50 protein-coding genes and 1 riboswitch (1 of these 51 running past the window's edge) are annotated in these 57,671 nt (G+C 46.7%); of the genes, 13 read left to right on the forward strand and 37 right to left on the reverse strand.

Features of this window, described 5'->3' with window-relative positions:
• Positions 1-296: 296 nt before the first annotated feature.
• The 6 genes from LG368_RS07295 to LG368_RS07320 all read right to left on the reverse strand — a co-directional run bounded on the left by LG368_RS07295 (position 297) and on the right by LG368_RS07320 (position 6,420).
• A complete protein-coding gene (locus LG368_RS07295; RefSeq protein WP_226754078.1) occupies positions 297-1,064 on the reverse strand; it encodes a helix-turn-helix domain-containing protein in 768 nt (255 codons plus the stop codon).
• A gap of 73 nt (positions 1,065-1,137) precedes the next feature.
• Positions 1,138-2,100 (reverse strand): NADPH:quinone reductase, encoded by a 963-nt coding sequence (locus LG368_RS07300; RefSeq protein ID WP_226754079.1) that lies wholly within the window; start codon positions 2,098-2,100, stop codon positions 1,138-1,140.
• A 70-nt stretch (positions 2,101-2,170) separates the two neighbouring features.
• The gene (locus tag LG368_RS07305) at positions 2,171-3,559 is read right to left on the reverse strand and encodes a TRAP transporter large permease (RefSeq protein WP_226754080.1); all 1,389 of its coding nucleotides are present in this window, start codon (positions 3,557-3,559) and stop codon (positions 2,171-2,173) included.
• Entirely contained in the window at positions 3,559-4,074 is a 516-nt protein-coding gene (locus LG368_RS07310; protein WP_226754081.1) for a TRAP transporter small permease subunit, read from the reverse strand. Before LG368_RS07310 ends, LG368_RS07305 begins: the two co-directional genes overlap by 1 nt.
• Before the next feature lie 268 nt (positions 4,075-4,342).
• Complete coding sequence (locus LG368_RS07315) at positions 4,343-5,647, reverse strand: LLM class flavin-dependent oxidoreductase (protein WP_226754082.1); 1,305 nt, start codon at positions 5,645-5,647, stop codon at positions 4,343-4,345.
• The gene (locus tag LG368_RS07320) at positions 5,647-6,420 is read right to left on the reverse strand and encodes a 3-oxoacyl-ACP reductase (RefSeq protein WP_226754083.1); all 774 of its coding nucleotides are present in this window, start codon (positions 6,418-6,420) and stop codon (positions 5,647-5,649) included. The genes LG368_RS07315 and LG368_RS07320 overlap by 1 nt, the downstream gene beginning before the upstream one ends.
• A gap of 41 nt (positions 6,421-6,461) precedes the next feature.
• Positions 6,462-6,556, reverse strand: a riboswitch (TPP riboswitch).
• Between the two features lie 170 nt (positions 6,557-6,726).
• Between LG368_RS07320 and LG368_RS07325 the strand changes: the two genes are divergently transcribed.
• The 6 genes from LG368_RS07325 to LG368_RS07350 all read left to right on the forward strand — a co-directional run bounded on the left by LG368_RS07325 (position 6,727) and on the right by LG368_RS07350 (position 13,963).
• Positions 6,727-7,695, forward strand: a complete 969-nt coding sequence (locus LG368_RS07325; protein WP_226754084.1) for a PstS family phosphate ABC transporter substrate-binding protein — start codon at positions 6,727-6,729, stop codon at positions 7,693-7,695.
• A 110-nt stretch (positions 7,696-7,805) separates the two neighbouring features.
• Positions 7,806-10,064: an ABC transporter permease subunit gene (locus tag LG368_RS07330; RefSeq protein WP_226754085.1), complete on the forward strand. Its 2,259-nt coding sequence runs from the start codon at positions 7,806-7,808 to the stop codon at positions 10,062-10,064.
• On the forward strand, positions 10,064-11,779 hold the full coding sequence (gene pstA, locus LG368_RS07335) for a phosphate ABC transporter permease PstA (protein WP_264194005.1): 1,716 nt from the start codon (positions 10,064-10,066) through the stop codon (positions 11,777-11,779). Before LG368_RS07330 ends, pstA begins: the two co-directional genes overlap by 1 nt.
• Positions 11,780-11,815: 36 nt before the next feature.
• A complete protein-coding gene (gene pstB, locus LG368_RS07340) occupies positions 11,816-12,646 on the forward strand; it encodes a phosphate ABC transporter ATP-binding protein PstB (protein WP_276572996.1) in 831 nt (276 codons plus the stop codon).
• A gap of 14 nt (positions 12,647-12,660) precedes the next feature.
• Positions 12,661-13,374: a phosphate signaling complex protein PhoU gene (phoU, locus tag LG368_RS07345; protein WP_226754086.1), complete on the forward strand. Its 714-nt coding sequence runs from the start codon at positions 12,661-12,663 to the stop codon at positions 13,372-13,374.
• 88 nt (positions 13,375-13,462) lie between these two features.
• Positions 13,463-13,963, forward strand: a complete 501-nt coding sequence (locus LG368_RS07350; RefSeq protein WP_226754087.1) for a GAF domain-containing protein — start codon at positions 13,463-13,465, stop codon at positions 13,961-13,963.
• An 11-nt stretch (positions 13,964-13,974) separates the two neighbouring features.
• On the opposite strand, the gene LG368_RS07355 is transcribed toward LG368_RS07350, so the two are convergent.
• From LG368_RS07355 to LG368_RS07390, 8 genes are all read right to left on the reverse strand, one after another.
• Positions 13,975-14,322, reverse strand: coding sequence for an Hpt domain-containing protein (locus tag LG368_RS07355; protein WP_226754088.1), 348 nt, complete (start codon positions 14,320-14,322; stop codon positions 13,975-13,977).
• Positions 14,315-16,171, reverse strand: a complete 1,857-nt coding sequence (locus tag LG368_RS07360; RefSeq protein ID WP_226754089.1) for a sensor histidine kinase — start codon at positions 16,169-16,171, stop codon at positions 14,315-14,317. Before LG368_RS07360 ends, LG368_RS07355 begins: the two co-directional genes overlap by 8 nt.
• 4 nt (positions 16,172-16,175) lie before the next feature.
• Positions 16,176-16,697: a putative pterin-binding protein gene (locus LG368_RS07365; RefSeq protein ID WP_226754090.1), complete on the reverse strand. Its 522-nt coding sequence runs from the start codon at positions 16,695-16,697 to the stop codon at positions 16,176-16,178.
• A 93-nt stretch (positions 16,698-16,790) separates the two neighbouring features.
• A complete protein-coding gene (gene oppF / locus LG368_RS07370; protein WP_276572997.1) occupies positions 16,791-17,792 on the reverse strand; it encodes a murein tripeptide/oligopeptide ABC transporter ATP binding protein OppF in 1,002 nt (333 codons plus the stop codon).
• A complete protein-coding gene (gene oppD / locus LG368_RS07375) occupies positions 17,792-18,793 on the reverse strand; it encodes an oligopeptide ABC transporter ATP-binding protein OppD (protein ID WP_226754092.1) in 1,002 nt (333 codons plus the stop codon). Before oppD ends, oppF begins: the two co-directional genes overlap by 1 nt.
• A 9-nt stretch (positions 18,794-18,802) precedes the next feature.
• Positions 18,803-19,729, reverse strand: coding sequence for an oligopeptide ABC transporter permease OppC (oppC, locus tag LG368_RS07380; RefSeq protein ID WP_226754093.1), 927 nt, complete (start codon positions 19,727-19,729; stop codon positions 18,803-18,805).
• Positions 19,730-19,741: 12 nt separating this feature from the next.
• Entirely contained in the window at positions 19,742-20,662 is a 921-nt protein-coding gene (gene oppB / locus LG368_RS07385) for an oligopeptide ABC transporter permease OppB (protein WP_226754094.1), read from the reverse strand.
• 83 nt (positions 20,663-20,745) lie between these two features.
• A complete protein-coding gene (locus tag LG368_RS07390) occupies positions 20,746-22,356 on the reverse strand; it encodes a peptide ABC transporter substrate-binding protein (protein ID WP_226754095.1) in 1,611 nt (536 codons plus the stop codon).
• A 294-nt stretch (positions 22,357-22,650) separates the two neighbouring features.
• On the opposite strand from LG368_RS07390, the gene cysZ reads away from it, so the two are divergent.
• Both cysZ and LG368_RS07400 read left to right on the forward strand, forming a co-directional pair.
• A complete protein-coding gene (cysZ, locus tag LG368_RS07395; RefSeq protein ID WP_226754096.1) occupies positions 22,651-23,430 on the forward strand; it encodes a sulfate transporter CysZ in 780 nt (259 codons plus the stop codon).
• Positions 23,430-24,299, forward strand: a complete 870-nt coding sequence (locus LG368_RS07400; protein WP_420827962.1) for a response regulator — start codon at positions 23,430-23,432, stop codon at positions 24,297-24,299. Before cysZ ends, LG368_RS07400 begins: the two co-directional genes overlap by 1 nt.
• Positions 24,300-24,306: 7 nt before the next feature.
• Here the strand turns inward: LG368_RS07400 and phoR are convergent, their stop codons facing one another.
• The 9 genes from phoR to LG368_RS07445 form a co-directional block, all read right to left on the reverse strand.
• Positions 24,307-25,629: a phosphate regulon sensor histidine kinase PhoR gene (phoR, locus tag LG368_RS07405; protein WP_226754098.1), complete on the reverse strand. Its 1,323-nt coding sequence runs from the start codon at positions 25,627-25,629 to the stop codon at positions 24,307-24,309.
• Entirely contained in the window at positions 25,626-26,321 is a 696-nt protein-coding gene (phoB, locus tag LG368_RS07410) for a phosphate regulon transcriptional regulator PhoB (RefSeq protein ID WP_226754099.1), read from the reverse strand. Before phoB ends, phoR begins: the two co-directional genes overlap by 4 nt.
• Positions 26,322-26,418: 97 nt before the next feature.
• Positions 26,419-27,273 (reverse strand): 4-hydroxybenzoate octaprenyltransferase, encoded by an 855-nt coding sequence (gene ubiA, locus LG368_RS07415; RefSeq protein ID WP_226754100.1) that lies wholly within the window; start codon positions 27,271-27,273, stop codon positions 26,419-26,421.
• Positions 27,274-27,344: 71 nt separating this feature from the next.
• Positions 27,345-27,899 carry a chorismate--pyruvate lyase family protein gene (locus LG368_RS07420; RefSeq protein ID WP_226754101.1) on the reverse strand — a complete coding sequence of 185 codons (555 nt, stop codon included), beginning with the start codon at positions 27,897-27,899 and terminating at the stop codon, positions 27,345-27,347.
• Between the two features lie 27 nt (positions 27,900-27,926).
• Entirely contained in the window at positions 27,927-29,195 is a 1,269-nt protein-coding gene (locus LG368_RS07425) for an HDOD domain-containing protein (RefSeq protein ID WP_226754102.1), read from the reverse strand.
• An 81-nt stretch (positions 29,196-29,276) separates the two neighbouring features.
• The gene (locus LG368_RS07430) at positions 29,277-30,056 is read right to left on the reverse strand and encodes an amino acid ABC transporter ATP-binding protein (protein ID WP_276572998.1); all 780 of its coding nucleotides are present in this window, start codon (positions 30,054-30,056) and stop codon (positions 29,277-29,279) included.
• Between the two features lie 22 nt (positions 30,057-30,078).
• The gene (locus LG368_RS07435; RefSeq protein ID WP_226754103.1) at positions 30,079-31,179 is read right to left on the reverse strand and encodes an amino acid ABC transporter permease; all 1,101 of its coding nucleotides are present in this window, start codon (positions 31,177-31,179) and stop codon (positions 30,079-30,081) included.
• A gap of 10 nt (positions 31,180-31,189) precedes the next feature.
• Positions 31,190-32,365 (reverse strand): amino acid ABC transporter permease, encoded by a 1,176-nt coding sequence (locus LG368_RS07440; RefSeq protein ID WP_226754104.1) that lies wholly within the window; start codon positions 32,363-32,365, stop codon positions 31,190-31,192.
• Positions 32,366-32,469: 104 nt separating this feature from the next.
• Positions 32,470-33,492: an amino acid ABC transporter substrate-binding protein gene (locus LG368_RS07445; RefSeq protein ID WP_226754105.1), complete on the reverse strand. Its 1,023-nt coding sequence runs from the start codon at positions 33,490-33,492 to the stop codon at positions 32,470-32,472.
• A gap of 556 nt (positions 33,493-34,048) precedes the next feature.
• Here LG368_RS07445 and lrp point away from each other — a divergent pair.
• Entirely contained in the window at positions 34,049-34,525 is a 477-nt protein-coding gene (gene lrp, locus LG368_RS07450; RefSeq protein WP_476703450.1) for a leucine-responsive transcriptional regulator Lrp, read from the forward strand.
• A gap of 25 nt (positions 34,526-34,550) precedes the next feature.
• Here the strand turns inward: lrp and LG368_RS07455 are convergent, their stop codons facing one another.
• From LG368_RS07455 to LG368_RS07465, 3 genes are all read right to left on the reverse strand, one after another.
• The gene (locus tag LG368_RS07455; protein WP_226754106.1) at positions 34,551-35,198 is read right to left on the reverse strand and encodes a ComEA family DNA-binding protein; all 648 of its coding nucleotides are present in this window, start codon (positions 35,196-35,198) and stop codon (positions 34,551-34,553) included.
• A 106-nt stretch (positions 35,199-35,304) separates the two neighbouring features.
• Positions 35,305-37,386, reverse strand: coding sequence for an ATP-dependent DNA helicase RecG (gene recG, locus LG368_RS07460; RefSeq protein ID WP_226754107.1), 2,082 nt, complete (start codon positions 37,384-37,386; stop codon positions 35,305-35,307).
• A 36-nt stretch (positions 37,387-37,422) separates the two neighbouring features.
• Positions 37,423-38,328, reverse strand: a complete 906-nt coding sequence (locus LG368_RS07465) for a hydrogen peroxide-inducible genes activator (protein ID WP_226754108.1) — start codon at positions 38,326-38,328, stop codon at positions 37,423-37,425.
• A gap of 128 nt (positions 38,329-38,456) precedes the next feature.
• Here LG368_RS07465 and LG368_RS07470 point away from each other — a divergent pair, with 128 nt between their 5' ends.
• A complete protein-coding gene (locus LG368_RS07470; protein ID WP_226754109.1) occupies positions 38,457-39,311 on the forward strand; it encodes an NAD-dependent epimerase/dehydratase family protein in 855 nt (284 codons plus the stop codon).
• An 87-nt stretch (positions 39,312-39,398) separates the two neighbouring features.
• Here LG368_RS07470 and LG368_RS07475 read toward each other — a convergent pair whose 3' ends face one another.
• The 4 genes from LG368_RS07475 to gmk all read right to left on the reverse strand — a co-directional run bounded on the left by LG368_RS07475 (position 39,399) and on the right by gmk (position 42,976).
• Positions 39,399-39,785: a RidA family protein gene (locus LG368_RS07475; RefSeq protein WP_226754110.1), complete on the reverse strand. Its 387-nt coding sequence runs from the start codon at positions 39,783-39,785 to the stop codon at positions 39,399-39,401.
• Between the two features lie 107 nt (positions 39,786-39,892).
• On the reverse strand, positions 39,893-42,010 hold the full coding sequence (locus LG368_RS07480) for a RelA/SpoT family protein (RefSeq protein ID WP_226754111.1): 2,118 nt from the start codon (positions 42,008-42,010) through the stop codon (positions 39,893-39,895).
• Between the two features lie 60 nt (positions 42,011-42,070).
• Positions 42,071-42,295 (reverse strand): DNA-directed RNA polymerase subunit omega, encoded by a 225-nt coding sequence (rpoZ, locus tag LG368_RS07485; protein WP_226754112.1) that lies wholly within the window; start codon positions 42,293-42,295, stop codon positions 42,071-42,073.
• A 57-nt stretch (positions 42,296-42,352) separates the two neighbouring features.
• Complete coding sequence (gene gmk, locus LG368_RS07490) at positions 42,353-42,976, reverse strand: guanylate kinase (RefSeq protein WP_226754179.1); 624 nt, start codon at positions 42,974-42,976, stop codon at positions 42,353-42,355.
• Between the two features lie 264 nt (positions 42,977-43,240).
• Between gmk and LG368_RS07495 the strand changes: the two genes are divergently transcribed.
• Positions 43,241-45,403 (forward strand): GGDEF/EAL domain-containing response regulator, encoded by a 2,163-nt coding sequence (locus LG368_RS07495; RefSeq protein ID WP_226754113.1) that lies wholly within the window; start codon positions 43,241-43,243, stop codon positions 45,401-45,403.
• Positions 45,404-45,419: 16 nt separating this feature from the next.
• A complete protein-coding gene (locus LG368_RS07500; RefSeq protein ID WP_226754114.1) occupies positions 45,420-47,315 on the forward strand; it encodes a sensor histidine kinase in 1,896 nt (631 codons plus the stop codon).
• Between the two features lie 69 nt (positions 47,316-47,384).
• On the opposite strand, the gene LG368_RS07505 is transcribed toward LG368_RS07500, so the two are convergent.
• The 7 genes from LG368_RS07505 to LG368_RS07535 form a co-directional block, all read right to left on the reverse strand.
• Complete coding sequence (locus LG368_RS07505; RefSeq protein WP_226754115.1) at positions 47,385-49,370, reverse strand: LTA synthase family protein; 1,986 nt, start codon at positions 49,368-49,370, stop codon at positions 47,385-47,387.
• A 66-nt stretch (positions 49,371-49,436) separates the two neighbouring features.
• Positions 49,437-50,663 carry an MFS transporter gene (locus tag LG368_RS07510; protein ID WP_226754116.1) on the reverse strand — a complete coding sequence of 409 codons (1,227 nt, stop codon included), beginning with the start codon at positions 50,661-50,663 and terminating at the stop codon, positions 49,437-49,439.
• Positions 50,664-50,907: 244 nt separating this feature from the next.
• Positions 50,908-52,215 carry a TRAP transporter large permease gene (locus tag LG368_RS07515; RefSeq protein WP_226754117.1) on the reverse strand — a complete coding sequence of 436 codons (1,308 nt, stop codon included), beginning with the start codon at positions 52,213-52,215 and terminating at the stop codon, positions 50,908-50,910.
• Entirely contained in the window at positions 52,212-52,697 is a 486-nt protein-coding gene (locus tag LG368_RS07520) for a TRAP transporter small permease (RefSeq protein ID WP_226754118.1), read from the reverse strand. The genes LG368_RS07515 and LG368_RS07520 overlap by 4 nt, the downstream gene beginning before the upstream one ends.
• 92 nt (positions 52,698-52,789) lie before the next feature.
• A complete protein-coding gene (locus LG368_RS07525) occupies positions 52,790-53,794 on the reverse strand; it encodes a DctP family TRAP transporter solute-binding subunit (RefSeq protein ID WP_226754119.1) in 1,005 nt (334 codons plus the stop codon).
• Between the two features lie 190 nt (positions 53,795-53,984).
• The gene (locus LG368_RS07530) at positions 53,985-55,712 is read right to left on the reverse strand and encodes a sensor domain-containing diguanylate cyclase (protein ID WP_226754120.1); all 1,728 of its coding nucleotides are present in this window, start codon (positions 55,710-55,712) and stop codon (positions 53,985-53,987) included.
• A 326-nt stretch (positions 55,713-56,038) separates the two neighbouring features.
• On the reverse strand, positions 56,039-57,352 hold the full coding sequence (locus LG368_RS07535) for an ATP-binding protein (RefSeq protein ID WP_226754121.1): 1,314 nt from the start codon (positions 57,350-57,352) through the stop codon (positions 56,039-56,041).
• Positions 57,353-57,670: 318 nt separating this feature from the next.
• Here LG368_RS07535 and LG368_RS07540 point away from each other — a divergent pair, with 318 nt between their 5' ends.
• Position 57,671 carries a 1-nt sliver of a helix-turn-helix domain-containing protein gene (locus tag LG368_RS07540; RefSeq protein WP_004249763.1) on the forward strand. It continues 305 nt past the right edge of the window, so only 1 of the gene's 306 nt is visible here; the start codon is cut by the window's right edge — 1 of its three bases falls inside, at position 57,671; its stop codon lies off the right edge, out of view.

A 57,671-nucleotide genomic window follows, 5' to 3' on the forward strand; every position in this document is an offset into this window, starting at 1 on the left:
GGCTTCATAAAACTCACCGATTCTGCAACTTTTTGGGCCTTACACTGTATTTACAGCAAGATTTAGACATAAACTATCTAATAAAAACACAATAAATTCAATAGGTTGAGAGTTATTCAGGGACAACACTTTAGTGATAGAGAGGATTCAGCGTCTTTCAGAAAAGTCGTTTTTTTTTATAAGAAAGTCCGACTCATTTATTAAAATCGTTAGCTGGTTGTGTTCTTGCGCCGAAATGGGGAGAAAAAAGGAGAAATGCGTATAAGTGGGGCATTGGGGGTGCTAGAGAAAAGGTGTTAGCGTCCACCGAATTGTTTTTGGTATTTTAGCGGCGTAATGCCTAATACCTGTGAAAAAACATTGGTCATAGCACTTTGACTAGAGAAGCCACACATTTCAGCCACTTGGATCGGTGGTGTGCCTTGTGCCAATAAAGACTGTGCTCGTTCAAGGCGTTTGCGCATCAAATATTGGTGGGGCGTGATGCCGGTTCGGTCTTTGAAACGTTCATGAAACTGACTGACGCTTAAAAAGCAAAAGTTCGCCAGTTGGTCGATATGAACCCGTCGCGATAAGTTTAATTCGATAAACTGATCAAGCTTCTCAATATCAAGCTGATTGCCTCGGGTACGCACATCTTTGTTGTTGATTTGATGACGGATTGCGCTGAGTAAGGTGTTGCCACAGGCGCGCGCCAACATCATGTCGTTAGGATACTGTTGCAGCTCACCCGATAAAGCCGATGCGAGAATTTGCAGTCTCGGGTTGAGCTGAAAATACGCCGCTTGATCAAATAAGCGTGAGACCACCTCGTATTCTTCATCGGTGATGCTCTTTTGTGGTGGGATGGGCAGGTTGACCACCATCACGCGGTTTTCACCCAGACCGGCGAAGGCATGACTGTTCTCTGACGGCAGGATACAGCCTTCGCCAGTTTGCAATTGTTTGCCTTGTATATCAAAGTCGGTGTTGCCATCAAGCACGACCACCAGCTGGTGGTAGTCGTGTTCATGGGTATCCGCTTCGTTTGGCAGGCTGAGAATGTCGGAATCAGACTGGGTCAAAATCGGCCTTTGCTCAATCAACGAATGACGACATGCGCCAAGGTTAGTATCAAAATAAAAAGTATAGTCGCAATTAAGCGTTTATACGAATAACAAGGTTGCCTAGGGCACCGGTTTTCATCACATCCTCATGGGCTTGTGGTAATTCACTTAGCGCATAGGTGTGACGAATCACAGGTCTAAGTACGCCTTTTTCAAACAAAGGGCGCAAAGCTTTGGCAATTAAGGCTAATTCTGCTGGTGTAACATTGGCTAATGCGACACCGACAACAGAAGCATCACGCGCCATTAAATCGCGAGGATTAATTTCTACTGTACCACGGTTACCAATCACCGCGACGCAGCCGCCAAACGCCAAGGCTTTGAGATCTTGATCAAGGTTATGATTGGCCAGCATTTCGATGATGACATCAAAGCCGGTTTCCAAGGTTTGAAATGGGGCTAAATGGTCGTTTTCGTTGTGCATAATAACCGTCTGTACGCCTTGCTGGCGCAGCAATTCTGCACCCGCTTCGGTACCGGAACTGGCGACAACGTCCATACCTGCTGCAAGTGCAAGCTGAACCGTGGCGATGCCTACGGCACCCGTTGCACCATGTACTAAGACTTTATCACCCGCTTTGGCGTGAGCACGACCAAATAACGCGCGGTGTGCTGTGGTATAAGGCACACCTAGGCAAGCGCCTTCTTCAAAAGATAAGGCATCCGCCAGTGGGTAAGTGTGCGTCATGTTGCAGACAGTAAACTCAGCGGAAGACCCGCCTTGATTTCGACTGAAATACACCCGTTGACCGACCTGAAAGCCAGTGACTTTTGAGCCTACCTCGACCACAGTGCCTGCCCCATCGGACCCAGGCGTGTGAGGAAAGTTGGCCTTGTAGTTATTCACCCCAGAGCGAATGTAGGTGTCGACGGGGTTCACCCCAGCAGCCCCCACTTTGACTAGCAACTGATCATCGTTAATGGTGGGTTGATCCGTGTCTGTTAGCGTTAAATCGCTCGCAGGGCCGTAGTCTTTCATCTGCATGGCTTTCATATGTGTATCCTAACGTCATAAGTGGTTGTTTTTGTTTTCCCTGTTCGTTTAGGCGTCCATGTGTCGATGATTAATCTGCATAAACCTGTTCAGGCAACCAAGTGACCAGTTCAGGCCAAATGGACAGCATCAATAATACAAAGACTTGTATCAAAATAAAGGGCAACACGCCTTTATAAATGGCTTGTGTTTTCAGCTCAGGTGGCGCGACACCACGAAGGTAAAATAACGCAAAACCAAAAGGTGGGGTTAAGAATGACGTTTGTAAGTTAATCGCCATCATGATGCCTAACCACACTGGATCGAGTCCCATCGCTAAGAGAACGGGCGCGACAATAGGCACAACGACGAAGGTAATTTCGATAAAGTCCAAAATGAAGCCAAGGAAGAACATCAGCAACATCACGACGATCATCGCACCAACGACACCGCCAGGTAATTGAGAGAAGAAATCTTGAATCAGTTCTTCGCCGCCAAAGCCTCGGAATACCAAAGAAAAAAGAGAAGCACCGATCAAGATCATAAACACCATAGAGGTGACCTTGGTGGTGGAATACACCGCATCTTTTAAGGTGGGCAGGCTTAATTTACCACTGACCCAAGCTAAGATAGCGGCACCCAATGCACCGACGCCAGCCGCTTCGGTTGGTGTGGCCACACCGCTCAAAATAGAACCCAATACGGCGAAGATCAATAATAAAGGGGGAACTAAGCCCTTGATCAGTTGCAAAGCAAGAGGCTCGTCTGATCCGCTTCGTAATTCGTCACGAGGCACGGCAGGGGCTTTATGAGGCTGCAACCAAGCCACAGCGATAACATATACAATGTATAAGCTGACGAGAATAAGCCCTGGGATCAGCGCGCCGACAAACAAGTCGCCCACGGAAATGGTTTTAGGGGAGAAAATTCCCATCTCAAGCTGGGCTTTTTGAAACGCGTTCGACATCACATCGCCCAGCAAAACCAAAGCGATCGATGGCGGAATGATTTGCCCGAGTGTCCCTGTGGCGCAGATGGTGCCAGCGGCCAAAGAGGGATCATAGCCACGACGCAACATAGTCGGTAAGGAAATCATCCCCATGGTGACGACCGTTGCACCGACAATGCCGGTACTGGCGGCCAGTAGCATGCCCACTAAGATAACGGAAATACCCAAGCCGCCTCGTAAGCTACCAAACAACATTGCCATGGAATCCAGCAGACGCTCTGCCAATTTGGACTTTTCGAGCAACACGCCCATCAGTACGAACAGCGGTACGGCGATCAGGGTTTCATTGCCAATGATACCGAACAATCGGTTGGGTAACGCTTCTAAAAACACCCCATCAAAGGTACCGACAAGAGAACCGACAGCCGCGAAAATTAAGGCGGTACCACCAAGAGAAAACGCCACAGGATAGCCAAACAACAGGCACACACAGACACCGGCAAAGAGCCATAAAGGAATAAATTCAGCCATTAGTGTTGTCCTTTCTTTGTTGCGGTGATGACGCCGATATTTTTAAAGATGTCCGCTAATCCTTGCACTATCAAACTGACCATCATGATAGGAATCAGTGTTTTTAATAGGTAAACAAACGGTAAACCGCCAGGCTCGGGTGATGTCTCCAGCACGCGCCAAGAGGCACTGATGTAGTCGAGGCTTAGGTACGCGGTGTAGAGGGTGAAAGGCAATAAAAAGAAAAGGCCGCCCACAATGTTGACCCAAGCTTTTTTTGTCACCGAAAAATCACGGTAAAAGACATCCACACGAACGTGCTCATCGTCTTTAAATGTGTAAGCTGCGCCTAACATAAAGACCATAGCATGGAGATACAGCACTGACTCTTGCAGAGCAATGGAGCCGATATCAAAACCATAGCGCAAAAGAACGACGAGACAAGTAAGCAGCATCATCGCCAACGTGAGCCAAGCAACACACCTTCCCATAACATGGGAAACCGCCTCGGCCGAACTGACCAGTTTGTTTAACATTAAAATACCCACAGTGTTTAATCATGATTGTCAGATTTTATGCCTGTTTATTGTAGGCTTAATTATTAGTAGGCAAGGGCGCCTCGTGAAATCTGGAGCGCTAGTTTATGGGATATCGCCACGCTTGGGAATAATGAAGGCGGATCAAATCCAGCTTACTGACGTTCTCTGTGATATTCGTTTGTTTTAAGGGGAGGGCGCGAGGTTTTTTTCGGCACCGACTCAACCATGAGCGGTGCACTTTATGATTTAAATTTGAGCAATAGACTTAAAAATCGGGCCGCTTTAACCCAAGGTGATCTCTCAAAGTAGCCCCTTTGTATTCGGTTCTAAACAAGCCCCGTTGTTGTAATATGGGAATGACTTGATCGACAAAATCTTCTATCCCATTTGGTAAGGATGGCGGCATAAGATTAAAACCATCCGCCCCTTCATGGTGAAACCAATGCGCCATCTTGTCGGCAATGTGCTCCGGTGTGCCCACCATGGTGCAATGACCCCCACCGGCGGCGAGGCGACCAAGCAGCTGTCTTAGCGTGGGGTTTTCAGTTTCGATAATGCGTAAGATGGTTCCATAGCGACCTTTTGGGCCATTAAATTCTTCAAGAGAGGGGAGGGCGGGAACCGGTGCATCCAGATCCCAGTGAGTACAATCTTGCTCAATAAATGTGCCCAATTGTTTTAAAGAGGATGCCACAGGCAGTAGTTCATCCAACTCACGTTGTTTTGCTAAGGCTTCTTCTTCCGTTGCGGCAACGTAGGTGACAAGTCCTGGCATGATAGGAGCTGGGCGACGCCCCGCCACTTTTACCGCTGCATTTACCTTTCTATAATAATCTTGTGCGGCGGGTAAATCATAAGCAACGGCATAAATAGCTTCTGCGCATTTAGCGGCTAATGCAATGCCCTGATCCGATGCGCCTGCCTGAAATAACACGGGATTACCTTGAGTAGATCGTGGCACATTTAATGGCCCATCCACCAAGAAAAACTCACCATTATGATCGATTGGACTTACTTTACCGGGGTCGGCATATTGTCCTTGGCGATCGCATTTAATGGCATCATCACGCCATGAATCCCATAACTTGATCATGACATCAGCAAACTCTTCTGCACGACGGTATCGGTCAGCGTGAGCAGGCATGGACTCATACCCATGATTACGGGCTTCGGCATCAAACATTGAGGTAACCAAATTCCAGCCAACGCGCCCTTTCGAAATATGGTCTAGGGAAGCCAATAAACGCGCGGCATGAAACGGTGTGTAGAACGTACTGGAGATGGTGGTAATCAAGCCTATTTTTTCGGTGGCACGACTCATAGCCGAAAGTGTGGTGATTGGCTCCAAATACCACAGGCTGTTCTCATTGATGTCACCAACAGAGTGACCATCTGCAAAGAAAACGGCATCTAATTTACCGCGTTCAGCCGTTTGCGCCAGCTTTTCGTAATAGCCGATGTCGCCCATACGTTCAATTGACGAGTTTGGGTGTCGCCATGCGGCTCTGTGATGGCCACAACCAAATAAAAACAAATTGAGGTGCATCATTCGTGATGCTTGCGTTGCCATTAGCCTTTCACCAATCCGCCGTCTACCACAAGGTTCTGTCCAGTGACTGAACGAGACCAAGGGGAAGCGAAGAATAAGGTGGCATCAGCAAATTCAGCCGGTGTTGTGACGCGTCGCAACGGGGTAGAAGCGGCAATATAATCGAAGACTTCTTCCGGTGTTGAAGCAGAGGCATCAGTGGTGCGTAATAAGCCACCGGATACCATGTTGACCGTGATGTTATCAGGGCCTAAATCGTTGGATAAGGTGCGAGTCAATGACAACAGCGCCGCTTTACCTGCGGTGTAATCATGATAAGGAACCACAGGGTTTTGGAATAAATTGGTACCGATATTAATGATGCGGCCAAACCCTACTTCGCGCATGCCTGGCAATGCGGCTTGAGTGGTATAAAGTGCGCCACCCACCACGCCTTCTAGCTGCTGATGGATGTGCTGCCAGCTAAGTTGGTCCGCGTTAGGACGGGCATCACCATTAAAGGAAAATTTGGGTAGGGCATTATTAACGACGGTTGTAACAGGACAGCCAAAGTGTTCACGCGCTTTAGCAAACATGGCATTGACCGCTGCTTGATCGCTCACATCGGCTTGTATAGCAAAGGCTTGATCTGGCGCTTCGGCGACTAACTTATTTGCCGCGTCTGCACTGGTAAGATAATTGATGACAACGTTTGCGCCTTCACGTAAGTAGGCTCGGACTAATTGCTCGCCTAATCCGCGAGCACCGCCCGTAACGAGAACAAGTTGTTGGTTTAAATTGAATGAGTTTGACATATCGACCTCTTATAAAAATGAGGCGAAGGCAGAAGCTGGCCTAGCAGTTTGGCTGACATCCCTTCGCCAGTATTAACTGGAGCAGGTTCAACGGGTGTAATCTCAGCCTTTTATTAAGGCACCCCGTGTCTGTTTTAAAACTATAACAAAAAATATCGTTTAGAAGCGTTTTTATTTTTTAAATACTTTTTCCAAAAATTCAGCCTTTAACATATCTGTCACATTGCCTCTTTATAGTACGAATTATTGAACGAGCCATGAGCATCCGCTCATAACTATTTGACTATAACCATTGGGGTTTATGTGATGAAAAAACTAGTTGCAAGTTTAGCGATGACCGCAGCAGTCGGCGTTTCTGTTAATGCTTTTGCTGACGTTGATTCAAATTTAATGACTTATACCAAATCGAGCGGTGTATCAGGCAATATTTCAAGCATGGGTTCTGATACCTTAGCGAACTTGATGACCTTGTGGGCGGAAGACTTCAAGCGTTTATACCCTAATGTGAACATTCAAATTCAGGCAGCGGGTTCTTCTACTGCGCCACCAGCATTGACGGAAGGCACATCTAATTTCGGTCCTATGTCTCGCATGATGAAAGACAAGGAAATCGCCGCATTTGAGAAAAAATTTGGTTATAAGCCAACAGCGGTTCCCGTTGCTATCGATGCATTAGCCGTTTTCGTACACAAAGATAACCCAATCAAAGGCTTGTCTCTTCCTGAAGTAGACGCCATTTTTTCTTCGACTCGTAAAGGTGGCCACAGTGAAGACATTACTAACTGGGGCAAAGCGGGTCTAACGGGCGCTTGGGCGAATCGCGACATTCAGTTATTTGGTCGTAACTCGGTGTCTGGCACATACGGCTATTTTAAAGACAACGGTCTTTTCAAAGGAGATTTTAAGAACAGTGTTAACGAGCAGCCTGGTTCTGCGTCGGTAGTACAGTCTGTTTCTACGTCTCTTAACGGTATTGGTTACTCAGGTATCGGTTACAAAACGTCTTCTGTTCGTGCTTTACCTCTTGCTAAAAAAGAAGGCGATGCGTTTATCGAAGCAACAACAGAAAACGCCGCAGCGGGTAAATACCCACTGTCTCGCTTCCTTTACGTTTATGTCAACAAAGCCCCTAACAAACCGCTTGAGCCACTACAGCGTGAATTCGTGAAAATGGTGATGTCGAAAATGGGTCAAGAAGTAGTTGTCAAAGATGGCTACGTTCCTCTACCAGCAAAAGTAGCGGATAAATACCTAACCACATTGGGTATTAAGTAAGCGTACTTGGCGATACGGATGATAACCAAAAGCAGGATGGCGTAACGCTCTCCTGCTTTTCGTTCCCCTCTCCCTGTCATAAAATTGTCACACAAAGAAGATGAATTCGGATGACTACACCCACTGACCATCGGATGCCGGAGTTGGATTTCAATACCCCAGCTTTAAAGCGTCACCGTAAACTTCGAGCGTTAAAAGATCGCGTGGCTGGAATGGGCATTGCCGTCGGCGGCAGCAGCGTCATTTTAGCGGTACTGTTGATCTGCTTTTACCTCCTGTATGAAGTTGCGCCACTGTTTTCCAACGCATCGATTGACGCCAGAGCCAGTTACTCCCTACCGGCGGAAGAACAGGGCGATAGCCTCTATCTTGCGATGGAAGAACAATCTGAAATTGGTATGCGAGTCGCCAGCAACGGCAGTATCGTATTCTTTTCAGTGGAAGAGGGTACGGTCATTAAAACCGTCCCTAACCCGCGTGATCAGGCGATTACAAGTTTTACGGTAGAGTCCGACACCAGTCGTTTGTTAGCGTTTGCTTACGAAGACGGTGCGGTGTTGATTTCAAAACATGACTACAGAACGTCCTATCCAAATGGGGAACGACACATTACCCCCGTTGTTGAATACCCTTACGGAGAGGCCGCCATTAAGGTGGCAGACTTTCCTATTCAACACCTTGCCATTCGTGATGGCGACGATGGTTTGACCATTGCCGCGTCGGGTGCGTCAGACAGTGCGATTTTAAAAGTCACCAAAGACGTTAACTTCATCACTGAAGAAGTGGAATTGACTGAACAGCGTGAATCGCTGCCTTTTATCGAGGATGTTCAGAGTGTATTAGTCAGCGGTAATCAACGCTCTTTATATGTTGCGACCCGTACCGGTGAACTCAGCGAATTTGATTTACGTGACTTTGACAATATTACGCTAAAAGACACCATCCCCCTTTTAGAAGAAGGGACCCATCTAGTTTCTATGCGTTATCTCGTGGGTAAATCCTCAGTGATGGTGGCCGATTCTTCAGGTCGTGTGAGCCAGTGGTTTAACGTGCGTGATGACGACACCAATGAAGAAACACTGCACTTTATTCGTGATGTGAAGCAGCCGATTGCCTTAGTAGACATGGCCATGGAGCAACGCCGCAAAGGGTTTGCCACACTGGATGAGCGGGGGCTGGTCGCCATTTATAACGCGACATCAACGCGCCAGGTGATCGACGAACGCTTAAGCGACGAGACCGCGCGTCTGATCAGCTTTGCTCCCCGTGCCGATAGCCTATTGCTGGAAGACAGCAAGGGGATGAATGTCTACCACATTGATAACGAACACCCCGAAGTGTCTTGGTCGTCCATCTGGGGCAAGGTCTGGTACGAAAGTTACCCAGAAGAAACCTACACTTGGCAGTCCTCTTCAGCCAGCAACGACTTTGAACCGAAATACAGCTTGATGCCACTGGCCTTCGGGACGATTAAAGCGGCATTTTATGCCATGTTGATGGCGGTGCCTTTGGCGATTTGTGGGGCGATTTACACGGCGTATTTCATGGCACCGGCACTGCGTCGTAAGATCAAACCCGTTATCGAGCTGATGGAAGCCTTGCCAACGGTGATTCTGGGGTTCTTAGCCGGTTTGTTTTTTGCGCCTTTCTTAGAAGAAAACCTAGCGGCGACTTTTAGTATTCTGGTGGTGTTACCGGTGGGCATCTTATTGTTTGCGTATCTTTGGTCACGTTTACCGACGAGTCTTCGTTGGCTGGTACCGGAAGGTTGGCAGCCGTTGTTGTTAATCCCGGTAATCGTTTTTCTGGCGTGGTTCTGCCTAGCGATGAGCCCCATTATTGAAGTGGCTTTCTTCGGCGGTAATGTTCGCGGCTGGATCACCAATGACCTCGGCATTACGTTTGACCAACGAAATGCCCTTGTGGTCGGTTTTGCCATGGGCTTTGCCGTGATCCCGACTATTTTCTCCATCACCGAAGACGCGATTTTTAGTGTGCCAAAAGCGCTAACGCAAGGCTCGCTTGCCTTAGGCGCAACGTATTGGCAAACCATGACACGCGTTGTATTGCCAACGGCCAGCCCAGGGATCTTCTCGGCGGTGATGATTGGTATGGGCCGTGCGGTCGGTGAAACCATGATCGTCTTAATGGCGACGGGTAATACACCGATTATGGACTTTAACATCTTTGAGGGTATGCGGACGTTGGCGGCGAACTTGGCGGTGGAAGTGCCGGAATCTGAGGTGGGCAGTTCGCACTACCGTATCCTTTTTTTAGCCGCGTTTGTGTTGTTTATCTTTACCTTTGTGGTCAACACCATCGCGGAAACCGTGCGTCAGCACCTACGCAAAAAATACGGGTCGCTATAATGAGTACTGAGATGAAAATGCAGAAAAAGTCCGTTTCCGAGTGGGTGAAATCGGGTGATCCGTGGGTATGGCTAAACGCCGGTGCGGTGGCGATCTCCGTCATCATGGTGGTGGGCTTATTGTTATTGATTGCGGTGCGTGGTTTAGGGCACTTTTGGCCGGCTGACGTGATGCAAGCCACTTATTCTCTACCGGGTGAAAAGTCGTACACCATCGCCGCAGAGCGGGTCGAAAGCGTCGAAGTGACCTCGGCTCAGCTACGTGAAGCCGGTGTGCAACTGCCGGCTGACGATGATGAATTCCTGCAACGTACGTTATTAAAAATGGGTAACCGCGATGTCTACGGGGCGGATTTTGGTTGGGTATTGGACAAATACCTAAGCGACATTCAAACCCCAGAGATGCTGTTTGCGGCGGAGCGTCATGAATGGGGCAATTTATATGGCTATTTGATGGCGGTAAAAGAAGACGGTCAACTCGTCTCTGAAACGTCTGATGTGACGGCCACCGCATCGGCATTGGCGACGTGGGTAATGTTTGAGAAAAGCATTGAACGCGCCACGGCGATCCATGATGACATCAAAGACATCGAAAAATACGACATCGGCAAGATTAACCATGCCCTTGAGCGTATTCGCCTTAAACAGCGTCGATATGAATTAAACGGTGAACTAACTCCTGCGGTGGAAGCCGATCTTGCTGCCGAACGCGCTCAATACGATGAGGAATACAAAGGTTTGCAAGCGAATCTCGCCGCGCTTTATCAGCAAATCAACCGTGACTCTTTCGTGGTACGGGTGATGGATGGCACAGAGCATGAGATGCCGGTGTCTAAAATCGTTCACGCGTTTCGTCCGAATGCTATGTCGGTCATGGACAAACTGGGTTTTTACTTTGTCAAAGTGTGGGATTTTTTAAGCGACGAACCTCGTGAAGCCAACACCGAGGGTGGGGTGTTCCCAGCGATCTTCGGTACCGTGATGATGGTGCTGCTAATGACGGTCTTGGTTACCCCTTTTGGTGTGGTCGCGGCGATTTATTTACGTGAATACGCCCCTCAAGGGATCGTGACTCGAGTGATTCGTATCGCCGTGAACAACTTAGCGGGTGTGCCGTCCATTGTGTATGGTGTGTTCGGTTTGGGCTTCTTTATCTACTTCTTAGGTTCCGGCATTGATCAGGCATTCTTCCCAGAAGCCTTACCGTCTCCGACATTTGGTACGGGTGGCTTAATGTGGGCCTCGGTGACGTTGGCGTTACTGACGGTGCCTGTGGTGATTGTGGCGACGGAAGAAGGCTTGTCTCGTATTCCGCGCAATGTACGTGAAGGTAGCCTGGCATTGGGCGCAACCAAGGCCGAAACCTTATGGCGAGTGGTGTTGCCGATGGCAAGCCCTGCCATTATGACGGGGGTGATTCTCGCTGTTGCACGGGCGGCCGGTGAAGTGGCGCCCTTGATGCTGGTTGGGGTGGTAAAACTTGCGCCGTCTCTGCCGTTGGATGGTAATTACCCCTTTATTCATCTAGACCAAAAATTCATGCACCTAGGTTTTCATATTTACGATGTGGGTTTCCAAAGTCCAAACGTTGAAGCCGCACGACCTCTGGTCTATGCAACGGCGTTATTGTTGGTGATCGTTATTGCCTTGCTTAATTTATCGGCCGTCACCATTCGTAACCACCTACGTGAAAAATACAAATCGCTGGAAATGTAAGCAGCCAAGAATAGACGATTCGAAGAAGAGACTAGTATGAGCAACGTAAAAACACACTCTATTGATATTTCAGCCATGCAACGTGATCAACAGGCGTTGTCCATCGAAAACGAAAAAGTTTGCTTATCAGTAAAGGATTTACACCTTTATTACGGTGAAAAAGAAGCGTTGAAAGGGGTAAATATGATTATCCCTGAGAAGAAAGTCACCGCCTTTATCGGGCCATCCGGTTGTGGTAAATCTACATTACTGCGTTGTTTTAACCGCATGAATGATCTGGTGGACAGCTGTCGTATCACTGGAGAAATCAATCTACACGACAACAACATCTATTCAAAAGGCACGGATGTGGCGGAGTTGCGTCGTCGTGTCGGCATGGTGTTTCAAAAGCCAAACCCGTTTCCAAAAAGCATCTATGAAAACGTGGCCTATGGTCTGCGTATTCAAGGCATTAACAAGAAACGCTTGTTAGACGAAACCGTTGAGTGGGCACTGCGTTCAGCCGCGCTATGGGACGAAGTCAAAGACCGTTTGCATGAAAGTGCGTTAGGCATGTCGGGCGGTCAGCAGCAACGTTTGGTGATTGCCCGTACTGTGGCGGTAAAACCAGAAGTCTTGTTGTTGGATGAACCGGCCTCAGCGCTTGATCCTATTTCCACCTTGAAGATCGAAGAACTGATTCACGAGCTGAAAAACGAATTTACCATTGCGATTGTGACACACAACATGCAGCAGGCGGCACGTGTCTCTGACTACACCGCCTTTATGTATATGGGTGACTTGGTCGAGTTTGGCGACACCAATACCTTGTTTACCAACCCTGGTAAGCAGCAAACGGAAGATTACATCACGGGCCGCTACGGCTAGGCGGAGGACGCATTATGAAAGAGTTAACCACAGATCATATTTCTCAGCAGTTTAACAACGAACTGGAATTGCTTCGTCAACACTTTTTGACCATGGGTGGCGTGGTTGAAAATCAAGTGCAAGACGCTGTACAAGCTCTGTTGGACGCCAATGGTTCGTTAGCCGAAGACGTGAAGGCTCAAGATACGACGGTCAATCAACTGGACGGTTTGATCGATGAAGAATGCCGTCGAATTCTAGCCAAACGCCAGCCAGCCGCATCGGATTTACGCATGATTTTATCGATTAGCAAGGCGGTCAGTGAACTGGAGCGTATGGGTGATGAAGCAAAGAAAATCGCCAACTTGACGCTTAACTTGATCAACGAAGGGGAATCGCCCCGTGGCTATGTGGAAATCAACCGTATCGGTCAAATGGTGTCACGAATGATTCACGATTCTTTGGACGCCTACGCGCGCTTGGATTTGGAAGCGGCAGTAAAAGTGGCCAAACAAGACCGTGCGGTCGACCAAGAATACAACACCGCCATGCGCTCTCTCGTCACTTACATGATGGAAGACCCACGCAGTATTTCTCGGGTAATCAATGTAATTTGGGTGTTGCGCTCTTTGGAGCGTATTGGCGATCACGCACGTCATACCTGTCAGCATTTGATTTTTATGATTAAGGGCATCGATGTGCGTCATGTCAATGTGAACGAGTTGTCCGCTGACATGAGTAAAAAATAAGTAATAGGCTGATTTTTCAGCAAGCACCGGTAGGCGATTGAGTGAATTTTGTTATGATCGCTTTTTCGTTTATTCGGTGCAAATAACCATGTTTACCCCAGAAATTGACGCGACCGCGTCTCCTGAATCTTCCTACTCACCACTCAATGCACAACTGGCGTCGCTTTTATCGGGTGAGCGCGATCTTATCTGTAATGCGGCTCAGCTATCCGCGTTTATCATGCAAACCGTTCCTGATCTAAACTGGGCCGGTTTTTATTTTGCCCGTGGGGAAGAGCTGGTGTTGGGTCCTTATGTTGGCAATGTGGCTTGCACTCGTATTCCTTTTGGTCGAGGGGTGTGTGGTAAGGCTGCGAGCACTCAAGACGTTCAGCGTGTTGATGACGTTCACGCCTTCGATGGGCATATTGCTTGTGATGCCGCATCAGCGTCAGAATTGGTCATTCCTATTGTCGTGGCAGGCAAGCTGGTCGCCGTGTTTGACATTGACAGCCCTAACGTGGCGCGCTTCAGTGACGTCGATCAAGCGGGTCTGATGGCGTTTGTGTCGACCTTTGTTGATGCCACCGACCTCACTTGGTCTATTTAAGAATACTGAACTTAAGGGTGCTGAGCGTTAAGAAAATACGCTTCTAATTCGGCCAACGAGGCCGTGAGCAAACTGGGTAAGCGGTCTATGATGGCTTGTATACCTTGCTCTTCTTGTTGAGCGGCCGCCGACTCGATGAGTTGGCATTGTGTTGCCATATCGCTTAATCCCATATTCAGACTGGCTGACTTAAGCGAATGGCTGGCTTCCCGTAGCGCGGCATGGTTTCGCTCTGTCCACGCTTGTTGTAACAACGGCATTTTTTCGGCGCTGTCTGCCTCAAACGCCAAACGAATGTCGTTGACCATACTGGTGCCGAGAACCTCGGTCAATGAATTCAAGTGCTGAGTATCAATCATCTGTGTTGTCCTTAAGGGAAGCAGAAAAAGTGGCGTGTGAAGTGGTGGGTGGACACCGTGAGTGCTCGGTGAAAAGTGGTGCGATCAGTGCGTCCAGTGATGCTTGCATCAATGGAAAGTGCACCGGGATGACATAATCTGGTGCGTGTTCGATTGCTTGAGGGTGGTAGCTTAAAACAGGGCAGCGACGCTTTTTCCATAAATGAAGCGCATCGTCGCCTTCCCGAGTAAATCGTGCGGTATTGCCCAGGATAACAAGGTCACAGTCTTGATATTCTTGCAGACTGCCTTCTTGTGTCACGATGACATCCATATTGAGGTCGTTTAAATAAAGCTGCCAAGTGTCTGCTAGGTGTGCGTCAGTTTCAATCACTAAGGCTTTGCTTTTATCTGGACAAGAAAAGGCAACATTTTGGCTTACATGGCTGGCCGTTGATGGATAAAAAGGGATGTTTACCCAAAATTCACTGCCTTTCTGCTGAGTGCTGGAAAAGTGCATTTCCCCCTTCATCAGATAAATTAAGCGATGACATAAGGCCAAACTCAAACCGACCTGATTGGGTGTCGGGCTGTTCTGTGGTACGGGCAAAGAAGGGTTGGCTCTAAGGTGTTGTTGGAGCTCACGGGACATGCCTTGTCCCGTGTCTTTCAGTACAATTTGTAAAAAGCCGATTTCTTTGCCGTTGTCGCTTGAACGCCCTAGCGAATGCGTCAGTGGTGCAGCACGAACTTGCATACACAGACTGCCAGCGGCGGTATGGGCAATGGCATTTTGCAATAGAGCAAGCACGATGTCTTTGAGTTTAGGGAAGTCCAAACACAATTCTTTTGGCAATTGAGGGTCAATATAAAGCATGCCTTGTAAGGCTTTGCGGGATATTTGTCTTTCAACCGAGGTAAAGCAGGCTTCAATATGCGGTCTCAGCGGCTCGGTGTTAGGGTGAAAATCCCATTGTTTTGCATCCATTCGTGCTAAATCAGACAGCATTTCGATGGTATGAAGCAGGGCATGCCCCGATTCTTCAATATGGCGGGATAGGGTGACAGAATCTTGTGGCGTGGTGTGCTTTAACGTGTTGGCCACACTTAAAATGGCATTAATGGGAGAGCGTATTTCTTGATGAATATAAGCAAGCATGTTGGCTTTATCATCCTGCACCGATTGCACATCGGTCAGCATGGTTTTGTTTTGTCGATGGCTGCGTCTGAGCTCGTCCACACTGCGTATGACAAAAAAGCATAGAAACAAAAGGCAGGCCAGTAGGGCCGTAGAGAGTAATTTAATGTGATCGAGGTTGGTTTGTAATAAGCGTCTTTGATCCGTAATGTACTCGTTACTGGCCTTGTTCACCAAGGTGACAAATTCATTGATTTGTGGGTCAATGTCTTCAATGCGTTCAATTAAACTGGGTAAATAGGAAAGGTCACCACTTTCAATTTTAGACAGCTGAAAACTCATCAACTCTAATTCCCCGTTGATGATGTTTAATAGCCGTGTGATGCGACCACTTTCAAAATTTCGAACCAATTCACCCACTTCACCGCGACGTAATAGGTCAACACGACTCATTAATAAATCGTACTCAAAAAAAGCCTTGTCCTGAGGTTCGGGCGTCGTTGCATCCAAGCGCACCAAATAGTTTAAAAATCGATACGTTTGGACTTGTAACTGCAAAGCGTTCCATAAAGCACTTTCAAATACCCGTCGACCGTTGTTTTTTGAGCTATCGCTGGTGTAAGAAATGATGCCGAACACCGCCAAAGCGATCAACATAATAAGCGTAATGAACGCGTATAATAGGTTGTTTTTAAACTTTGAAAGCCAAGGTTTAGGCTGGCGCAACGCCATGATGTTATTCCTTTACGATCATAGGTGTGATGTGTGAGATCTGCCAAATGGAGCGGCCATAAAACGTTTCAGACTTAAGCTCAGGGCGCTCATCAAAAGGGTAGATTACCATGATGGGGCCTAAATTGCGGACACTCATGGGGTGACCGTCGATGTGCGTGGCCAATATTGCCTGAGATTCAATAAAATCACGAATAGGAATTTCTGTCATATAGCGGTTTAACGCGGTGACCTTTAATAGATTGGCTTGGCTGTTGGCCACGGCCAACAGGTCTACAGCCGACACGCCACGGTAGGTATGACGTCCTTGGGTCCAAGGGTTGTGGGTGGTGACTTCGTATTGAGGCAAGCGTTCTAACATCGCGAGATCAAAGGCCATGGCTTGTGACGCTGAATCTTTGAGGGTCTTATCCATGGTCAGTATCACGGAACCCTCTGGTGTATCGTTTGCGTAAGATGCGGGCAAACACAAACCAAACAACAAAACGGCTGAAAACATCGTATACTGAATCCACTGTACCAACATGGTTTATTCCTTACTGATCACTAAATCGGCACATACTAATCGGTCATCCCCTGCAAAAACATTTAGATTTGTAAAGCAGGGGCATGGTGAGGGTTAGGCTGGAATGTCTTCCAGTCGTGAGCAAGCGACCTGATGGTCATCAGACACAGGGTACAAGCGTGGTTTCTGCCCTTGACACACGTCAGTCGCATGGGGGCAGCGCGTGCGAAAGACACAACCGGACGGTGGGTTAATCGGCGACGGAAGATCCCCTGTTAACAGTTGAATGCTCTTATTGCGCTCTATTTGGGGGTCGGGCACCGGCACGGCTGACATCAAGGCTTTGGTATAAGGGTGCTTGGGCTGAGCGTATAATGAATGCTTGCTCGCCAGTTCCACAGGGTTGCCTAAATACATCACCAACACACGGTCTGAGATGTGTTTGACCACACTTAAATCATGGGCAATAAACACCAAGGATAAATTCATTTCTGCTTGCAGTTCTTTGAGCAAGTTCACCACTTGGGCCTGAATGGACACATCCAATGCCGATACCGGCTCGTCGCAGACGATCAGTTTGGGTTTGAGAATTAAGGCGCGGGCGATGCCGATACGTTGGCATTGGCCACCGGAAAATTCGTGTGGGTAGCGATTAATAACGTTAGGCAAAAGACCAACGCGATCCATCATCTGGCGCACCGCCTCTTTCACTGTTTGTTTTGACCAATCCGGATGAAAGGTGTGAAGCGGCTCAGCAATAATATCGCCCACGGTCATACGTGGATCAAGAGAGGCTAAGGGATCTTGAAAGATCATTTGCAACTCTTGGCGCTTGTCACGCATCTGTTTTTTGTCGAGTTCGGTTAAATCTTGACCGAGCCAAACCACATTGCCCTCGGTGATGGGCACAAGGCGTAACAGCGCACGGGCTAAGGTGGATTTACCACAACCCGATTCGCCCACCACGCCTAGGGTTTCTCCTTCATAAAGCGTCAGATCAACACCGTCAACAGCTTTCAGAGCGTGGCCTTTTTGCCACGGCCAAGCGTTGTCGGATTTGATGTTAAAATGCACTTTTAGATTGCGTACTTCCATCAAGGTTTTCTGAGTCTGCATTATACGGCCCATCCTTCGGTTGGTTTATGGCATGCGGCTCTTTGTCCAGAAGCAAAGGTGTCTAAACGCGGTGCTTGAGTGAGGCATTGCGCCCGAGCAAATTCGCAACGCGCTTCAAATGGGCAACCTGCCGGTAAGTTGAGCAAATTCGGTGGGTTGCCAGGAATGGTGGCCAGTAAACCGCTGTCGCTATCAAGACGGGGAATGGCTTTTAATAAGCCTTGCGTATATGGGTGTGTTGGATGGTAAAAAATATCTTCTGCGGTGCCGTATTCCATGGTTTGTCCCGCGTACATTACCAGCACCTTGTCACACAAACCGGCCACCACACCAAGGTCATGAGTAATCATGATGATCGAGGTATTAAAGTCGCTTTTTAACTCGTTTAACAAGGTCAGGATTTGCGCCTGAACCGTAACATCAAGTGCGGTGGTGGGTTCGTCGGCAATGAGCAATTTAGGTTGGCACAGCAATGCCATAGCGATCATGACCCGTTGGCGCATGCCGCCGGAAAACTCGTGCGGGTACATGGCCATGCGTTTGCGCGCTTCGGGCATTTTAACCGCGTCGAGCATCTTAACCGACGCTTCAAACGCCTCGGCTTTTTTCATGCCTTTATGCAAGGTGAGTACTTCGATCAGTTGCTCCCCCACCTTCATATAAGGGTTGAGGGAGGTCATCGGATCTTGGAAGATCATGGCAATGTCTTTTGAGCGTATGCGGTTCATCGCCTTGTCACTCAGCGATAAAATGTTATCGCCTTCAAAACGGGCTTCGCCTTGAATGTTACCGTTTTTGGCCAGCAATCCCATGAGGGCAAACGCGGTTTGGCTTTTGCCTGAGCCTGACTCACCGACAATGCCTAAGGTTTCCCCTTGCCCCAAGGTAAAGTTGAGATTATTGACGGCTGTTACTGTGCCATCTGGGGTATGAAAGGCGACCTGCAAGTTGTCGACTTCGAGCAAGTTGGTGTCGCTGTTTAATGCTTTGTCCAATAACATAAAGCCTCCTTAGCGGTCTTTCGGGTCAAGCGCGTCTCGTAAGCCGTCGCCGAGGAAGTTAAAACAAAATAAGGTCACCACAAGGAAACCTAATGGCCAAGCCAGTTGCCAAATAGCGATTTCCATATTTTGAGCGCCTTCAGAAATCAATGCCCCCCAGCTGGTCATGGGTTCTTGTACCCCTAATCCTAAGAAACTGATGAAGGATTCCAATAAGATCATGTTGGGCACCAAGAGGGTGGCGTACACCACCACGATGCCGAGCACGTTAGGTACGATGTGACGGAGAATGATTTTCGGTGTCGACACGCCACAGGCGTAGGCGGCTTCAATGTATTCTTTATTTTTTAAACTCAGGGTTTGACCGCGTACGATTCTGGCCATATCGAGCCAAGAAATGGCGCCAATAGCGACGAAAATCAAAAAGATCTGACGACCAAACAGTGTCATCAAGATGATCACGAAAAACATAAAGGGAAAGGAGTTGAGAATTTCAAGAAAGCGCATCATCACACTGTCCACACGGCCACCGATGTAGCCCGATGTGGCGCCATACAGGGTGCCGATCACAATCGCCACAATACTGCCAAGCACCCCTACCAGCAAAGAGATTTGCCCTCCCTGCATGGTGCGCACGAAAATATCGCGCCCCAGGGTATCGGTACCAAAATAGTGGCCATTTTCTAGACTGGGGCGACCTAAAACAGAAATATCCGATAAGGCTTCCCAGTCTATATCGTCGTATTGCCATTGGCTAAACAGCGGGCCTAGCAGAGCAATGGCCGTAATTAGGCCTAATACAATTAAGCTGACCACCGCAGCGTGATTGGAAAAAAAGCGGCGACGGGCATCTTGCCATAAACTGCGACCTTCAATGTCTACCACTTCCTGGGCAAACTGTTCAACGGCCTGAACGTTGTCTTTATTGGTAATCATAATGATAAGGCCTTAGTAACGAATTTTCGGATCAATGAGGGCATATAAAACATCCACCACAGCATTGAAAAGAATGGTAAGCGTGCCGACCAAAATGGTCACACCCATTACCATGGAGTAATCTCGATTGAGTGCGCCATTGATAAAGTGCTGACCAATCCCGCCAGTGCCAAAATACACATCCACGATCACCGAGCCGGTGATGATGCCGACAAACGCCGGTCCAAGGTAGGAAATAACGGGCAGCATAGCGGGGCGTAAGGCATGCTTAAAAATAATACGATGTTTCGGTAAGCCCTTAGCTTTGGCGGTTCGGATAAAGTTGGAGTGCATGGTTTCGATCATGCTACCGCGGGTAATACGCGCGATTTGCGCAATGTAGCTGGTGGACATGGCAATCACCGGCATCACCAAATAAGGCCAGGCACCGCCGTTCCAACCACCGGGTGGCAACCACTGGTTGTAGATGGAGAAAACGAGAATACATAAGGGAGCCAACACAAAGTTAGGTAATACAATGCCCAAATTGGCCACAGCCATCACACTGTAATCGACCCAAGAGTTTTGACGTAATGCGGCAATGACCCCACACCCGACGCCAATGACCAATGCAACAAGAAATGACCAAAGACCAATTTCTGCAGAGACCGGAAAGCTTTGCGCAATGAGTTCGTTGATAGTGAAGTCTTTGTAACGAAAAGAAGGGCCTAAATCCCCTTGTAACAGGCCACCTAAGTAATAAAAAAACTGGTTAATCACCGGTTCGTCTAGGTGATACTTGGCATTAATGTTGGCCAACACTTCTGGCGGCAAGGTGCGCTCTCCAGAAAAAGGGCTACCGGGAGCAGAGTGCATCAAGAAAAAAGACACAGTGATTAATACTAGTAGGGTCGGAATGGCCTCTAGTATACGTTTGAGAATAAACGTCAGCATAAAAATAGTACCGGGCTAGAAATGACCCAGTGGCCGATCAACGTATCGGCACTGGGTAGGGTTTGTGCTACGTACAGGGCAGGTTAGTGCTTAATAATGTACATATCGCGTGTGTAAATGCTGTCTTCTGGGTTCGGAGAGTAACCACCGACATACGGTTTTACCAAACGCTTGGTGGTGTATTGGTAAATAGGGGCGACGGCCATGTCTTGTTCAATGGCAATGGCTTCCGCTTGGTTGTAATTTTCAGAAGGGTTTTGCAGGGTTTTGGCGTCGGCCAGTAAACGGTCGTATTCCGCATTATTGTATTTGCCGTCGTTGTTACCGTGGGTCGAGGTCAATAAATCCAGCATGGTAGACGCTTCGTTGTAGTCCCCAATCCAGCCAGCACGAGCGATGTCAAACTGCTGGTGCTTTTTGGTCTCTAGGTAGGTTTTCCACTCTTGGTTTTCGAGGGTCACACTGACGCCCAAGGTTTTTTTCCACATAGACGCCACAGCAATGGCGATTTTTTTGTGGTTTTCATTGGTGTTGTAAAGCAGGTTAAAAGACAACGGATTGCGCTTATCAAAACCAGCTTCTTCCAACAGAGCCTGTGCTTTTTCATTACGCTCTTTCTGTGTCCAAGTCGCGTATTCTGGTGTGGCAGGGTTAAAACCATTCACAACCTCTGGCGTGAAAGAGTAGGCCGGTAGTTCCCCTGTGCCCGTGACGAATTTGGTAATCACGTTGCGGTCGATGGCGTAAGATAAGGCTTTACGCACGCGAACGTCATCATAAGGCGCTTTGGTCGTGTTAAATTGATAATAGTATGTGCCTAACATGGGCGTGACGACGACTTGCTCTGGGATGTCGCGCTGTAGCTGTTTGAAATGGTCATTTGGCAGTTCATAACTTAGATCCATTTGCCCAGCCTGGAAGCGTTTAAGCTCGGCATTAGGCGATTCAATTGGCAAAAAGGTCACTTGATTAATGACGGTTTTGTCATCGTTCCAGTAATGGCTATTGCGTGAAAAAACCATCTTTTCGTTAACGATCCATTCGTCCATCTTATAAGCACCGTTGGAGACGATGTGCTCGGCTTTCGTCCAATTACTGCCCCATTTCTCAATGGTTTTCTTTGGGGCTGGGAACATGGTTTGGTGGGCGGTCATTTTAACGAAATAAGGTACGGGGCGATCCAATGAGACCTGAAAAGTATAGTCGTCTAATGCTTTGACGCCTAAGGTACTTGGCTCGGCTTCCCCATTAATGATTTTTGACGCATTGGTAATGGAAGGGATTTCGATAAACCAAGCGTAAGGCGATGCAGTCGCAGGGTCTACAGCGCGGGTGAAACCATAAACAAAGTCATGGGCGGTAACCGGGTCGCCGTTCGACCATTTTGCATCTTGGCGTAGGGTGAACGTATAAAGTGTATTGTCTTCGTTGGCGGTATAGCTTTTTGCTACGCCAGGTACCAAGTTACCCTCACCATCTAAATTATAAAGGCCTTCAAATAAGTCGCGCGCTCGTGCTGAGCCCGGTGTGCCTTCAATTTTCTGTGGGTCTAAAGTCGCTGGTTCAGAACCGCCACCACGGACAAGGTCTTGTACGTCAGCCAGCTCTGTTCCAGCAGGGACGTTAGCGGCATAGGATGGTGCTGTTATTAGGGTAGAGGCCAGAATTGCGCTGGCAAGCAGTGTTTTTTTCATTTTCTTAGTCCCTTTATTTGTCTGTTTCTAATTATTTAATAATGTTCTTAGTTTGTTGAAATTCCTGACACTTTCATCATTCCCCAAAGCACAAAAGCCTACAATCGAAATTCCGTATCAGGCTATACGTTGCCTAAAGGTTAGGGGGTAAAAAGCGTCTATGGCGATAGACCTTAAAAAAGCCTCAATCCCCCGTAGACACAGGCTTGATTCGGTGAGTGTGTTGTGGAGCCGACCCTAGGACCGTGATATTCTGTGTGTATCATAAACATTGAATTTAAGGTAAACGGCATCGTGATCTCACATCCATTTAAAGCCGCTGGGGCATTTCTTAAAGCATTTCCCTTGGTGTTATCAAAAGAGTTAAGGCTGTTCATCTTGGCGCCCTTGTTGGCGAATTGCCTATTGGTTGGCTTGCTGTACATGGTGGCGTTCAGCTATTTCCAGACATTGATGGACTCCGCGATGGGGTATTTGCCTGAGTGGGTGTTTTTCTTAGAGTGGCTGTTTAAGGTGATTTTTGCCGCCATTATTAGTGTGTTGTTGTTTTACAGCTTTTCGGTCGGGGTCAATATTTTAGCCGCGCCCTTTATGGCATTTCTGGCGGAAAAGGTAGAAGAAAAAGAAACGGGTAAGGTGTTTGATGAAACCTTGAGTGCCAGTGTGATTATGACGATTATTGTCCGCAGTTTGCAGCGTGAATTACAAAAGATTCTGTACTTTTTGCCACGTTTTATCTTGTTACTTTTGTTGTCGTTTATTCCTCTTGTGAATGTGATTGCACCGGTTTTGTTGTTGCTGTTTTCGATGTGGATGCTGTCTTTGCAGTATATGGATTATGCCTTTGATAATAATAAGGTCACGTTCCATGACATGAGAATGAGCCTACGCACCAAGCCTTTATTGTGTTGGACATTTGGTGCCATTGTGATGGTGGCTTTGACCATTCCTTTGTTTAATTTGTTCGTGATGCCGATTGCCGTTGTGGCGGCAACCCTGTTATGGATTTCAGTTTTTCGAGCGCAACATGAGAGCTATTCTACTTTATTGGATCGTAAGCACGGAGCGTTATGATGAGTGTAAAAATTTTAGTAGTGGATGATGCGTCTTTTACACGTGATTTGATTCGTCGCACCTTACGCAAACAGTTTCCTGCCGCGGAAATTGAAGAAGCCATTAATGGCCGCAAAGCCCAACAAATGATGACAAAAACAGCGTTTGATATGGTGTTATGCGATTGGGAAATGCCAGAAATGACGGGCGTTGAATTGCTTAAGTGGTGTCGGGAGCAACCGAATTACAAAAAAGACACCGTGCCTTTTGTGATGATCACCAGCCGTGGTGACAAAAGCCATGTAGTGGAAGCGGTACAATCAGGCGTGACGGATTACCTTGGCAAGCCTTTTTCCAGTGATCAGCTGGTCAGTAAGGTCACAGCAGCGGCGAAAAAGCACGGTCTTGAAGCGCGCTTGACAGCACAAAAATCTCGTCAAGCCAGTCATTCCGGTGGTGTCGGCGCTGCGTCGTTGGATGTACTGATGGGAGCGGGAAAATCGGCACAGGTACAGGCAACGAAGTTTGCTTCACCTGAAACGTCGGCAGCATCGCCTTCCAGCGTTATGTCAACCACAGGGGCAAAAGACGTAAAAATTCCCACTTTAGTGCGCTTTGAGGGCAAACAGTTTCGTTGCATGGTGATTCAGTTTAGCAAAACAGATGCGACCATGTTCATCAAGAGCGATGACGTTGTGCCGCAGGTGTTAGGGCAAGCGGTGTTGGATTTAGAGTTTTCTGGTCAAGTTAACCGCTTGAATTATTTTGTACAATCCGTTGCCACCACAGAAAAGAAACACGACTCGACATTTTTGACCGTTGTGTTGAACTTGATTGACCAAGACAGTGAAAAAGAGGCCTTTGTCCAGAAGCTGTTCGACAGCTTATAACAGCGAATTATTCAAGCTCAACGGGTTGCGCAGGTATGTTGTCAGTACGGGTTCGACTGGCGGGGAAGTGACAAGAAAACGTACTGCCTTGGCTTAGTTGACTCTGAATGTGCAGTTTGGCGTCATGGTGTAGCAAAACGTGTCTGACAATGGCTAAGCCTAATCCCGTTCCTCCGGTTTTTGAGCCGCGACCTTTATCGACACGAAAGAAACGCTCGGTCAAACGCGGTATGTATTGTGGGTCAACGCCAATACCAGAATCTGTCACTGAGAACACACCGCTGACCTCATCAGATTCCCAACTCACATTGATATTACCGCCATCGGGTGAGTACTTAATAGCGTTCACAATTAAATTAGAAAACGCGCTATAGAGTTCTTTGTAAGAGCCATATAAACGGGCATTTTCTGGTATAGCCAGTGATAAATGATGGGTTTCCGTCAGCATAGGCGATGTCGCACTGGCGATGGCTTCCATCATGCCTAACAGGTTATGCCACTGATTCTCTTCTCGCTTATCGTTGCTTTCTAGACGCGACAACAGCAACAAATCTTCAATGAGATGTTCCATCCGATCCGATTGTTCAGACATGTTTACAATGCCTTTTTGCATGCTTTTCGGTAGGCTGTCTTTGAACATATCCAGTGTTTCTAAATACCCTTTGATGACGGTCAGTGGGGTTTTAAGTTCGTGGGACGCGTTGGCCACAAAGTCTTTACGCATCTGTTCTAGTAGGTGCAAACGCGTGATATCACGGATAAAGATAAGGTGGTCGTTTTTATCGTAGAGTGTGGTCTGGATTTCCAAATACACACCATTTTTCGCGGGTGATTTGATGATTAGAGGTTCACCAAAACGCTTTTGATTGAAATAACGGAAAAAGTCTGGATTGCGCAGTATGTTGGTAATGGCTTGACCACGATCGACAGGACGAACCAAACCAAGCAAGTGGGCTGCAGAGTTATTCCACCATTCTAGGTTGCCCTGATTATCCGCCATGATCACCCCTTCTTTCAGGGCTGTGGTGGATCTTTCAATACGTGTTAAAGCTTGGCGCATACGACGCTTGGATTTACGTTGTTTTTTCTGTAAGCGATACACGGAATCAAACACTTCACCCCAAATGCCCGCTGCTTCCGGTGGTGCGGCTTTACCCGAGTAACGTAACCAATTATGAAATTGATAAAGCTGATACAGCTGCCAATACAGAGAGCCTAAAACATACAGCAGTATGACCGCGAGTATTTGATTAAGAATAAAACCAATTACAAGACAGGCAGCGAGACCAGTCAACCAGGTTATCAGGGTGTTGCGCCACACTTTTTTCATAGAGACCTTTGTGCAGAAAAGCGGTAGCCCGTGCCTCGTACGGTTTGTATCAAGTAGTCATGGGTACTGCCAATGGCTTTGCGTAAACGACGAATATGTACATCGACGGTACGTTCTTCAACATAGACATTGCCGCCCCATACCTGATCCAACAATTGCGCTCTAGAATAGGCGCGTTCTTGGTGGGTCATCAGGAATTTAAGGAGGCGGTATTCGGTTGGCCCCATATCTAAAGGGCGTGTTCCTATGGTAACGCGCTGGCTGATTGGATCAAGCACCAGATTATCAATTTCGATGGGTTCATCCACACCTTGAGGAGTAGCGCGTCGTAATACGGCTTTCAGACGTGCAACGAGCTCACGAGGGGAAAAAGGCTTGGTGATATAATCATCTGCCCCGACTTCGAGGCCTTGAATCTTATTGTCTTCTTCACTTTTTGCGGTCAGCATGATGACAGGGATTTCTGCCGTTGTAGCGTCTTTTTTCAGTCGGCGAGTCAGTTCGATACCACTGCCGCCAGGCATCATCCAGTCCACTAAGATCAGATCAGGGCGATGATCAACCACGATCTCGTGGCCTTGCTGGATGTTTTCTGCTTCTAAATATTCGTAGCCCGCCATTTCTAAGGCGATGGCAATCATTTCACGGATAGACGATTCGTCGTCTATGATTAATACTTTTTTAGCGGTCACAGGCTTCACCTTCACGTCAGGAATGCTGTTATTAAAGCGATCTTATGTGACAATTCAATGACATTGTCACAACTTTGCCACATAACCTGTTACACCATCACACAAGATAGCTGGCCACCAAACCAATAAACACACAATATCCAATGCGGTTATTGTTCAAAAAAGAACGGAAGCAGGCTTGTCGATCACGCTCCTTAGCTTGTTGATATTGCTGGTAAAAAAGACCAACACACACGACTAATGCCACAAAATATGGCCACTGTATTCCGGCCAATATTCCAATCCAACTGAGCAAGGATAAAGTCAGCCCTTGTAGGCAAAGAATAACGAACAAATCGTAGCGACCGAATAAGATGGCCGTAGACTTGATGCCGATTTTCAGGTCATCGGGACGGTCGGTAATGGCGTAGTAGGTGTCGTAGGCAATGGTCCAGAAGCAATTTGCGACAAACAACATCCATAGAATAGGGTCCGTTAAACTGCCGCCTTGGGCACTGTACGCCATGGGAATGGCCCAAGAAAACGCCAGTCCCAAAAACAATTGAGGCAGGTGGGTATAGCGTTTCATAAAGGGGTACAAAGCCGCCAGACCAAGGCCGATAAAAGACAACAAAACGGTATTGAAATCCGTGAACAGCACCAATAGAAAACTCAGCCCACATAAGGCACCAAATACTATCAGAGCTTCTTTTTCAGACACTCTTCCAGACGGCAGTGGGCGATTTTTGGTGCGCTCTACGTGACCATCTACCTTTCGGTCGGCATAGTCATTGATCACACACCCAGCCGATCGCATACTGAACACGCCCAACACAAAAATGACCATCAAGTGCCACTGGGGCATGCCGTCTGCCGCGAGCCATAAGGCCCACAGCGTTGGCCACATTAGCAGCAGTGACCCAATGGGACGGTTGAATCGGGTGAGTTCGGCGTAGTTTTTTAGCTTGTTCATAACCATCTAGGTGACTTCATCCAAGTAGTTTCATCTAAGTAGTGACATAGCCACCCAAACACATGCATTGATTACAGCAAGGTAAATGGCGGCTTCAGAGTAATAAGCTGGTCAAAAAATGCTTCATTGACCAAGATGCCAGGCCCATATTGATGGAAAACGGAGCGTCGCGCCCATAATGGGGTAGGCTGATGAGAAAACAAATTTTTAGGCAGCTGGGTGATTTCGATATCACTGCGCTTTAATGCCCTGTGTTGGAACAAATAACCGCCAAGTGGCTTGTTTTTCAGGTGTTTGACCTGACGCCAGTGACCCTTCAAAGAGCGCGCTGGAATAATAGAGCGCCCATAAATCATCGCATGGCCATCGACGGTTAACAACACGGTACGAACTCGAACCCTTTCTCTGGGGCGTAAAGCTAGGCGTTTACGCTCTCGGGACGTTGGCGTCCCCCAATCGTCTTCCAGTACTTCCACCGCCAGTTTGCCAAGACACTGCAGTTTTGCGGTCAACGACTCCTGCGTAATGAGCCAAGGCCAAAGGTTTTTTGGGACTTTCATTTTGCTAATACGGTGAATCGGCTGCCAACGATAATTAAATTGCTGTGCCGCAGAAGGGTTCATCATGGTCTGGCTCTTAATCGTCATCACAGGTTATGTGTTTATTTTATTCATCGACGCGACCACTTTCTTGAGTTCCGTCGACTCCTGATACAAGGCTTCTCGGCATCGTTCGGCCTGTTCCAAGGTCAAACCAACGCGCTTTAAAACCGCTTCAGAAATGCTGTCATGATGCAGCAATCGATGGGAAATATACAGGAGATGCGCCAACATAGCATGCTCACCTTGGTATTCGTCGCGTTTACTGTAGCGAATGGCAGTCCAAATAGGTTCAGGAAGGTTCCAGTGGCGTAATAGCCAAGCCCCCATTTGTTCTCGAGTAAAATGCATCATTTGCATTTCAATTAACTCGGAGCAAAGGTGAGCGTTGGCTTCTTGATAGCGCGTTAGAATGGAAAAATGCGGAGGCAAAATCGTACCGATCGCAAGATAGCCAAAGTTGTGCAGTAAGCCAGCGAGATACGCATGGCCTTTTTTAGGTTGTTTTTCCACGGGCATGCATTTCGCTAACGCCTCAGTCAGGACGGCACCTGATACAGATTCTAACCAGAAATTCTCGTAATGGTGCAGGTTGTCTTTTGCTAATGTGAAAGCGTTGCTTAACGATAACCCAAGCGCAAGATTCATGACCATATCAAACCCCAACACCCGAATAATGGCGTCTTCTATGGTGGTAATACCGCCCGGTGCACGGTAGTAGGGTGAAGACGCCCAACTGATGACTTGGGCGGTCAAGCTCGGATCAAGAGTGATGATGTCACAGAGTTCGTTGATACTGGCCGTTTTGCTGTTGGATAAGCGAATCACTTGATGGGAGGAGGCGGGCAAGGGCGGCATCTCAACCGTTTCTTCAATACGCTTTTTGAGTCGGATGGACTGAAACCGCCCCAATCCTTGCAGAATTTGCTCAGCATCTTGGTCGTGATGTTCGACAGGGCGTTTGATGTTTTGGGTAGGCACAGAGATGCGTTCAAATCGATTCAGTGGCCCCGAGAAAAGCTGCTGTAACTCTGCTGACGTGATTTCTTGTTGTGTGCCGTTGGTGTGTACTTGAATCAGTAGACGGGGCAATTCAAGCAAGCTGGTGGCGAGAAGGGTATACATGCTGTTTGGCTTGATCAGTAAGTCACTGGCACGGCTATAATATGGTACGGGTTCAAAACGACGCTTAGTGACCCGCGCAATAGCGGCGAGGTCGAGCATATGATTTTTGGGGAAGATAACACGCAGTCGCCCTATAGAATCGGCCAAATGGACGACACATACCCTTTCACTTAGCGGACTATTAACGGTCGTTTCCATACTCATCCCTGTTATACCATCGCAATTAAAAAGCCCCTAATGGGGCTTCATAAATATAACAGATTTTACGCTATGTTCTGACTAGTGATTCAAAATCTGACTGAGGAACATTTGTGTACGATCGTGTTGCGGGTTATCAAAGAACGCGTGGGGCTCATTCGCCTCGACAATTTCCCCTGCGTCCATAAAGACAACACGGTCAGCAACGGTTTTAGCAAAGCCCATTTCGTGGGTGACACACACCATGGTCATGCCTTCTTCCGCCAGTTGTACCATGACATCGAGTACTTCCTTGATCATCTCAGGATCAAGCGCTGACGTTGGCTCATCAAACAGCATGATACGCGGTTGCATACACAAACCACGGGCGATCGCCACACGTTGCTGCTGACCGCCTGACAGTTGCCCTGGATACTTGAGTGCTTGGTTGGCAATCTTGACGCGTTCTAGGTAGTGCATGGCCATTTCTTCCGCTTGCTTTTTGGGTATTTTACGTACCCAAATAGGAGCCAGCGTTAAGTTTTCTAGAATGGTCAAATGAGGAAACAGATTGAAGTGCTGAAACACCATGCCGACGTCTCTACGGATTGCTTCAATGTTCTTCAAGTTATTGTTCATTTCCACACCGTCGACCAAAATGGTGCCTTTTTGGTGTTCTTCAAGACGGTTAATACAACGTATCATGGTCGATTTGCCTGAACCAGATGGCCCACACACCACGATGCGTTCGCCTTTTTTAATGCTGAAGTTAATGTTTTTGAGTACGTGGAAGTCCCCGTACCATTTGTTCACATCGTTAAACTCGATGATTGCTTCTTCGCCCTTTTCTAATTGAGCACGAGCCATATTGGTGTTTGTCATACTAAAGACCTCAAATTCTTAACTAATTTCGCTTGTGCCCAGTTTCTAACTTGCGCTCAATTCTCATACTGTAACGCGACATACCAAAACAGGCCGCCCAGTAAATAAAGCCTGCAAAGGCATAGCCTTCCATGGTGGTGCCTAACCAGTTGGAGTCATGGGTGGCGGCTTGGATTCGGCCAAGCAAATCAAACATACCGACAATGTAAACAAGGGTGGTGTCTTTAAACAAACCGATGAAGGTGTTGACGATACCTGGAATCACCAATTTCAATGCTTGTGGCAAGATAACCAAGATCATTGATTGCCAGTAAGATAACCCAGACGCATCAGCGGCTTCATATTGGCCCTTCGGAATGGCTTGCAACCCCCCTCGAATCACCTCCGCCATGTAAGCGGAAGAAAACAGGGTAATACCAATCAGCACACGCAATAGCTTATTAAAGTTCATACCTTCCGGCAAAAACAGCGGGATCATCACCGACGCCATAAACAGAATCGTGATCAGCGGCACAGCACGAATGGTTTCAATGAACACAATACACACGGATTTTGCGATGGGCATATTAGACTGACGCCCAAGCGCCAACAAAACACCTAACGGAAAGGAAGTTACAATGCCCACAACCCCAAGCAAGGTGGTCAGAAACAAACCGCCCCACAAGGAGGTTTCAACAACTTCTAGACCGAATACACCGCCAGCAAACAAAAAGTAAGCAACGATCGGGTAGGCGAGAATAATCACCAAAGACAGGTACAGCTTATTGACTGTTTTGACGGCAAAGACACCGATTAATATCACCAAAATAATCAAGGCTAGGTTAATGCGCCAAGTTTCTTCTGATGGGTAAAGGCCGTACATAAACTGGTCAAAATACACGCCAATAAAAGACCAACAGGCCCCACTTCCTGTGCAATCCGCCTTTGACTCGCCGTCGAATGATGCGTTGATGATACCCCACTCAACAACAGGGGGGATTATCAGGTACAGGATATAAACACTGAACAGGGTTAAAAAGACATTGAGTGGAGAGGACAGTAAGTTTTGACGTACCCATGCCACGGCACCGACAGAACGCACCGGTGGTGGGAGGCTGGGTGACGGTTTAAATTCGATAGCCATGTTCTTCCTCCTAGCGCTCTGCTAATGACATTTTTTTGTTGTACCAATTCATAAACAAAGAAATGGTCAAACTTAGGGTGCCGTATACCAGCATACACAAACCAATACTTTCAATGGCTTGACCGGTTTGGTTGAGGGTGGTCCCCATGACCACAGCAACCAACTCGGGGTAAGCAATGGCCGCACCGAGCGATGAGTTTTTTGTTAAGTTAAGAAATTGGCTGGTCAAAGGGGGAATAATCACTCGCAGCGCTTGTGGCAACACAATGAGACGCTGAGTTAAGCTGTCTTTTAGCCCTAAAGAACGGGCTGCTTCGGTTTGTCCCCAGCTGACGGATAAAATACCTGCCCGAACGATTTCGGCAATAAAGGCACCTGTGTAAGTAGAAAGGGCGATTAATACCGCGACAAACTCCGGTGGTAATACCATTCCACCGGTAACGTTAAAACGACTTTTTTGTGGTAACTCAAACTCAATGGGAAAGCCGCTAATGACGAGCGCCAAAACAGTGATAACAACAATCATCCCCAGCGATGACCAGTAAGCTGGGAACCAAAGACCTGTTCGAGTCTGACGCTTTTTCGCCCACACGATCAGTGCTATGGCGGCGATAATAGAAAAGACAAACCCTGCGATCACCAGACCGAAGCCGTCTTGTGTGACCGGGTTAGGAGAATATACCCCGCGTTTATTGAGGAAAAAGTCCCCTAGAATAATGCTATTTTTTGGAATCGGTAAGGCAGCCAATACGGCAAAATACCAGAAGAACATTTGTAGCAATAATGGAATGTTACGCAATGTCTCGATATAGACGGTGGCTAAACGCGCCACTAACCAGTTACTTGACAGTCGCGCTAAGCCCATAATGACGCCGATTATGGTCGCTAAAACGATGCCCATTAACGAGATAACTAAGGTATTAATCAAAGCAACAGCAAAGGCGCGACCATAAGTATCGGCTTCGGTGTAGTCGATTAAATGAATGAGAACAGGGAAGCCAGCCGGTTGATTTAAAAAGGCGAAACCAGTGGAAATACCCTGATCTGCTAAATTGGCTTGTAAATTACTAAATAAGTAGTAACCCACAAAGACGACGATGGCTAGGAGGACAATTTGAAAAATCAGCGCGCGGTTGGCGGCATCGTTCAAAAAGCTCTTATTACTTGATGTTGTTTTTTCGCTCATCTTGGTTCAGGCAATTGAAATGCTCGTCAGATGTGAAAGGAAAGGGAAAGATTGGGCGGCTTTATAAGCCGCCCAATAGATACCCAAGCAGAGTGCTTTAGGTATTAACGTACTGGTGGCGCATACAATACGCCGCCCTCTGTCCATAGAGCGTTCAAACCACGAGGTAAATTAACAGCTGTTTCTGGGCCAACGTTACGTGCGAATACTTCACCGTAGTTACCGACCTTAGAAATAATGTTGTAAGCCCAATCCGATGACAGGTTCAATTGTGCGCCCATATCACCGTCAACACCTAATAAGCGTTTGATGCCTGGATCATTGGTTTCACTTTTGATTTTCGCTACGTTTTTAGACGTAATGCCCATTTCTTCTGCGTTGATTTGCACGAAAAGAGACCAAGTCACAATGTCTTTCCACTGATTATCACCGTGGCGTACCACAGGACCAAGAGGCTCTTTTGAAATCGTTTCTGGCAAGATGACGTGTTCAGAAGGTGAAGCCAGTTTAGTACGGTGAGCGGCTAGACCCGATTTATCGGTTGTGTAGACATCACAACGACCTGAATCGTAGGCGGCCAATGCTTCGTCGACCTTTTGCACGATAACCGGCACGTAAGACATTTTGTGCTTACGGAAGAAATCCGCCATGTTGAGCTCAGTGGTTGTGCCTTGCTCAGTACAAACCGTTGCGCCGTCCAGTTCCATTGCCGATGTCACACCGAGGTCTTTACGTACAATGAAGCCTTGACCGTCATAAAAGTTAACGGTTGTGAAGTCCAAGCCCAAAGAGTTATCACGGGTGTAGGTCCACGTCGTGTTACGAGAAAGGATGTCAATTTCACCTGACTGCAAGGCAGTAAAACGCTCTTTAGCAGACAGAGGCGTGAATTTTACTTTTTGTGGGTCATTAAAGATGGCCGCTGCGGTTGCACGACACACATCCACATCAATACCGGACCAGTCACCATTTGAGTCGGCATTGGAAAAGCCAGGAACCCCCGTACTGACACCACATTGAATAAAGCCTTTTGCTTTCACATCGTCCAAAGTGGCAGCCGTTGCACCAGCGCTAATGGTTGCGGCGATTGCGGCAGTCGAAAGTAATTTACCAACGTTCGATTTCATTATTGAGCCTCCCAGGCGTTTTGTATGTTGTTATCTTGCTAAATTTGTCACATTAGATTTTGACATCTATATCAAAATATCGAGCAAGGTTAGTGCCAACATTACGTTATTCTTGTTTTATCATGGGGTAGAAAACACTTCTGAAAAATGCGTTCACCCTTATATACAATGATGCTTTACAGGCTCAGTCAAGGAGAATGTGTCAACGTTAAGACGATTCACGCCTAATTGTTTGCACTTTTCCCCGAAAAGTATGATTTTATTTGTCTGCGATATAAAGGTTTGATCAAGGTAGAAAAGCAGAGTAGACAACGGCTCGGGCAGGATAGGTGTGTTTTTTTGCACGCATTTGATGCATTTTTTTATTGTCCTAGCACCGTTTTGATACAAACTATATCTATTGCATTGTTTTAGTGCTTTGTATACAAAATAGTATGGTGAAACTCGTTCTAAATAGCGGTGATCGTGCAAGATAGCCAGAAAGCGCTTTCCAAAATTTACAAGCTGCATGGTAGACTTAAACAAAATTGACGTCATGTAAGGAGATCCATAGCTGATGGATAACTCATCAAAACCGCTTGATCGCTTAGACAAAAAAATTCTTCGTGAGCTGCAAATAAACGGGCGATTATCCAATGTCGAGCTGGCAAGCCGTGTTGGTTTGAGCGCCACACCTTGCTTAGAGCGTGTGCGTCGTTTAGAACGTAATGGTTATATTACAGGTTACTGTGCCCTGGTCGATCCTAAAAAAGTAGACGCTGGCTTATTGGTTTTTGTCGAAATTCGCTTGAAAACAACGTCGCCAGAAGGCTTCAATGAATTTAAAACAGCCGTGACAGAAATTCCAGAAATCTTAGAGTGTCACCTAATTGCAGGGGATTTTGAATACTTGCTAAAAGCGCGCGTGTCGAACATGGATTCGTATAGATTGTTGCTGGGTGAGACCTTGCTGACCTTGCCTCATGTGCGTGAATCGCGTACCTATGTGGCCATGGAAGAAGTGAAAAGCACTACGGTTGTAAACATTCCTTAGGCGTGTTTTCCAGATAAGATCGGCATCATTGATTGGTCAATTGATCGATGATTCTTTTTAGTTTGACTGGCCCGACACCCTTCACGTTAAGAACGGCTCTTTCCGATGGAAACGGCCGTTCTTTTATCAGTTTTTCAAGCACTTTTTTTGGAATACCTTTTACTTTTAACAGTGCCTTCACTTTGCATTGGTTAATGGCGAGATAGCCATCTGAGCAACCAGTGGCGTTTTTTTTTACATCGGGTGACGTTTCTTTTTTCGCAGTAGTATCTGGGGAGTGGGCGTTTTCTGCAGTGACATGATAGAGCACAGGAAAGTAAGCATCATCACAGCTTATATAGTCCATACCGTCCCATTCGCTGAGTTGTAAGACGAGTTGCCATAATCCTGCGGGCGGTGACTGAAAGAGTAAGTCGTATAAGCCGTTATTTATAACGTGTTGGCCACTGAGTTCGCCAAGGGTGGTGGAGGCCAGCACCATCGGTTCTGCTTCGTGCTCGCTGCCTTTGGGATAGGCACACAGTTGTAAGCGTAAGGTGCCGCTGATGTTGCCACTATTACGGTGATTGCTGATGCATTGGATGGATAAGACAACACGATCGTGTTCGATTCGATATGCGCAGCCTTGTAGTGTCAGTGCTGTCGCGCCAGCGTCTAGGTTATCAGCGTTCATGGCGGTTCCTTGTGAGCGAATCCAGTGAATAAAGCGATTCTTGATCAATCTTCACCCACATGCAAGAAAAATACCGTCAAACTCTCCGGTTGCCGTTGACCTTGAGTTAGACGTTTAGGTATTGATCATGGTTTGGAAGCCACCGAGATAACAGAGGAGCGACACGGTCTGGGTAGTGATTATGCAATTGAATCGCGGCTTTTTGAACGTCATCGAGTAGGTTTTTGTCTCGTTGTAAATCGGCGACTTTGAATTCCCACAGGCCCGTTTGTCGGGTGCCTAATAGCTCTCCTGGTCCTCGTAATTCGAGGTCTTTTTCCGCGATTTTGAAACCGTCACTGGTTTCCCGCATGGTCGACAAGCGCTCTTTGCCTTGTTGCCCTAAAGGGGCTTTATACAGCAACACACAATGGCTGGCGGCTTGCCCTCGGCCCACTCGACCACGTAACTGATGAAGCTGGGCTAAGCCAAGGCGTTCCGGATTTTCGATGACCATTAAGCTTGCGTTGGGCACATCCACACCGACTTCGATCACGGTCGTGGCCACCAACAGTTGCAGATCGCCTGCTTTGAACTTTGCCATGATGTCGGCTTTTTCTTGGGACTTAAGGCGGCCATGTACCAAGCCAATTGACAAATTGCCCAGTTGCTCTTGTAGCAGCAGTGCGGTGTCCTCGGCGGCTTGGCACTGCAGGGCTTCGGATTCTTCAATCAGAGTACATACCCAGTACGCTTGCTTGCCTTCTTCGCAGGCACTTTTTACCCGATCAATGACTTCTTGACGGCGTTGGTCTGACACCACGACGGTATTGACCGGCGTACGTCCAGGCGGTAATTCGTCAATGATGGAGCAGTCCAAATCGGCATAGGCTGACATGGCGAGTGTGCGGGGAATAGGGGTGGCGGTCATGATGAGCTGGTGAGGTTGAATCCCGTGTTTCATGCCCTTTTCCCGCAACGCCATCCGTTGATGCACACCGAATCTGTGTTGTTCGTCGATCACTGCTAAGGCCAAACGATCAAATTCTACGGTGTCTTGAAACAAGGCGTGGGTACCGACGACTAAGTGGGCGACACCTGAGGCGATGTCTGCGAGCTCTTTCTCTCGGGCTTTGCCTTTCAGTTTGCCAATCATCCAGGCCACGTTTAACCCAAGAGGCTCGAACCACTGGCGGAAGTTATGGTAATGCTGTTCGGCCAGAATTTCTGTGGGTGCCATGATGGCGACCTGATAGCCGGCTTGCACAACAGACGCTGCAGCGAGCGCCGCTACCAGGGTTTTCCCCGATCCAACATCCCCTTGTACCAGGCGCAACATGGGATGGCCTGTACCCAAGTCTTGGAGAATTTCCCCAAAGACGCGTTGTTGGGCTTGAGTGGGTGAAAAAGGCAACTGAGACAGCAGTTGCTGGCTTAATGCGCCTGCGTTGGGCACGCGAACAGAAACATCTTGCTTGGCTTTTAGGCGCTTGCCGATCAGTGACAGTTGATGGGCCATGAGTTCTTCGAAGGACAAGCGATACTGGGCAGGGTGTGCCCCGGAGCGGAGCTGTTCTAAGTTGACGTCTTTGGTCGGATGGTGCAAAAACTGAATGGCGTCACACAAGGGCGATAAGCTAAAAGCATGACGCAGTTCGTCCGGTAACCATTCTTGTAAATTATACGGCGTTAATCGCTCTAATGCCTGTTCGCACAGTTGGCGGATTTTAGTCTGTGTTAGCCCCTCGGTAAGGGGGTAGATGGGCGTCAGTTGGGTCGCTTTCGGTGGTGTCTCTTCTTCGCTAATCAGCTGATATTCAGGGTGATAGATTTCAAAGCCTGAACTGCCACGACGGATTTCACCGAAACAACGCAGCCGTTTTCCTGCTTCAAGCTGCTTTTTTTGCGCGGCGGAGAAATGAAAGAAACGCAGGCACAAGGTACCAGTATGATCCTTGATTCGGCAGAGTAAGCTGCGACGCTTGCCCATTTTGATTTCTGCGCCGGTGATGTGGCCTTCAATCACAGCCTCATCGCCAAAGCGCAATTGACCGATTGGCACAACGCGCGTTCGGTCTTGGTAGCGAATGGGAAGGTGAAACAGCAAGTCTTGCACCGTATTGAGGTGCAATCGAGCCAGTTTCTCCGCCATAGCGTTGCCGACGCCTTTCAGCTCGCGAACATCCTGAGTGTCTAATCCGTCAATCATACTAATGTATCCTATAAGTGCCTGATTCAGTGGCCGTTACAGGTTTAAATGCTTACAAGCATCACGAATGGCTTGGCTGACCGCGTCAATGGCATTGGGTCGCGGAAAGCTAGCACGCCAAGCAAGCGCTACGGTGCGCTTCGGCACGGGGGCCGCAAAGGGTCGTACTTCTAGCAGATCGTGGTTGATGTTGGTGACCGCGGATTTGGGCAACACTGTCACGCCAAGCCCCGATGACACCATGTAACGTATGGTTTCTAGTGAGCTGCCGTTGACCACGGTGCGCCCTTCACTGAAGTCACCTCCGTTCATCAAAGGGCAGGCTTCGAGTACCTGCTCACTGAAGCAATGCCCTTTACCAAGCAGCAAAAGGTTGTCCGTCGACAACTGGTCTGTTTCGATCTGCTTTAGCTCGGTCCAAGGGTGATTTTTGGGCATCAGCACAACAAATTCTTCTTCGTAGATTGGCTGAGTGACCACATCGGGCTCGCGGAATGGCAACGCCACGATAATGGCGTCCAGTTCACCGTTACGCAGTTTAGGGCGTAGGTTTTCAGTGAGGTCTTCCTCAATCATCAGAGGCATATTCGTTGCCGCTTTATGCAACGCAGGGATCATGAAGGGAAATAGGTAAGGCGCAATGGTGTAAATAGCCCCAATTTTCAATGGGCTTTTTAATTGGTTTTTCCCTGACGCAGCCAACTCTTTGATCATGTTTGCTTGATCCATGACGCGTTTGGCCTGCGCAATAATTTGCTCGCCCAGGGGGGTGATGTAAACCGAATTTTTGCTACGCTCGAAAATGGCAGTGCCTAATTCTTCTTCAAGCTTTTTGACGGCCACACTCAGGGTAGGCTGTGACACGTGACAGCGTTCTGCTGCACGGCCGAAATGTTTCTCGTCAGCCAGCATCACAATGTATTTCAATTCCGTTAACGTCATAACACACCTTTTTATCGGCTTGGTTCAGGGTTATTGTTAATAACTATGATAGTACATCATTTGATAAAGTATACTGGTTCTTTCATGGAATGAATGAGAATCTTATTTTAAGCAACGAGGAGAAAAACATGGCGAAAGTGCTGGTGGCAGGTTGTGGTGATTTGGGGTCCGGCGTGGCAAGTGCGTTGGTTGCACAAGGTCACAGTGTAACGGGAATCCGTCGCACACAGGATGACTTTCCGCAGGGGGTGCAGGGAATAACGGGCGATCTGACGGAGATGGACCAAGCGTGCTTTCCTGATGCAGCGCTTATTTATCTAATTATGACGCCACAAGGCCGCACGGAAGCCAGTTATCGGGCCGCGTATTTTGATACGGCACAAGCGCTTATTCGACGTTACTCGACGCAAGCAAACTTGCCTACCGTCATTTTTGTTTCCAGTACCAGCGTGTATGGTCAGAACGCGGGTGAGTGGGTGGATGAGACGACGCGGGCGGATCCTAAAACAGTGACGGCCACCGTATTAACAGACACAGAGCGTGCATTAGCGGCGGTGTTTCCTAGTGTCGCGGTACGTTGTTCGGGAATCTACGGTCCGGGTCGTTATCGAATGCTAGAAAAGGTACTCAGTGAAGAGGCATGGGGCGCAAACAGTTGGACAAATCGTGTGCATCGGGACGACGTTGTGTCGGCTTTATTGCTGTTGGCCGATCTTGTTTTGTGTCATCCAGAATCAGAAGAATGCGTCCTTCCTGAACAGGTGATTGTGACGGATCAAACGCCTGTGTCTATGTGGGAAGTGAAACTTTGGTTGGCCAGTTGTTTAGGCGCCAAGGTGATGGCAGAGTCCAGTGAAGGCTTTGCGCCTGTATCGGGTAAGCGCATTCAAGGAGAGTATTTATTGTCAAAAGGCTGGCGCCCTATTTACCCAAGTTATACCGCAGGGTATCGTGGCTTGATCGACGCTTTTCAAAGCAGATAAACGATTTTCACAGTATGTTACCCTAATAAAATAAAAAAGAGGCCCTCTTTTTTATTCGCCTGTCATTCAGTATGACAGCAGAGACACTTAGTCTTCCAGTACCATGATACCTTCGATTTCTACTTGAACGCCTTTTGGCAATGCACGAACACCCATAGCGGCACGCGCTGGGTAAGGTTGCTTAACGAATTGAGTCATGACTTCGTTAACCGTAGCGAAATTGCCAAGATCGGTCATGAAGATATTGAATTTTACGATGTCTTCTAAAGAGCCACCGGCTGCGGCACACACCGCTTGCAAGTTTTTAAAAACCTGTTTGGTTTGATCAACGATGTCTTCACTGATGACTTCCATGGTTTCTGGCACCAAAGGAATTTGACCTGATACATACACAGTGTTGCCTGCACGAACCGCTTGAGAGTATGGACCAATTGCTGCTGGTGCGTTTTCAGTGTGAATGACTTGTTTTGCCATGATACGTATCCTTTTTAGAGAGTAGTGATTAAAAAATAACGAATAAAATGGCATGCCCAACAAGAGCATGCCACAGATAAAGTATAGGGTGAGCAAGGCGCTTTGAATCAGCGCCCAACGATGGTTTCACGTGATACCTTTTCAACACAGCGCACGGCTTTGATACGACGCATCACATCGGCCAATCCCACACGACTGGAAATTGTAATGCTCAAACGCAAGCGACTGACGCGGCCTCGTTCAATAATGTCGAGATTTGACACTTGGAAGTCGGTATCGCTGATAGAGCTGGCAATATTTGCCACCGCACCCCGTTCATTTATGTAGGTCACGATAAGGCTAATGTTGAGCTCTTCTTCAATTTCTTTGCCCCACGCCATATGAATAAAGCGCTCGGGGTTAGAAAGGTGATCCTGTACGTTTGGACAATTCAAGTGATGAATCACAATGCCCTTGTCGACCTGCACAGAGCCGACAATCGGGTCACCTGGGATCGGTGCGCAACATTTAGCATAGGATATCAGCATACCTTCAGAGCCGTTGACCTTGAAGGATTTTGGCGTAATCAAGGTTTCTTCGTCGTAATTTGGGAAGAGTTCACGTGCTACCAAATACCCTACATGTCGGCCTTTACCGATGGACTCTAATAAGTCATCTAATGAAGCCAGCTGGTGGTTATTCAATACTTGTGCAATTTGTTCGATGGTTAACTCTTCAATGTTGGTTTTAAACGCATTGAGTGAGCGTGTTAACAAGCGATTGCCGATGGAAATGGCGTTTTCGCGCTGTTTGTCTTTTAAGTAGTGACGAATATTAGTGCGTGCTTTGCCCGTAATGGCAAAACTCAGCCAAGCGACATTAGGCTGGGCATTTTTCGCGGTAATGATTTCTACCGTTTGACCGCTTTCAAGCTGGGTACTCAGCGGAGCCAAACGTCGGTTAATTCGACAAGAAATACAGGTATTACCAATTTCAGTGTGAACACCGTAGGCAAAATCGACCGGTGTTGCACCAGAAGGTAATTCAATAATTTGTCCATTGGGCGTGAAAACATAAACTTCGTCAGGGAACAAGTCACTTTTTACGTTATCGACAAATTCAACGGGGTTACGTGCTTTTTGCTGGATTTCCAGCAAGCTTTTTACCCATTTCGTAGCGCGATCGTGATTGCTTGGCATGTTTGACGTGCCGCTGACTTTGTAAGCCCAGTGTGCTGCGATACCGTTATTGGCGACGAGATCCATTTCTTCGGTCCGAATTTGCACTTCCATTGGGATGCCATTGGAGCCCAAGACAGTGGTGTGCAAGGATTGGTAACCGTTAGATTTGGGGACAGCAATGTAATCTTTAAAACGCCCTTCGATCGGTTTAAAGAGGGCGTGAATAACCCCTAAGATTCGATAACAGCTGTCATGGCGATCGGTGACGATGCGCACACCCATGACGTCCATAATTTCCGCTAAAGACCGACGTTTTTTGTCCATCTTCTGGTAAATGCTGTAAATGTGTTTTTCTCGAACGCTGATGGTTGCTTCGATGTAATCAGCGGCCAATTCGGCGCGAATATGATCTTCAAGCTTTTGGGTGTCCTTGATGCGCTGCTGGCCATATTTTTTATTGATGGCGCGTTGCAGCATGCGTGCTCGCATTGGGTAGTAAGCTTGAAAAGCCAGAGACTCCAAATCGACGCGTACTTTATACATTCCTAAGCGGTTGGCAATAGGCGCATAAATATCGAGCGTTTCTCGGGCGATACGACGTTTCTTATGGGCAGGCATGGCGTCAAGAGTACGCATATTATGCAAGCGGTCAGCCAACTTGACTAAGATGACACGAATATCGTCTGCCATGGCCATGGCCATTTTTTGAAAGTTATGGGCTTGTTTTTCAACTTGGCTGTTGAACTCTAGATGGGTCAATTTACTGACGCCATCGACGAGGCTGGCCACCTCTGCACCAAATTGTTCGGTTAAGGCTTCGCGACTGATGCCGGTGTCTTCAATCACGTCGTGCAATAGGGCCGCAGTCAATCCATCGCAATCCATTCGAAGTTCCGACAGAATTTCGGCGACAGCGAGAGGATGGGTGACATAGGGCTCGCCACTTTTACGCTTTTGTCCGTCATGGGCTTGTTCAGCGTAGAAGTAAGCGCGTTTTACCTTAGCGATTTGGTCATAAGGTAAATACTGACTGAGTGTCAGGGCTAAATTCTCAATGGTATACATCGCTCACCTCACTTAGGCAAAAAAAGCGCGAGAGCTGTGTTATGAGCGACACCATAGAAATTAAAACTCGTGCGTTGGGCGTTTTTGCTGATCAACGTTGTGTGCGTTAATCACGTTCTCTGCGATTTCACGCAGTGCCACGACAGTGACTTTATCGCCTTCTAGAGGCACTTTTGCGTCTTCACCGCCGGTAGCAAGTTGACGGGCGCGTTTTGACGCAACCATTACTAATTCAAAGCGGTTATCAACGTTTTCTAAACAATCTTCTACGGTAACTCGAGCCATCTTGACCTCTGTATTCGGTTATCTATATTTCCAATAGTGATTCTACTTAACGGCTTCTTATAATGACAAGAGATCATTTATAAGATTGCCATGTTTTTCTTGCATTATCGGTGTTTTTGCACGCATGGCGGTAAAAATAGCCGCCATTTGTGACAACGCTACATCGAAATCATCATTCACAATGACAAAGTCGTATTCGTGATAGTGGGACATCTCACTTACCGCTTTTGCCATACGACGTTGAATGACCTCTGTGGTGTCGGTTGCGCGTTGTGTTAAACGTTTTTCAAGATCGTTTAGCGACGGTGGCAACACAAAAATACCGATCGCCTCTGGGTAGAGTTGACGTACCTGACGTGCCCCTTGCCAATCTATTTCTAAGATAACATCCAAGCCTTGCTCTAGCATGGAGAAAATCGATTTTTTTGACGTACCGTAGTAATGATCAAACACTTGAGCGTGTTCAAAAAATGCATCCTCTGCGATCATGTCCAGAAACGATTCGTCATCAATGAAGTAATATTCTCGACCGTGTTCTTCCCCTGTGCGTGGTGCACGGGTAGTGTGTGAAATCGAGATTCTGACCTTGTCATCTTGTCCAATTAACGCTTTGTATAGCGTGGATTTACCTGCACCAGAAGGTGCCGATAAAATGAATAAATTGCCTTGGTGTTTGTGCATGAGGTTGTTTTGTCCGCCAGTCAATGTTTTTCCAATATCTTACTATAATATAAGACTAGGGTACGACCCCCCCTGTGGCGGTAGGATGTGGAGGTCGAAAAACCAGAAAACACAGTCTATTCGAGAAAAACGGTATGATGTGTTATAAAATTATCTGATACTGGCTTATAGGCCATGAACGGTAAAGTCCAATGTTATCTGTACCTTTATCGTCCTCACAAGACAACGTGTTTGATCTCAGGCAAGACGAATAAGGAATCAATAATGGACTTACCTTCAGACAAAAGACAACACTGCAAAATTTTATCTGTTGAAGATGACTCTGACTATCAAGAAGCCTTGCTGAACGGGCTTAACTCGCTTAATTTTGACGAGAAAGAAGTAACCTTTTTAACGGCTTCTTCCGCCACGGAAGCGGCAACAATTATTGCGGCAAACCCTGATATTTCCGTTGTTTTTCTCGATGTTGTGATGGAGTCTGACCAAGCAGGGTTGCGCTTAATCCGCATTATTCGTGACGTTATAGGCAACGATTTGATGCGCATTGTGTTGTTGACAGGGCAGCCTGGTATGGCACCGGTGAATGACTTAATCGCCCAGTATGATATTGATGATTACTGGTGTAAGTCAGATTTAACGCAAGCTCACTTGCAAACCATCGTGTTAAGTAATCTACGTACTTGGGAGCATCTTTCTGATATGAAAGAAGCCCGTCATAGCATGCAACTCCTATTAGCGGCCAGCCAGAGATTGGCGTCAAAAAGTGATTTAACCGATTACGCCCATTCTATTCTTGAAGAAATTGGCGTCCTGCTGAAACTGAAAAATGGCGGTATTGTCTGCTTATTTCACCCTGAGAATGAAGCAATAGACAAGGCTCTTATTGTGGCCAGCAGTGGTGAATTTGCCCCATATGCTCATAAGCCTTTTTCATCGGTGCAGGAAGAGACCTCGTTACAAGACGCCGTTCTTTTGGCCAATGAACAAAAAAGCCATGTTTTCTTAGACAGTTTTTCCGTTTTGTACTTTGCCAATAAAGAACTAGAAGGCTCAGAATACCTGGTTGTTGTTAAGTTAGACCGCCAACTAGCATCAAATGAGATTAATTTGATGCAGGTGTTTTGTGAGAATATTCGAGCAGGTTTCCGCAACGTTGTCTTACACAGTAAACTCACTGAGTTGGCCTATATAGAGCCGTCTTTGGGCATCCATAATAAAAACTGGTTGATTCGTGAAATTCGCGATATGTTTTCTTGGGAGAGAGAAAAAGCCACTTTACTGATGTTTTACGTCGAGGATTTGGCGTACACCGAATCTGTTTTAGGAACAAAATATTGTGATCAACTGACCTTATCCCTGTATCAGCATTTAAGTGACTTTTTCGGTCAGTCTTTTGATATTTCTTTGTTGGAACGCGATACCTTTGTGGTATTGGTTTACGACAAGCCCGAGTATGATGCGTCTTCTTTGGAGCGTATTATTCACACCAGTGTGATGGTTGAAGATGCCACTTATTCCTTAGATTTAACCGTCAGTTCTGTGACGTGCAGTGAATTCCCTTTTTACAGTGCTGAGCAACTCGTCAGTGTCGGCAAAAGTACGTTGGAAAGGGCAAAATACGATGGGGTTTCTTTCTTAGCGTTTTCAGAAGAGCTGGCCTCAGCGATGTTTGGTCGCTATGAGTTGTTAAAAGAGCTTCGAGAGGCCATTTTGAATGATGGTATTGAGGCGTATTTTCAACCTAAGATGAACTTGAAAGACAATACCCTAGTCGGGTTTGAAGCGTTGGCGCGTTGGCGCTCTAAAGATGGTACTTTTATTCCACCTGATCAATTTATCCCTCTGGCAGAAAGCAGTGGCTTAATTGACAAGCTAGATCAACAGATGGTTCGAGAATCTTGTAAGGCCATTAATGCCTTAAAGAAACGAGGAATCAGCGTGCCCATTTCGGTCAACGTCGCGGGCAGTGAGATTATTCGACCAGATTACTTTGATGAATTTAATGCTTTGTTGGCGGAAGAAGACATTCCCTACGAAATGATTGAGTTAGAGATTACAGAATCTCAGTTTATTGAAGAAAAAAGTTACATCAACACACATTTGTCGGCATTGCAGGCACTGGGCGTGGGCATCAATATTGATGACTTTGGTACCGGCTACTCTTCTTTGGCCTACCTGTCTACCTTGTCGGTATCAACGATTAAGATCGATCACAGCTTTGTTTGGCGAATGGAAGAGTCAGATAAAGACTGGAAAATTCTAAAAATGATTGTAGAGCTCGGTAATAGCCTTGGCTTTAATGTCATTGCTGAAGGCATTGAAACAGAGCAGCAGAAGTGTCATTTGTTGTCGCTAGGGTGCGACTACGGTCAAGGGTATTTGTTGGCCAGACCCATGTCATTGAAAAAGGTGCTCGATTGGCTCTGACTAGGCGACTGATAGTATGAAACTTGATGCGCTTTTTTCTCAAAAGAAGCCTCTTTTGACCATGCTTTTGTCTGCTCTTTTGGCTTTTGTGTTGGTAATAAGCTGGGGCAGCTACCGTTTTTTTATGGATCATAAGATTAATCAGCTGGCCCTTGATGAAGCCGAGTTGCTGTCTCGCAGTGTGAATGTGTTTGGTCGAGAAGTCGGTCATATCAGGCGTGTTACCTTGTTGTTACGCAATAGTATTCAGGCGCGCCTTGGTACAGACCATGATCACCTTGCTGACGCTGCGTCCACTTTGTCATGGGATGACCGAGTTGCCGCAGAGTTTACGCGTTTTGCACAAACGTCCCGTTTAATTTCCCAAGTGCGGTGGTTATCGGCTGACGGACAAGAGTTAATTCGAGTGAATTCCCAAGCAGGGCAAATCTCCCGTGTGCCAGACCGTCAACTACAAGACAAATCCGATCGTCGTTATATGAAGAATGTTCCTGATATCATGACGGACGATGTGTTTATTTCTTCTTTGGATTTGAACATAGAAAACAAAGAAATCGTACGGCCTCTGCAGCCAACCATTCGCGGTATTGTTCGAGTCGATGGCGCCACACCGGGCTTTCTTGTGGTGAATTATGATCTTACCTCCCTCTTTAACACTCTGCGTACGTTTAACCGTGAAGAGGTCTACCTAGAGATTGTCGATGCAAACGGTGACTGGGTGATGGCAAAGGACCCGTTGATCGAATGGGGCGGAATACTGCGTTTAAACAGCGCCCAGACAAATATCCAACAACGTGAGCCGGACATTTGGCAGGACATACAAAATCTAACCAGCCAGCAGCGAGCGTTCGATAAAACACATCTTATTAGTTTGCACAAAGTGTTTCTCGATGAAAACAACGTCTCTCAGCAAAACAGTGCAGCCCCTTTGTTTTTTATGGTTCGATCACAGCAAAAAGCGATGGCCACATGGCGTTTGACACTCATCGGCAGTGTGGTTGGTATTGGTGGTCTGGCTTTTTATATGATGGCTTGGCTGGTGTGGCGACAAGTAACATCGCAATTTGAAACTTATCGTTTGTTGGCCCTAGTGCAGCAAGAAAAAGCACAGGCGGAGCAAACCAATGAGCAGATGCGTTTAACCAATAAACAGCTTATTGATCTGCAAGATGAGTTAGTAGAAACCAATAAATTGTCGTCTTTGGGTCTTATGTTAGCCGGTTTAGCGCACGAGATGCATACGCCTTTGGGTGGTGTAAGAATGGCGTTATCGTCTTCCTTATCTTGGTTAGAAAAAGAAGCCGATACGCTTTCTCCCAAGGGCTACGAAGGCATCAAAAAATCTTTAGCGATTGCTGATAAAAACCTGCTGCGCGCCTTGGAGGTGGTATCAAGCTTTAAGCGTATTGTGTCTGACCGAACGGCTCAAGAAATTCAGACCTTTTTTCTACACAACGTAATAGACGACATCTTATTTACGTTTAAACCTGAGTTGAAAAAGCGAGTGGATATACGCCTGGAGATTGACTGTCCAGACACCATCAAGATGGTCGGTTATCCAGGCGTCATGTCACAAATTATTCAAAACCTTATCAGTAACGCGTTAGAGCATGCTTTTCAGCCGTTTGATAATGGGGTAATTGCACTGGTGGCTCGTAAAGAGAAAGGCAACCTTGTTATGGTGATTAGCGACAATGGTCGAGGCATTGCTCCTGATATCAAACCACGAATTTTTGAGCCCTTTATCACTACAGGGCGAATGAAACAACACACTGGGTTGGGGCTGCATCTTGTTAGGCAATGGCTTTGTCAATTGATGAAAGGACGTATTGAGGTCACTTCAGACGTTGGGGCAGGGTCTAAGTTCACATTAACGATACCGTTAGAACAAGCCCAAACCGAAGAAACTTAACTTCGGTGGGCTTGTCGGCATGTGCACATCACACTGTGTGACGAGACAATGTGTGGCGGGACAGTGAGCCTATTGTGTGAACCCGCGGACTTTGGCGTTTAATTGCCAGCGAAGGAGCTCAGGCATTGCGGCTTGGCGCGCTTGCTGGGCTTCACTGGGAACCTTGCTGTCTCGTTGAGTGCGTAGTCCTGTTGTTTCTTCCCAAGGATAGAAGGTGGCTTTTCCACTCATCGGATAAGCCCCATCTTCATCAATCCATAAGCTGACATTATAACCAAAGGCTCGTGTTTTATCGTCTACCGGTGCCAACATATTACGCCCCGCAATGGCTTGGTATTCGGTATCTGATAGGCTCATATGGTACAGCGTGGGAAAAATATCTTTGTGGGACCCTACACGACCCGCATCGTAAGACCAGTCCGTATGATCAAGGATTGTGTCGGGCACATGGAGGTAGAAGGGGACAGCACGGTCCAGCACTTGCTCGTGAGGGTAGAAAGAGGCAAAGCTGCGCATTTGATGGTCACCTGTGGCTGCAATAATGGTGTTTTCCCCTTGCGAAGACCTCTCTATTGACGTGACAAACTGCCCAAATGCATCGGCTGAGTATTGATAAGCCTCAAGAATGCTTTCAATTTCTTTCGTACTGCCTTGTGAGCGTGATGCGATATCAGGTGTTACTGTGTAGGGAGAAGCTTGATAGCGATCGGGCGCCTTGTAAGGAGGGTGGTTCGTGATGGTTAAAATGGTAATTAAAGTAGGTTCTTGGCTCTTCTCCAGGATTTCCTCAGCTAAACGGTAAGCATAATCGTCTGGTACACCCCATGCGCCTAATTCTGCTACGGATTCAGGGTACAGCGTCATTAAGGTATTTTGATCATAGACGGCATCAACATTTTGCAATGGTAAGTAGTCCGATAAATTACGCCAAGCCATGTTGCCCGGTGAAATAAAGATGTTTTTATAACCGGCTTTTTTATAAACATCAAAAGGGATGCCTTCGAGAGTGACTTTTTGTTCAGAGCTATGGCTGATGTTACCAAAAGGACTTTGAAAGAGTAATGCCGCCAGCGATGGCGCGGTACCATTGTCTGCTGATAAAAAGCGTTTAAACACGAAATCCTCTTCGAAGTGTTCCCGTAATGACCCCAACATATCATTAGTGGTTGGCTCGTCAAAGGCGAGAAGATTACTACCAAAGCTTTCCATTATCGACAGCACGATATTGGGTGGATTTGCTTCAATCCATGGGTTAGAAGGTGTACGGGCAGTGAGTGAATCAATACCTAATTCAGCTTGTAAGGCTTGCCCTTGCGCCTGACTAACAGGCGCAAATGCAGCGTCTTCTTTTTTGTCCTTGAATGCCCAGTCCAGCGCCATAAAGCCATTTGGTGACAGTTTATTGAGCAGCAGCCATTCAGAAACTTGAGCGTTTCCACGACGCAGTGGGAAGGTGCCAACGCTGCCTCGTGCTGCAACAAAAAAAACAATGAAGGCAATCAATGTGTACACTGAGAATACAAGAATATTCCAAGGTTTGCGGTCCTGATCACGCAAGGTATGTCGGGCAATACGAGAAGCACCAAACCCGACTAACAAAGCGGCTAGAAGGCCTCTAATAACAGGATAATCTTGCCAAATGTTGAGCAAAACACTTTTTGTATCATCATCGGCTAAGCCAAAAGCAAAAATATCAAAATGATTGTGGTATGTCTGATAATAGTAAAAATTGCTAATGGTCACCATAACCACGGTGAAGCCAATTAAACCCCATAAAAAAGGGCTTATGGCTTTTACAATACGCCATGTCCATTGCGTGCTGCACAATAATAAACCCAGCAAAAAGAAGAGCGTGGTAAAAATACCTGCAACTCGTAAATCATAACGAATCCCCACAGACCACATACGAGTGATGTCTTCGTGATAGCGTGCCAAATCTGCGGGTTCAGAAAAGGCATGAAGCATAAAGTAACGCCCTATCATCAGCACTGTGGTGATTAAAAAAGCCTGTATGACTAGGGTAACCAGAAGAGATCGCATTCGATTTTGGTACATGGCGGTGATGGTCCTGAAATACGTAAATAATCGACAGTGTTTGCATGAGAAATACAAGGTCGATGATTATAGCACCGACGGTTTGGGTTTGGGGCTAGCAAACCAGCCTAATGTGCTCCATATGGCGCAAATGACCAGCAAAATATACAAGGGCCAGTCCCATGATTGTCGCCAGTCGTACAGAGCACCAATGAACACTGGGCCGATGGCTGCTAAGGTGTAGCCGATAAGTTGAGCCATGCCCGACAATGCCGCGGCTTGCTTAGGGCTATGGGTGCGCATACCGACAAAAGAAAGTCCGAGAATAAAGCCCATACTGATGCCAAAACCAAACAATACCGACCAGATAGCGGATTCGCTGGGAACAAACAAAAAGCCCGCTAAGCTCATAAAGGTAAGTCCGGTCGCAAACAAACAAAGGCGTCTGTGGCTGCCTAATCGATGGATAAAGGGGGTTAGCAATAAAGAAGGTGCTGCTCCTGCCAGTTGTAAATAGCCTTGGTACAAGCCTGCGGTGGTGTCTCGATACCCTTGGCTCATTAGAATCGCGGGCACCCAAGCCACCAGAATGTAGCTCAGCAAAGAATTAAACGACAGGAATCCAGCCACTTGCCAAGCGGTTTTAGAACGCCATACGGAAGATGAAACTTCTAAGGTGTTTTTTTGCGGAGCCTGATGCAGAGGAATTTTGCCACTAAACCACACCATTAAAGGCAAAATGATGCACAACATTTGGCAGGCGAGCGCAAATGACCAGCCTCGTATTGGTGTGTCTGTGAAGGGCAAAACGAGAAGGTTTTGTTCGGCAAAGAGGCTCAATGGCACCATAAAGCTCGACATCATAAAGCCACCGATACTCATCATTAAGACATACACAGCGGTAAGCTGAATGATGTGTTCGGGGAACTCACGCTTCAATAAACTGGGCAACAATACATTGCCGATGGCAATACCGGCACCAATCACCACCGCCCCAAGGTACAGGGTCGCCGTTGCCCCAAAGGTGCGCATCAGCATACCAAGAGCGATTAGCCCAACACCTGATGCCAGAATGCGCTCGATACGGAAATAGCGCGTTAACCAAGAGGCGACAGGAGCGAAAAAAGCAAAAGCCAATAAGGGAAGACTGGTCAATAGGCCAGATTGGGAGCTGCTAAGGTTTAAGTCCTGACTGATCCGGCTTAATAGCGGCGGCAGCCCCGTTATCGGCCCTCGTAAACTCAATGCGACCAACAAAATGAACAAAAGTAGATACACAGCCTCATGCCGTGCTAAGCGTTTTAGTCGTTTCATAGTCGTTTTTTTACCGTGATCGTTGTTTAGAGAGTATTTGGCTTTGCAGAGTAGCCTGACAGGAGTTTGACGAGGCAACATAAGACAGTTGTTGGCCGGTTATGATAACCGTTATTGAGCCTGCTGGATTCAGCGATTTAGGCAAAAAATCGTGAAATAAAGGATCGATGAGCTTCACATCCATTCTCAGCCATTTTAGCCCCTGTGGGTCATGTTTAACACCAAACCTTTAGGGGCATTGTATTTAGGTGGTTGAATACCCTAGGTACTCTGGCAACCACAATGCAATCTGTGGAAAAAAGATAACCAATAATAAAGCACTGAACATAGTCACCATAAACAGCAACGCCCAACCAAAGGTCTGCTCTAAGCGTATATTCGCCACTTTTGTGGTGACCATTAAGTTGATGGCAACAGGGGGGGTAAACTGACCAATGGCGATGTTCATAGCCAACAAGATACCAAACCAAACGGGATTCCATTCAAAGTGATTCATTAAAGGCACTAAAATCGGTGTTAAAATTAAGTAAATCGAAATAGCGTCCAGTAACATGCCTGCCAATAACACAAGCAACATCACTAACAGCAGTAGCGTTAATGAACTGTCTGAAACCGACAGAATCACATCCGCAAAACGCGTAAACGTTCCTAACGTCGTCCCTGCCCAAGCAAAGATGCCGGCTAAAGCGATAATCAGCAAGACGATGCCCGAAATTTTAACCGCCTCATTGAACAGTGATACTAAGCTAGACAAGGTTAACAAACGGTAGATAAACGCACCAATAAACAAACCATAGGTGACTGCAACCACGGCGGCTTCAGTTGGTGTGAATAAACCTGAGCGTAATCCCCCTAAAATAATAACGGGTGCTAATAAGGCAGGAATGGCCTTGATAAAGCTTTCTTTAATGGAAGGGCGCTCTGTATCAGAGTCTGCGTCCGGTGCTTCCCAACCGTTTCTTTTTGACAATAAATAGGCCGGTACGAGTAAAGAAGCTCCGGCTAATAAACCGGGAAAAACACCAGCAGCGAACAACGCCCGCAAATCCAGACCAGGAATCATCACAGAGTACAAAATCAACGCAATAGAAGGTGGAATCAGAATCGCAGTGGAGGAGGCCGCGGCAATTAAAGACGCTGAAAAAGGACGCGGGTATCCTGCTTTGGTCATACTGGGCAGCATCACCATCGCAACAGCGGCGGCATCGGCAGGGCCAGAGCCACTCATTCCTCCCATAATCAAGCAGACCAAAACCGCAACCAAGGTTAACCCACCGTATCGACGGCCAATTAACGATTGCGCTAAATTGACTAGGCTGGCAGCCACACCGGCTCGCTCAAATATAAGCCCGGTTAAAATAAATAAAGGAATGGCAATGAGAGGGTATTTCGCCACACTGTTATAGGTATTCGTCCCCAACGTGGCCAACATATCAGGGGATAATCCGGTCACTATGCCTGCTGCACCGCCTAACCCTAATGCAAACGCTACCGGCATGCCTAGGAATAAACACGCCCCAAAAATAACTAACATCCATAAATCAGGGCTCATTGCTGTGCCTCTTCTGAATGATCGTTCTGCGTTAAGCGGCTAACCAAGTTTTGGGTGGTGCGCAAAATAATGGCAATGGAGAGTAGGGGTAACCAAATTAAGTAAATCCAAGTGGGGTAACCTAAACCGGGTGACGTGGATTCCCACATAAACTCTTCATACGTTAATAAACCGCCGTACCAAACCATTAAGCTAAGCACGATAACGCTGCCCAACCACTGTATAATATAAACAATACGTCGACCGGTTACGCCTAAATATTTTTCTAGTAGGGTAACTCGAATATGCTCATTACTTTTCGCAGCAACCGCCGCGCCAGAAAAAGCCAGTATAACGATTAGAAACACGGAAAATTCTTCAGTAAACGCAAAAGAAGCATTTGTCGTATAACGTACTAATACGTTGGCCAAGCTGATGATACAAATCGCCACTAAAGCAATAATGCCTAACCAAGATTCAAGAGAAATAGTATTTTTTGACATGATGTGTTGATAGCCAGTAATTAAGTACTCAAGGTTAAATGTTCCTATTTAACCTTGAGTGAGTTTTTTGATCTTTAAACAGCGGTTATGTATTAACGCTTGTTAATGGCTTCTTGTGCTGCTTCTACTAACTCTTCACCAATCTTTGGCGTCCATTTTTTGTAGACATTTTGAGTTGCTGCCACAAAGGCTTGGTGTTGTTCAGAAGTAAGCTCGGTCACTTCTACACCACGGTCACGGATAGACTGCAGTGTGGCATCCAGATCAGCACGTGATTTGGCAATTTCCCACTGACCCGCATCGTACGCAGCTTGTTTTAACAGTTGCTGATCTTCAGTCGATAATTTAGACCAAACACGCTTACTCGCACCAAAAATAAGTGGATCATTCATGTAGTGCCAAAGGGTCAGGTATTTTTGATTAGCACGATCCGCGCGCGCCACATCAAAAACAGAGAGCGGGTTTTCTTGGCCGTCAACGGCACCGGTTGTGAGGGCAGGTAGCGCGTCTGTCCAGCTCATTTGAGTAGGGTTAGCACCCAGAGCATTAAAGGTATCTAAGAACAGTGGTGAGCCAACAACTCGTACTTTTAAGCCTTTTAAGTCGGCTGGTTGAGTCAAAACACCGCGCGAGTTAGATAACTCACGGAAGCCATTTTCACCCCAAGCCAGAGGCACAACACCACGCTTTTCAATGGCGTCAAACACCATTTGACCTGCTTTACCTTGAGTAATCGCATCCACAGCGGCGTTATCAGGCATTAAAAAAGGCAGTGAGAAAAGGTTGGCTTGTGGTACTTGAGTGGACCAGTTAATGGTTGAGCCAACGGCCATATCAATTAAGCCACTGCGCATCGCAGAAAATTCACGAGTTTGGTCGCCTGATACTAATTGAGCATTAGGGTAAACCTTTAGCGTAATACGGCCCTCTGAACGTTCTTCCACTAATTCAGCCCATTTCATTGCCGCTTTTCCCCAAGGGAAAGCATCCGATAAAACAGTAGAAACAGAAAATTCACGTGTTTCTTGTGCAAAAACAGGGGCAGCCCCTAAGCTTAAACAAGCCGTACCTAATACGAGCCATTTTTTGATGTTCATTCGTTACTCCAGCGTTATTTTTTTTAGGTAAGCGATATTAACAGAAGTTCTGATGAGAATTGAGGTGAGACGGAACTTTCTATGAGGAAAATGCGAATAAGTTCCCTTCGTGGCGGAATTTTTCTTGAATCAATGCGTTTAGTGATGGTTTATCAACACTTGGTAACTGACGATACAATGACAACAGCACTTATTTGTTTTCGTATATCTTAGATTGATTACGACCAAAACCTTTGGCTTGATAAAGGGCTTTATCCGCTTGGTTAATACTGTTTTTTAGATTGGGATTGCCTAAGTCCACCTCGGCAATACCCGCACTCACGGTGAAATGAATGGTCTCGTCGTAGCCCGTTTCGACCGATTCTTGTTCGAGAGTCCGTCGAATGTTTTCCATTAAAGGGAGGGCTTGATTGACTGGCGTATTGGTCATGAAAATAATAAATTCCTCACCACCGTAGCGCGCTAAAATATCTTGTTTTCGACACTGGTCGGTTAAGGTATTCGCCACGCGAATAATAACATTGTCACCAGCGCTGTGACCGTATGTGTCATTGACCTTTTTAAAGTGATCGATATCAAGCAGTACTATGGTGGCAGGTTGTTGGCGTAAAACCGCTTGTCTCAATAAAAGCTCTGCTTCGGCATTAAAATAGCGGCGATTATAAAGGCGAGTCATGGGGTCGGTAGACGCCAACAACTTAAGTTCATCCTGTGATGCTTTGATGGTCTCCAAGTTTTTAATGCGATACGCAATAATAAGCGACAACGCGAGTGCTTCAAGGACGATTCCGATCCCAACCCCGTGGCTGTTGATATAGTTGAATTCGGCTTTCCCGACATAAAACAGCAAGGCCAAGGTGCTGAACGCAATAAATAAACCGTGTGCCATCAAGAAAAACGGCGCAATTGGGTGTTTCCGGATCATCATCGAGACAGTAACAGACAAGCTCACTATCATCATTAAGCCCGCCAAGATACTGGAGTATCTTAATGCAGTCACAATATCAAACAGGCCATAAACGAAATCGATGATCAGCATGATTAACACCGACATCAATGCCCAATGCTCAATAGGGTATTTTTTCTTAGTCTCAAAGATATTGATCATAAAGAGCAGTAAAAAGATCGGCATGGACACTAACGTTAAATGCCATTTCAGTGTTACTGACCCAAAAACATCAAAGAGATCTGCAAGCAATCCATAAGACAGTGCAATCCAAAAACCACCAGAAATCAGATAACAAGAGTAGTAAAAATGCTCTTTTAAGCGAGAAGAAAGAAACAACAAAACGTTATAAATAATCAACGCCAATAGCATACCAACGAGTAACGCAATGTCGGTATATTGTCCTAACAAAGCGCGTTTTGATTTTTCTTCGTTATAGAGGTTTAACGCGAGCCATTGGTGGGAAAACGATAAACTCTGCACAAACAAGGTTTTGGTTTGGTTAGGCTGTAAATCTACGTCAAACACCGCACTGCCGCGATACATCCACTCTTGCGTGCTTTTGTCATCCATGTCCAGATAGCGTTCCCTTACCAAGGTATTATTGACCACTTCATAAAGCCCAACGGCTCTATTGTGATACGCATAAGGATGGTGGAGGAAAATGGTTTTGGGGAATTGAGATGTGTTTTTGAGACGAATTTGTATCCAAGTGGTTTTTGCCTTAGTCCCAAGAGAAATGCTGTTGGGTGACTCGGTAAAGTCGCTCTGTTGTACATTAGAGAATGACATTTGCCCTGTATTGTCTACAAAATACCCCATTTGAAATTGCTCTAATTTGGTGAAATCTTGAGCGATAGGGACAACGGGAAGTGCGGCGCATACAACAGTAGAAAAAGCCCAGCATAAAAAAATAAGCAAGGTTTGAAGGCAAGGCTTCTCTCTGATATTGATCACTAATGACTTCCCCATAGCGAATAAGCTTGGTTCATGGAACGAAATTAACTTAATGTTAACCGATTGGATCAATAAAAAAACAAGAATCTTAAAAAACTCACTTATGAGCGTTAAGGTCAGCTATTTTTTGCTTGTTCTATGTGATCGTGATGAGTTAACAGAAAATTTGTCTAGCCTGAAATGGGTATCATGGTATCCATTTTCATAGAAATAAGCTCAATTTGGATACTATGGTATCCAAGAGTGATAAATCAGAGTGTCGAATGGTAGGCATTCAGGTCTACAAATTGTTACCCATAAGATAACTTTCTGTAGACCTAGTGCTTCTGGGCAACGCGCTTTTACCATCTCTGAGGTAAATACTGCGTGAAGTACAAAGGCATCACGATATTGGTTTGTTCTAACGCTGAAGAGCCTTGTGTACCCGTTAACTTAAAGGTTTTACTTGGAGTACATTTTTCAACGTAGGATGCTAACGATTTGGCTCTTGTACGTTTGCCACTTTTGACTTCCACAGGGATGATATCGCCTTCATCGGTCGCCAAAATAAATTCGATTTCGGCGCGGGCGTCATTCCATGAATAGCTTGGGTCAACGCCAATAGCTGTGAGCTCTTGTTGCACAAAGTTTTCAGCCACATAGCCTTTGTATTCATAGTTTTGTTGCTTAATCTCTTTATAACTGCTGCCCAGCATATGATTGAGCAGGCCCACATCAAACAGAAATAGTTTAACCATATTGTCTTTTTTATAGGCCGCCAACGGAGATTTCGGTAATCCTTCAATAGGGTAGTTTGGCAAAGCTAAGCGGCAGCAGTTAAGCCAATGGATCGCGGTTTCAAAATCGCTATAACGAGATTTACGCTCATGCACATGCTTAAATTTAAAGCGTTTAACTGACTCATCGCTGACAAGTGATAGCTGGGCTGGAATGCTATTAAACACCGATTCAATCAGTGTGGCATCGACCTTGCCCGCGTACTTACCGAAATCGCGGCGATAACCTTCAACTAAATCGGCATGAATTTTTGTGACTTTTTCAACACGCTCTAGAATGCTTGAATCCTTAAACTGATACCAAGCAGAAACGGCTTCCGGCATACCACCGGTAAAAAAATAGTCGGTTAGTTTATCCATCAATTTAGTGTGCACCGCCGGTGTGCTTGCTTGACTATCAAATGCTTTGATCAGTGCTTGCTCGTTGGATGCGTAAATAAATTCTTGGAAGGTCAGTGGTCGTAAATTGCATTGTTCTACCTTGCCTACAGGGAAGGTATTGAGCAAACCAATGTTCGAACCGCTGGCTGCGACAAAATAGGACGGTGCTTTTTCGGCAAAATACTTCAGCGAAGTTACGGCTCGTTCACATTCGCCAATTTCATCTAATATCAGCAAGTCGGTGTCTGGATTGAACGCTTGGTTGGTTAACAACTCAATGTTCATTACTAGCTCGTCAGGTGACAACGAGCCATCGAACGCTTCTTTGTAAGCTGGGTTTTCAAGGAAGTCGATACGAAGGATGTTGGCAAAGGTATTCCCAAACAACTCTTGCAGTAGATAGGTTTTACCTGTTTGTCTTGCGCCATCGATCAATAATGGCTTGCGCACAGGTTGACTTTTCCATGCTATTAGGGCGTTGAGTAGGTTGCGCTGCATTGTCATTTCCCGCCAATTAAGATTGTTAACTGCCTGTAGTATAACTCAGTCTACACTTTTACGCGCATAAAAATGTAAAAAATCGCACTTTTATGCGCGTAAAAGTGTAAGTTGGTGTCCTTTGGTATTCAGGGATCCACATCATCGCCTTGGCCAACGCGCAATCTAAGCCTAAAAGTAGGATATAAATCCAATTATATTAAATAAAATGGGAATATAGTCCTATATGTACATTATTGGAGTTGCTTGGGATTCAAAGTTGGACTATATTCCCAGTAATGGTTTAATAATGGGAATATAGTCCCTTTGGTTGGTGATA

The sequence above is a fragment of the Marinomonas algarum genome, from assembly GCF_020532605.1.
Lineage (GTDB): Bacteria > Pseudomonadota > Gammaproteobacteria > Pseudomonadales > Marinomonadaceae > Marinomonas > Marinomonas algarum.

Coding starts and splice junctions, on each gene's coding strand:
- LG368_RS07300 (WP_226754079.1), bottom strand. CDS start 2,100: ATGAAAGCCATGCAGATGAAAGACTACGGCCCTGCGAGCGATTTAACG.
- LG368_RS07305 (WP_226754080.1), bottom strand. CDS start 3,559: ATGGCTGAATTTATTCCTTTATGGCTCTTTGCCGGTGTCTGTGTGTGC.
- LG368_RS07310 (WP_226754081.1), bottom strand. CDS start 4,074: ATGTTAAACAAACTGGTCAGTTCGGCCGAGGCGGTTTCCCATGTTATG.
- LG368_RS07315 (WP_226754082.1), bottom strand. CDS start 5,647: ATGGCAACGCAAGCATCACGAATGATGCACCTCAATTTGTTTTTATTT.
- LG368_RS07320 (WP_226754083.1), bottom strand. CDS start 6,420: ATGTCAAACTCATTCAATTTAAACCAACAACTTGTTCTCGTTACGGGC.
- LG368_RS07325 (WP_226754084.1), top strand. CDS start 6,727: ATGAAAAAACTAGTTGCAAGTTTAGCGATGACCGCAGCAGTCGGCGTT.
- LG368_RS07330 (WP_226754085.1), top strand. CDS start 7,806: ATGACTACACCCACTGACCATCGGATGCCGGAGTTGGATTTCAATACC.
- pstA (WP_264194005.1), top strand. CDS start 10,064: ATGAGTACTGAGATGAAAATGCAGAAAAAGTCCGTTTCCGAGTGGGTG.
- pstB (WP_276572996.1), top strand. CDS start 11,816: ATGAGCAACGTAAAAACACACTCTATTGATATTTCAGCCATGCAACGT.
- phoU (WP_226754086.1), top strand. CDS start 12,661: ATGAAAGAGTTAACCACAGATCATATTTCTCAGCAGTTTAACAACGAA.
- LG368_RS07350 (WP_226754087.1), top strand. CDS start 13,463: ATGTTTACCCCAGAAATTGACGCGACCGCGTCTCCTGAATCTTCCTAC.
- LG368_RS07355 (WP_226754088.1), bottom strand. CDS start 14,322: ATGATTGATACTCAGCACTTGAATTCATTGACCGAGGTTCTCGGCACC.
- LG368_RS07360 (WP_226754089.1), bottom strand. CDS start 16,171: ATGGCGTTGCGCCAGCCTAAACCTTGGCTTTCAAAGTTTAAAAACAAC.
- LG368_RS07365 (WP_226754090.1), bottom strand. CDS start 16,697: ATGTTGGTACAGTGGATTCAGTATACGATGTTTTCAGCCGTTTTGTTG.
- oppF (WP_276572997.1), bottom strand. CDS start 17,792: ATGCAGACTCAGAAAACCTTGATGGAAGTACGCAATCTAAAAGTGCAT.
- oppD (WP_226754092.1), bottom strand. CDS start 18,793: ATGTTATTGGACAAAGCATTAAACAGCGACACCAACTTGCTCGAAGTC.
- oppC (WP_226754093.1), bottom strand. CDS start 19,729: ATGATTACCAATAAAGACAACGTTCAGGCCGTTGAACAGTTTGCCCAG.
- oppB (WP_226754094.1), bottom strand. CDS start 20,662: ATGCTGACGTTTATTCTCAAACGTATACTAGAGGCCATTCCGACCCTA.
- LG368_RS07390 (WP_226754095.1), bottom strand. CDS start 22,356: ATGAAAAAAACACTGCTTGCCAGCGCAATTCTGGCCTCTACCCTAATA.
- LG368_RS07400 (WP_420827962.1), top strand. CDS start 23,430: ATGAGTGTAAAAATTTTAGTAGTGGATGATGCGTCTTTTACACGTGAT.
- phoR (WP_226754098.1), bottom strand. CDS start 25,629: ATGAAAAAAGTGTGGCGCAACACCCTGATAACCTGGTTGACTGGTCTC.
- ubiA (WP_226754100.1), bottom strand. CDS start 27,273: ATGAACAAGCTAAAAAACTACGCCGAACTCACCCGATTCAACCGTCCC.
- LG368_RS07420 (WP_226754101.1), bottom strand. CDS start 27,899: ATGATGAACCCTTCTGCGGCACAGCAATTTAATTATCGTTGGCAGCCG.
- LG368_RS07425 (WP_226754102.1), bottom strand. CDS start 29,195: ATGGAAACGACCGTTAATAGTCCGCTAAGTGAAAGGGTATGTGTCGTC.
- LG368_RS07430 (WP_276572998.1), bottom strand. CDS start 30,056: ATGACAAACACCAATATGGCTCGTGCTCAATTAGAAAAGGGCGAAGAA.
- LG368_RS07435 (WP_226754103.1), bottom strand. CDS start 31,179: ATGGCTATCGAATTTAAACCGTCACCCAGCCTCCCACCACCGGTGCGT.
- LG368_RS07440 (WP_226754104.1), bottom strand. CDS start 32,365: ATGAGCGAAAAAACAACATCAAGTAATAAGAGCTTTTTGAACGATGCC.
- LG368_RS07445 (WP_226754105.1), bottom strand. CDS start 33,492: ATGAAATCGAACGTTGGTAAATTACTTTCGACTGCCGCAATCGCCGCA.
- lrp (WP_476703450.1), top strand. CDS start 34,049: ATGGATAACTCATCAAAACCGCTTGATCGCTTAGACAAAAAAATTCTT.
- LG368_RS07455 (WP_226754106.1), bottom strand. CDS start 35,198: ATGAACGCTGATAACCTAGACGCTGGCGCGACAGCACTGACACTACAA.
- recG (WP_226754107.1), bottom strand. CDS start 37,386: ATGATTGACGGATTAGACACTCAGGATGTTCGCGAGCTGAAAGGCGTC.
- LG368_RS07465 (WP_226754108.1), bottom strand. CDS start 38,328: ATGACGTTAACGGAATTGAAATACATTGTGATGCTGGCTGACGAGAAA.
- LG368_RS07470 (WP_226754109.1), top strand. CDS start 38,457: ATGGCGAAAGTGCTGGTGGCAGGTTGTGGTGATTTGGGGTCCGGCGTG.
- LG368_RS07475 (WP_226754110.1), bottom strand. CDS start 39,785: ATGGCAAAACAAGTCATTCACACTGAAAACGCACCAGCAGCAATTGGT.
- LG368_RS07480 (WP_226754111.1), bottom strand. CDS start 42,010: ATGTATACCATTGAGAATTTAGCCCTGACACTCAGTCAGTATTTACCT.
- rpoZ (WP_226754112.1), bottom strand. CDS start 42,295: ATGGCTCGAGTTACCGTAGAAGATTGTTTAGAAAACGTTGATAACCGC.
- gmk (WP_226754179.1), bottom strand. CDS start 42,976: ATGCACAAACACCAAGGCAATTTATTCATTTTATCGGCACCTTCTGGT.
- LG368_RS07495 (WP_226754113.1), top strand. CDS start 43,241: ATGGACTTACCTTCAGACAAAAGACAACACTGCAAAATTTTATCTGTT.
- LG368_RS07500 (WP_226754114.1), top strand. CDS start 45,420: ATGAAACTTGATGCGCTTTTTTCTCAAAAGAAGCCTCTTTTGACCATG.
- LG368_RS07505 (WP_226754115.1), bottom strand. CDS start 49,370: ATGTACCAAAATCGAATGCGATCTCTTCTGGTTACCCTAGTCATACAG.
- LG368_RS07510 (WP_226754116.1), bottom strand. CDS start 50,663: ATGAAACGACTAAAACGCTTAGCACGGCATGAGGCTGTGTATCTACTT.
- LG368_RS07515 (WP_226754117.1), bottom strand. CDS start 52,215: ATGAGCCCTGATTTATGGATGTTAGTTATTTTTGGGGCGTGTTTATTC.
- LG368_RS07520 (WP_226754118.1), bottom strand. CDS start 52,697: ATGTCAAAAAATACTATTTCTCTTGAATCTTGGTTAGGCATTATTGCT.
- LG368_RS07525 (WP_226754119.1), bottom strand. CDS start 53,794: ATGAACATCAAAAAATGGCTCGTATTAGGTACGGCTTGTTTAAGCTTA.
- LG368_RS07530 (WP_226754120.1), bottom strand. CDS start 55,712: ATGGGGAAGTCATTAGTGATCAATATCAGAGAGAAGCCTTGCCTTCAA.
- LG368_RS07535 (WP_226754121.1), bottom strand. CDS start 57,352: ATGCAGCGCAACCTACTCAACGCCCTAATAGCATGGAAAAGTCAACCT.